52 protein-coding genes and 1 pseudogene are annotated in these 56,690 nt (G+C 61.6%); 36 read left to right on the forward strand and 17 right to left on the reverse strand.

Translation table 11 applies throughout. The annotated features are described in order from the left end of the window. Positions 1-1,119, forward strand: a 1,119-nt coding sequence (locus HDG33_RS33135; protein ID WP_311548407.1) for a DUF6402 family protein, incomplete at its 5' end; no start/stop codon positions are given. A gap of 3 nt (positions 1,120-1,122) precedes the next feature. Continuing rightward, complete coding sequence (locus HDG33_RS33140) at positions 1,123-1,506, forward strand: hypothetical protein (protein ID WP_184039535.1); 384 nt, start codon at positions 1,123-1,125, stop codon at positions 1,504-1,506. Between the two features lie 188 nt (positions 1,507-1,694). Here HDG33_RS33140 and HDG33_RS33145 read toward each other — a convergent pair whose 3' ends face one another. After that, positions 1,695-1,970: a hypothetical protein gene (locus HDG33_RS33145; RefSeq protein WP_184039538.1), complete on the reverse strand. Its 276-nt coding sequence runs from the start codon at positions 1,968-1,970 to the stop codon at positions 1,695-1,697. Further along, positions 1,967-2,398 (reverse strand): DUF2778 domain-containing protein, encoded by a 432-nt coding sequence (locus tag HDG33_RS33150; RefSeq protein WP_260330670.1) that lies wholly within the window; start codon positions 2,396-2,398, stop codon positions 1,967-1,969. The genes HDG33_RS33145 and HDG33_RS33150 overlap by 4 nt, the downstream gene beginning before the upstream one ends. Positions 2,399-2,729: 331 nt before the next feature. Here HDG33_RS33150 and coxB point away from each other — a divergent pair, with 331 nt between their 5' ends. The 5 genes from coxB to HDG33_RS33175 are packed head-to-tail and all read left to right on the forward strand — an operon-like array spanning position 2,730 to position 8,240. Beyond that, positions 2,730-3,830, forward strand: a complete 1,101-nt coding sequence (gene coxB, locus HDG33_RS33155) for a cytochrome c oxidase subunit II (protein ID WP_409259118.1) — start codon at positions 2,730-2,732, stop codon at positions 3,828-3,830. 28 nt (positions 3,831-3,858) lie between these two features. Beyond that, on the forward strand, positions 3,859-5,856 hold the full coding sequence (gene ctaD / locus HDG33_RS33160) for a cytochrome c oxidase subunit I (RefSeq protein WP_184039541.1): 1,998 nt from the start codon (positions 3,859-3,861) through the stop codon (positions 5,854-5,856). A 1-nt stretch (position 5,857) separates the two neighbouring features. Beyond that, positions 5,858-6,499 (forward strand): cytochrome c oxidase subunit 3, encoded by a 642-nt coding sequence (locus HDG33_RS33165; RefSeq protein ID WP_090810416.1) that lies wholly within the window; start codon positions 5,858-5,860, stop codon positions 6,497-6,499. Continuing rightward, the gene (locus HDG33_RS33170; protein ID WP_184039544.1) at positions 6,496-6,912 is read left to right on the forward strand and encodes a hypothetical protein; all 417 of its coding nucleotides are present in this window, start codon (positions 6,496-6,498) and stop codon (positions 6,910-6,912) included. Before HDG33_RS33165 ends, HDG33_RS33170 begins: the two co-directional genes overlap by 4 nt. After that, positions 6,912-8,240, forward strand: coding sequence for a cytochrome c (locus tag HDG33_RS33175; RefSeq protein ID WP_184039547.1), 1,329 nt, complete (start codon positions 6,912-6,914; stop codon positions 8,238-8,240). Before HDG33_RS33170 ends, HDG33_RS33175 begins: the two co-directional genes overlap by 1 nt. 16 nt (positions 8,241-8,256) lie before the next feature. Here the strand turns inward: HDG33_RS33175 and HDG33_RS33180 are convergent, their stop codons facing one another. Together HDG33_RS33180 and HDG33_RS33185 are read right to left on the reverse strand one after the other, a co-directional pair. Then, positions 8,257-8,661: a Fis family transcriptional regulator gene (locus HDG33_RS33180; protein WP_184039550.1), complete on the reverse strand. Its 405-nt coding sequence runs from the start codon at positions 8,659-8,661 to the stop codon at positions 8,257-8,259. Between the two features lie 173 nt (positions 8,662-8,834). After that, positions 8,835-9,575, reverse strand: a complete 741-nt coding sequence (locus tag HDG33_RS33185) for a 3-ketoacyl-ACP reductase (protein ID WP_090809155.1) — start codon at positions 9,573-9,575, stop codon at positions 8,835-8,837. Between the two features lie 377 nt (positions 9,576-9,952). On the opposite strand from HDG33_RS33185, the gene HDG33_RS33190 reads away from it, so the two are divergent. Both HDG33_RS33190 and HDG33_RS33195 read left to right on the forward strand, forming a co-directional pair. Then, positions 9,953-11,653 (forward strand): Na/Pi cotransporter family protein, encoded by a 1,701-nt coding sequence (locus tag HDG33_RS33190; RefSeq protein ID WP_184039553.1) that lies wholly within the window; start codon positions 9,953-9,955, stop codon positions 11,651-11,653. 329 nt (positions 11,654-11,982) lie between these two features. Further along, on the forward strand, positions 11,983-12,255 hold the full coding sequence (locus tag HDG33_RS33195) for a hypothetical protein (RefSeq protein WP_084754487.1): 273 nt from the start codon (positions 11,983-11,985) through the stop codon (positions 12,253-12,255). 264 nt (positions 12,256-12,519) lie between these two features. On the opposite strand, the gene HDG33_RS33200 is transcribed toward HDG33_RS33195, so the two are convergent. From HDG33_RS33200 to HDG33_RS33215, 4 genes are all read right to left on the reverse strand, one after another. Beyond that, positions 12,520-12,921 (reverse strand): DUF3597 domain-containing protein, encoded by a 402-nt coding sequence (locus tag HDG33_RS33200; RefSeq protein WP_090809158.1) that lies wholly within the window; start codon positions 12,919-12,921, stop codon positions 12,520-12,522. Between the two features lie 218 nt (positions 12,922-13,139). Beyond that, positions 13,140-13,754, reverse strand: coding sequence for a hypothetical protein (locus HDG33_RS33205; protein ID WP_184039556.1), 615 nt, complete (start codon positions 13,752-13,754; stop codon positions 13,140-13,142). Between the two features lie 48 nt (positions 13,755-13,802). Next, positions 13,803-14,597 (reverse strand): molybdopterin-dependent oxidoreductase, encoded by a 795-nt coding sequence (locus tag HDG33_RS33210; RefSeq protein ID WP_184039558.1) that lies wholly within the window; start codon positions 14,595-14,597, stop codon positions 13,803-13,805. Positions 14,598-14,600: 3 nt separating this feature from the next. After that, on the reverse strand, positions 14,601-15,182 hold the full coding sequence (locus HDG33_RS33215; protein WP_184039561.1) for a cytochrome b/b6 domain-containing protein: 582 nt from the start codon (positions 15,180-15,182) through the stop codon (positions 14,601-14,603). 219 nt (positions 15,183-15,401) lie between these two features. Here HDG33_RS33215 and HDG33_RS33220 point away from each other — a divergent pair, with 219 nt between their 5' ends. From HDG33_RS33220 to HDG33_RS33240, 5 genes are all read left to right on the forward strand, one after another. Next, the gene (locus HDG33_RS33220; protein ID WP_167368753.1) at positions 15,402-15,548 is read left to right on the forward strand and encodes a hypothetical protein; all 147 of its coding nucleotides are present in this window, start codon (positions 15,402-15,404) and stop codon (positions 15,546-15,548) included. 521 nt (positions 15,549-16,069) lie between these two features. After that, entirely contained in the window at positions 16,070-17,428 is a 1,359-nt protein-coding gene (locus HDG33_RS33225) for an aromatic acid/H+ symport family MFS transporter (RefSeq protein WP_184039564.1), read from the forward strand. Positions 17,429-17,499: 71 nt separating this feature from the next. After that, complete coding sequence (locus tag HDG33_RS33230) at positions 17,500-18,525, forward strand: amidohydrolase family protein (RefSeq protein ID WP_184039567.1); 1,026 nt, start codon at positions 17,500-17,502, stop codon at positions 18,523-18,525. A 2-nt stretch (positions 18,526-18,527) separates the two neighbouring features. After that, positions 18,528-19,211 (forward strand): 4-carboxy-4-hydroxy-2-oxoadipate aldolase/oxaloacetate decarboxylase, encoded by a 684-nt coding sequence (ligK, locus tag HDG33_RS33235; protein ID WP_184039569.1) that lies wholly within the window; start codon positions 18,528-18,530, stop codon positions 19,209-19,211. Positions 19,212-19,225: 14 nt separating this feature from the next. Next, positions 19,226-19,933: a substrate-binding domain-containing protein gene (locus HDG33_RS33240; protein WP_221311615.1), complete on the forward strand. Its 708-nt coding sequence runs from the start codon at positions 19,226-19,228 to the stop codon at positions 19,931-19,933. A 152-nt stretch (positions 19,934-20,085) separates the two neighbouring features. On the opposite strand, the gene HDG33_RS33245 is transcribed toward HDG33_RS33240, so the two are convergent. Together HDG33_RS33245 and HDG33_RS33250 are read right to left on the reverse strand one after the other, a co-directional pair. After that, on the reverse strand, positions 20,086-21,102 hold the full coding sequence (locus HDG33_RS33245; RefSeq protein WP_184039575.1) for an ATP-grasp fold amidoligase family protein: 1,017 nt from the start codon (positions 21,100-21,102) through the stop codon (positions 20,086-20,088). A 58-nt stretch (positions 21,103-21,160) separates the two neighbouring features. Beyond that, positions 21,161-22,093: a GlxA family transcriptional regulator gene (locus tag HDG33_RS33250; protein ID WP_184039578.1), complete on the reverse strand. Its 933-nt coding sequence runs from the start codon at positions 22,091-22,093 to the stop codon at positions 21,161-21,163. 809 nt (positions 22,094-22,902) lie between these two features. Between HDG33_RS33250 and HDG33_RS33255 the strand changes: the two genes are divergently transcribed. The 6 genes from HDG33_RS33255 (at position 22,903) to HDG33_RS33280 (ending at position 31,532) form a co-directional block, all read left to right on the forward strand. Continuing rightward, positions 22,903-25,224 (forward strand): polysaccharide biosynthesis tyrosine autokinase, encoded by a 2,322-nt coding sequence (locus tag HDG33_RS33255; protein ID WP_184039581.1) that lies wholly within the window; start codon positions 22,903-22,905, stop codon positions 25,222-25,224. 59 nt (positions 25,225-25,283) lie between these two features. Then, positions 25,284-26,399, forward strand: a complete 1,116-nt coding sequence (locus HDG33_RS33260) for a glycosyltransferase family 1 protein (protein WP_184039584.1) — start codon at positions 25,284-25,286, stop codon at positions 26,397-26,399. 20 nt (positions 26,400-26,419) lie between these two features. Beyond that, complete coding sequence (locus tag HDG33_RS33265) at positions 26,420-27,877, forward strand: hypothetical protein (protein ID WP_409259119.1); 1,458 nt, start codon at positions 26,420-26,422, stop codon at positions 27,875-27,877. Between the two features lie 69 nt (positions 27,878-27,946). Further along, positions 27,947-28,957 carry a glycosyltransferase family 2 protein gene (locus HDG33_RS33270; protein ID WP_184039590.1) on the forward strand — a complete coding sequence of 337 codons (1,011 nt, stop codon included), beginning with the start codon at positions 27,947-27,949 and terminating at the stop codon, positions 28,955-28,957. A 16-nt stretch (positions 28,958-28,973) separates the two neighbouring features. Beyond that, positions 28,974-30,290 carry a lipopolysaccharide biosynthesis protein gene (locus tag HDG33_RS33275; RefSeq protein ID WP_184039592.1) on the forward strand — a complete coding sequence of 439 codons (1,317 nt, stop codon included), beginning with the start codon at positions 28,974-28,976 and terminating at the stop codon, positions 30,288-30,290. A 51-nt stretch (positions 30,291-30,341) separates the two neighbouring features. Next, entirely contained in the window at positions 30,342-31,532 is a 1,191-nt protein-coding gene (locus HDG33_RS33280; protein WP_184039594.1) for a glycosyltransferase family 4 protein, read from the forward strand. Here HDG33_RS33280 and HDG33_RS33285 read toward each other — a convergent pair. Further along, on the reverse strand, positions 31,508-32,815 hold the full coding sequence (locus tag HDG33_RS33285) for an O-antigen ligase (RefSeq protein WP_184039596.1): 1,308 nt from the start codon (positions 32,813-32,815) through the stop codon (positions 31,508-31,510). The genes HDG33_RS33280 and HDG33_RS33285 overlap by 25 nt on opposite strands. 633 nt (positions 32,816-33,448) lie before the next feature. On the opposite strand from HDG33_RS33285, the gene HDG33_RS33290 reads away from it, so the two are divergent. The 7 genes from HDG33_RS33290 to HDG33_RS33320 all read left to right on the forward strand — a co-directional run bounded on the left by HDG33_RS33290 (position 33,449) and on the right by HDG33_RS33320 (position 39,717). Further along, positions 33,449-34,969, forward strand: a complete 1,521-nt coding sequence (locus HDG33_RS33290; RefSeq protein ID WP_184039598.1) for a mannose-1-phosphate guanylyltransferase/mannose-6-phosphate isomerase — start codon at positions 33,449-33,451, stop codon at positions 34,967-34,969. Positions 34,970-35,010: 41 nt separating this feature from the next. Continuing rightward, positions 35,011-36,393 carry an undecaprenyl-phosphate glucose phosphotransferase gene (locus HDG33_RS33295; RefSeq protein WP_184039611.1) on the forward strand — a complete coding sequence of 461 codons (1,383 nt, stop codon included), beginning with the start codon at positions 35,011-35,013 and terminating at the stop codon, positions 36,391-36,393. Between the two features lie 101 nt (positions 36,394-36,494). Continuing rightward, the gene (locus HDG33_RS33300; protein WP_409259120.1) at positions 36,495-37,481 is read left to right on the forward strand and encodes a sugar-transfer associated ATP-grasp domain-containing protein; all 987 of its coding nucleotides are present in this window, start codon (positions 36,495-36,497) and stop codon (positions 37,479-37,481) included. A 36-nt stretch (positions 37,482-37,517) separates the two neighbouring features. After that, a complete protein-coding gene (locus HDG33_RS33305; RefSeq protein ID WP_184039618.1) occupies positions 37,518-37,853 on the forward strand; it encodes a hypothetical protein in 336 nt (111 codons plus the stop codon). Positions 37,854-38,182: 329 nt separating this feature from the next. Next, a complete protein-coding gene (locus tag HDG33_RS33310; protein WP_184039622.1) occupies positions 38,183-38,629 on the forward strand; it encodes a hypothetical protein in 447 nt (148 codons plus the stop codon). Beyond that, positions 38,622-39,314: a M35 family metallo-endopeptidase gene (locus tag HDG33_RS33315; protein ID WP_184039624.1), complete on the forward strand. Its 693-nt coding sequence runs from the start codon at positions 38,622-38,624 to the stop codon at positions 39,312-39,314. The genes HDG33_RS33310 and HDG33_RS33315 overlap by 8 nt, the downstream gene beginning before the upstream one ends. Continuing rightward, positions 39,307-39,717, forward strand: a complete 411-nt coding sequence (locus HDG33_RS33320) for a hypothetical protein (protein WP_184039626.1) — start codon at positions 39,307-39,309, stop codon at positions 39,715-39,717. The genes HDG33_RS33315 and HDG33_RS33320 overlap by 8 nt, the downstream gene beginning before the upstream one ends. Positions 39,718-39,737: 20 nt before the next feature. Here HDG33_RS33320 and HDG33_RS33325 read toward each other — a convergent pair. Together HDG33_RS33325 and HDG33_RS33330 are read right to left on the reverse strand one after the other, a co-directional pair. Further along, positions 39,738-39,917, reverse strand: a pseudogene (locus HDG33_RS33325) (LysR family transcriptional regulator); the annotation flags it as partial. An 80-nt stretch (positions 39,918-39,997) separates the two neighbouring features. Further along, a complete protein-coding gene (locus tag HDG33_RS33330) occupies positions 39,998-40,324 on the reverse strand; it encodes a hypothetical protein (protein ID WP_184039628.1) in 327 nt (108 codons plus the stop codon). Between the two features lie 308 nt (positions 40,325-40,632). On the opposite strand from HDG33_RS33330, the gene HDG33_RS33335 reads away from it, so the two are divergent. Next, entirely contained in the window at positions 40,633-41,970 is a 1,338-nt protein-coding gene (locus HDG33_RS33335; protein WP_184039630.1) for an MFS transporter, read from the forward strand. On the opposite strand, the gene HDG33_RS33340 is transcribed toward HDG33_RS33335, so the two are convergent. Next, positions 41,945-42,880, reverse strand: a complete 936-nt coding sequence (locus HDG33_RS33340; RefSeq protein ID WP_184039632.1) for a LysR family transcriptional regulator — start codon at positions 42,878-42,880, stop codon at positions 41,945-41,947. The genes HDG33_RS33335 and HDG33_RS33340 overlap by 26 nt on opposite strands. A 136-nt stretch (positions 42,881-43,016) precedes the next feature. Between HDG33_RS33340 and HDG33_RS33345 the strand changes: the two genes are divergently transcribed. The 3 genes from HDG33_RS33345 to HDG33_RS33355 are packed head-to-tail and all read left to right on the forward strand — an operon-like array spanning position 43,017 to position 46,589. Further along, positions 43,017-44,357, forward strand: a complete 1,341-nt coding sequence (locus tag HDG33_RS33345; RefSeq protein ID WP_184039634.1) for an MFS transporter — start codon at positions 43,017-43,019, stop codon at positions 44,355-44,357. A gap of 31 nt (positions 44,358-44,388) precedes the next feature. After that, a complete protein-coding gene (locus HDG33_RS33350) occupies positions 44,389-45,564 on the forward strand; it encodes an L-rhamnonate dehydratase (protein ID WP_184039636.1) in 1,176 nt (391 codons plus the stop codon). A 23-nt stretch (positions 45,565-45,587) separates the two neighbouring features. Continuing rightward, positions 45,588-46,589, forward strand: a complete 1,002-nt coding sequence (locus HDG33_RS33355; protein WP_184039638.1) for a 4-hydroxythreonine-4-phosphate dehydrogenase PdxA — start codon at positions 45,588-45,590, stop codon at positions 46,587-46,589. 4 nt (positions 46,590-46,593) lie between these two features. Here the strand turns inward: HDG33_RS33355 and HDG33_RS33360 are convergent, their stop codons facing one another. Further along, entirely contained in the window at positions 46,594-47,610 is a 1,017-nt protein-coding gene (locus HDG33_RS33360; protein ID WP_184039641.1) for a LacI family DNA-binding transcriptional regulator, read from the reverse strand. Between the two features lie 204 nt (positions 47,611-47,814). Between HDG33_RS33360 and HDG33_RS33365 the strand changes: the two genes are divergently transcribed. From HDG33_RS33365 to HDG33_RS33385, 5 genes are all read left to right on the forward strand, one after another. Beyond that, the gene (locus HDG33_RS33365) at positions 47,815-48,954 is read left to right on the forward strand and encodes an ABC transporter ATP-binding protein (protein ID WP_184039643.1); all 1,140 of its coding nucleotides are present in this window, start codon (positions 47,815-47,817) and stop codon (positions 48,952-48,954) included. Positions 48,955-49,125: 171 nt separating this feature from the next. Continuing rightward, the gene (locus HDG33_RS33370) at positions 49,126-50,325 is read left to right on the forward strand and encodes an ABC transporter substrate-binding protein (protein ID WP_260330672.1); all 1,200 of its coding nucleotides are present in this window, start codon (positions 49,126-49,128) and stop codon (positions 50,323-50,325) included. A 78-nt stretch (positions 50,326-50,403) separates the two neighbouring features. Next, positions 50,404-51,309, forward strand: coding sequence for a carbohydrate ABC transporter permease (locus tag HDG33_RS33375; RefSeq protein WP_184039648.1), 906 nt, complete (start codon positions 50,404-50,406; stop codon positions 51,307-51,309). A 27-nt stretch (positions 51,310-51,336) separates the two neighbouring features. Beyond that, on the forward strand, positions 51,337-52,188 hold the full coding sequence (locus HDG33_RS33380; RefSeq protein WP_184039650.1) for a carbohydrate ABC transporter permease: 852 nt from the start codon (positions 51,337-51,339) through the stop codon (positions 52,186-52,188). A 60-nt stretch (positions 52,189-52,248) separates the two neighbouring features. Continuing rightward, a complete protein-coding gene (locus HDG33_RS33385) occupies positions 52,249-54,213 on the forward strand; it encodes a beta-galactosidase (RefSeq protein ID WP_184039652.1) in 1,965 nt (654 codons plus the stop codon). A gap of 209 nt (positions 54,214-54,422) precedes the next feature. Here HDG33_RS33385 and HDG33_RS33390 read toward each other — a convergent pair whose 3' ends face one another. Continuing rightward, positions 54,423-54,755, reverse strand: coding sequence for a hypothetical protein (locus HDG33_RS33390; RefSeq protein WP_184039654.1), 333 nt, complete (start codon positions 54,753-54,755; stop codon positions 54,423-54,425). 385 nt (positions 54,756-55,140) lie between these two features. Next, a complete protein-coding gene (locus HDG33_RS33395; protein WP_184039656.1) occupies positions 55,141-56,499 on the reverse strand; it encodes an MFS transporter in 1,359 nt (452 codons plus the stop codon). Between the last annotated feature and the right edge of the window lie 191 nt (positions 56,500-56,690).

Raw genomic sequence — 56,690 nt, forward strand, 5'->3', positions numbered from 1 at the left:
TCCATTCCTCGTCCGAAACATCTGTCGGGTATGGCTTGCGTTCTATCATCCCGCCAGGTTACCAGGTCTGACAGAAAGTGCCTAACACGCTCTAGGCCGCCGGCGCCTGCTCAGCGGGGAAATCTGCCGGATGACAACGGCAAAAACGCGCAGGCCTTGTCGCGTTCTAAGACCCAGTTGAGCAAGCCCGAAGTACCGCGGTCGCCTGAACCGCCTCGACTGACGAAGCGTGCAACGACCGTGCCTCCGTTTGACATCCAGGACATCCCGGCCGCGATGCGCAAAGAGATGATGCCGGTCGGTGCAAAACTGATGGACCGATGGTTCGCAGGAGAACTCAACTATTCGAGGTCTGAGGACGATCAGAAAAACGAGATCAACCAGGACGGCAAGCCGTATCCAGACAGCATGTATGACCACGGCATAATCAAAATGAAATGGGTCCTTGGATTCAGACGCGCCAGAGAGCAGTACGAAGATCTTGTCAACGAGAGGATTTACAGTTCAAAGGCGGCTAGCGCAGTTCGGCAAATAGTTGCACGTTACACGTCATTCGGTCGTATGTATCTGAGCGCGTGGGGTATCTGTCGCCATGATATTCGGATACTGCACAAAGATTTCCAGTTTCAGTATGTGACCGTAGATGGCACTTTCGAGCAAAAAGCAAAAACGGCCTTGCGCCAATCGACTGCTCATGCGCCCGATGATCTGACTGCAGCGCTCGGTTCCTTCGTGATCAATGCAGCTATTTCGGAGATCGAATACGACTTTCAGAAAAGAATCGGCGTGATCGAGAAAATCGTCGTTTATGTGAAGGATAGCTACTCCTTTCAGGGTGAGTTGGACACCACGTCGCAATACCTGGGACATTGGAGCAGGCGAGGCGTGGCAATTTCGGCCGCCACCGAACTGGCGAACCTGGCGGGTTCACCCTGGATAGATTTTCCTGTCGTGATTGGCCCAATACAAACGTTGTCGAATCCGGGTAAGGTCTATTATCCGATCAGAAACAGGGATTTCAGACAGTGGCAACGGAAGCACAATCGCGGAGGTGATTTCATCGTCTACTCTGATTTCAATACAATTCGTCTCCAGCGGCCGATCGTCGTGCATTTTTGATCAATGAATAGCTTCAGGAGCAAGGCGTTGCGATCGGTTCTCGCCAGGGTGTTCATCGTAACGATGAGTGTGATTATCGCGCTCGGGGCGGTCCAGTATCGTTCCGCTGTCACGCAAATGAAAGGAGCCAAATTTCACGATCAGAAATCAGATGACGGGAAATACATCGCGCGGTATGCATATCTGCCCCGAGACCGGATCGCCTTGAGGCTGTACCGCGCAACTGCGGCGGAATTGCTCGCCGAGCGAGTTTATCGATATCCGGAGCGAATCCGGCTGTTCTGGACAGAGGACTCTCTGATATACGACACATCGGCGGAAGGCGACGACGGAGAAATTGAGCTACCGCCGTCATGGTGGGACCGTGCTAAGGCAAAACTGCCTTGAAGAATTTTCTCAGTCTACGAGTGCAAGAAGCCTTGCCGAAAGCGCGAGGCGTCGGCAATGGCAAGACACGGTTTTTAAGGCTGGGCGACCGGACGTGCAAGCGGAGCTAGCCGAGCGAAGCCCGCTGGGCGGCGGGCTTCGGGCGAATCTTTCGGTGCTGACGCAGCGACTATTTCCACCGGAGATGGCTAGTCGCCAACTTTTCGCTGACCGCGCTTCATGCTCCACCGGAAAACCAGCACGGCTGCGACGAACCCTAGCACGATAGCGGCCGATGACATGAAGAACGCCAAGTCGGATTCCTGATATGCCGTCGTGACCCCGTACATGCGACCCGCCCATTTCCATATTGGATTTGAAAAGTTCAACGGCGCTTCTGGATTCATCATCCACCACAGCGCATTGACTAAGATTGCGAACAGTAAGTTGAGGCCGACCGAGAGGCAGATTAGGAGTTTTTTCATCTCACAATCACCTCACCGTACGCTTTAAATCCCGATCCAGGCACGGATATTTTCGGCGTGTTGGTAAATATTGAACGGATATGATGCCGGTCTGCGAGTTGATCGATGGTTATGCAGCCCTCGCTTTTCCCCAACCTTCCCTTAGGATGCAATCGGAATTGGCCACGAATGATGCCGTCGCATAAGAGTTTGTCGTCGTCAATATCGCTGTCGATAGCGTACAGCGCGAACCATTCGCTCTTGTTATTGCCATTCAGATTGAGCCGATCTTTCCATGGGCCGAGAGCGCCTCCGGACCTTCTATCAAAAATGTAATACCTGCCCACGGGAATAGCACCATACGTCGGCGTGCACATTCCAGCCGCTTTATTGATCTTTATTGATATAACTCCCCTGCCCAGAGTATGCGGGAAACGATAGAGCGCCAATCCGAAATTCGCTCATTGGCTTGCCATTCAATTCGAACGAGCATTGAAACATCAATCCTCCAGATCGACCGATAAGAGTGAATTAATAGATAATCAAGTTGTGGCGAGCGCGCATTTTAAAGGCGATTTATTTTGAGAAGGCCAATATCAAAATAAAATCTTGCGGCAACAATCCACGCCTATGCAACGACTCGTTTACGCATTCCCATAACCGAGCGAATGCACCCTTCTGTTGACATGCCGCAGTCAACGCGAACCTCCCCCGCACCCGCGCCATACGCGGCCTGATTTTTGCTGACCTGCTTGGGCGTCGCTTCGTTCGCAGGGGACGATGCGTGTTGAAAGCTCATCACTATCAGCGGGGTCCTCAGTGGCAGCAGCGGAAGCATCCAGAACGTCAGGCCGGCGCGTCACGCGCGGCAGCGTCACGTTGTTACCGGCGCTGGCTATCGGTCTCGCCAACTCCGCACACGCGAACACGGTGGCGCCGCTGAACTACGTCCTGCACGCGGCTGGCCCGGCGGCTCGTCCGACGCTGTACCTCGGCTGGGTTTTCACCGCGATCGTGACGCTGGTCACGCTGATCGTCGCTGGCCTGTTGATCGGCGCGATGGTCCGCAAGCGTCCCGCGGCGCAACCGGATGCGCTGAGCGCCGAGCCCGGCGGCATCCGCTGGGTGTTCATCGGCACCGCGGTGTCGTCGGTCGTGCTGTTGGCGATGCTGGTCTATGCATTGATCACGCTCGAATCGGTGGCGTCGCCCGCGTCGTATCCGCAATTGACGATCACCGTGACCGCTTACGACTGGTGGTGGAAAGCCGATTACCGCGACGATCCGAACCCCGCCCGCAACTTCAGCACGGCGAACGAGATTCATATTCCAGTCGGTGAGCCGGTGAAGATCGAACTCAAAAGCGCGGACGTCGTGCACGCATTCTGGGTACCGCAACTCGCGGGCAAGACGCAGACGATTCCAGGCCAAACCAACGAGCAGTGGCTGCAGGCGGACCGTCCCGGTATCTATCGTGGGCAGTGCTCGCAGTTCTGCGGCGCGCAGCACGCGCATATGGCGTTCGAAGTGATCGCGCAGGACGCCGCGGCGTTCAACGCGTGGCGCGACGCGCAGGGACGCGCGGCCACCGTGCCCACGGGCGACGCGGCCGTCGCGGCCGGCCAGCATCTGTTCGAGGAGCGCTGCGCGGGTTGCCACACGATTCGCGGCACCAAGGCGACTGGCGTGCAGGCGCCCGATCTGACGCATCTCGGTTCGCGTCGCACGATCGCGGCAGGCGCGCTCAGCAACACGCCCGACCACCTGCTCGACTGGATCGAGCACGCCCAGCGGATCAAACCCGATGCATTGATGCCCAGTATTGCGCTGACCACCAGCGAGGCCGCCGCGTTGTCGGCGTATCTCGCGACGCTGCATTGAAGCGCATCGCACTCGAGGAGCCCATTCAATGTCCGATCATCCCGCTTCCGCTTCGCTACCCGCGCTGACCCGCACGCCGCGGCGCGGCCGTGTCGAGCCCGGCAGCGAGCAGGAAAAGCGGCTGCGCGAAATCTGGGAGTCGCGGCCCGGCTGGCGCGGCTGGTTCTCGACGGTCGATCACAAGACCATCGGCTTGCGCTACCTGGTGACCGCGTTCATCTTTCTGCTGATGGGCGGCGTCGAAGCGCTGATCATGCGCGTTCAACTGGCGCGCCCCAACGCAACAGTGCTGACGCCCGAACAGTACAACCAGCTGTTCACGATGCACGGACTGACGATGATCTTTCTGTACGCGCTGCCCGTTCTGTCCGGCTTCTCGAACTATCTATGGCCGCTCGTGCTCGGCGCGCGCGACATGGCCTTTCCGCGCCTGAACGCGCTGTCGTATTGGGTGTTCCTGTTCGCCGGCATCTTCCTGTATGCGAGTTTTCCGACGGGACAGGCCCCCGACGCCGGCTGGTTCAACTACGTGCCGCTGTCCGGCCTCGAGTACAGCAACGGCCCGAATATCGACGTGTACGCGCTGGGCATGGTGCTGCTGGGCATTTCGACGACGGTCGGCGCGATGAACTTCGTCGTCACGCTGCTGAGGATGCGCGCGCCGGGCATGTCGCTCGATCGCGTGCCGGTGCTCGTGTGGGGCACGCTGACCGCGTCGGCCGGCAATCTGTTGGCGGTGCCGTCGGTGAGCCTCGCGTTTCTGATGCTGTGGATGGACCGCCGCATCGGCACGCATTTCTTCGACGTGCTCAATAGCGGGCGGCCGCTGCTCTGGCAGCACCTGTTCTGGATTTTCGCGCACCCGTGGGTCTACGTGGTCGTGTTGCCCGCCATGGGGATCGTGTCGGATGCGTTGCCGGTCTTTTGCCGCCGGCCGCTGGTCGGTTATGGGCCGGTCGCGTTGGCGACGGTCGCGACGATGGTGGTCGGCTTTGCCGTGTGGATTCACCATATGTTCGCGACCGGTATCCCCGCGCTCGCGCTGTCGTTCTTCGGCTCGGCCAGCATGGTCATCGCGGTGCCGAGCGCGGTCGCGACGTTCGCCTGGGTCGCGACGATCTGGACCGGTCGCCCCGTGTATCGCGTGCCGTTCCTGTTTTTCGCGGGCTTCGTGCTGCTGTTCGTGATCGGCGGCGTCTCCGGCGTGATGACGGCCGCGGTGCCGTTCGACTGGCAACTCACCGACACGTACTTCGTCGTCGCGCATCTGCACTACGTGCTGCTTGGCATCAACGTATTTCCGGTGATCGGCGGCATCTACTTCTGGTTTCCAAAATTCACCGGCAGGATGACGAACGAGCGTCTCGGCAAGCTCGCGTTCTGGGTGCTCTTCATCGGCTTCAACGTCGCGTTCTTTCCGATGCATATCGCGGGACTGCTCGGCATGCCGCGCCGCATTTACACGTATCCCGCCGACATGGGCTGGAACACGGTGAACCTCGTCACGTCGCTCGGTTCGTTCCTGTTTGCGGCCGGTGTGCTGCTGTTTCTGATCGATATCGCGGTGAGCCTGAAGCGCGGCAAGCTCGCCGGCAACAATCCGTGGGACGCGCCGACGCTCGAATGGTCGATCAGCTCGCCGCCGCCGCCGTACAACTTCGCGGTGGTGCCGACGCTCGCGAGCCGGCATCCGTTGTGGGAAGGCCGGATCGAAGAGCCGGGCGACGCGGTTCAAACACGCTCGCAACTCGACGAAGGCTATCTGCTCGCGCAAGGTCGCGAAGCGTTGGGCACGACCGCGCTCGAGGCGAGTCCCGACGTGATCCTGAAGATGCCCGAAGATTCGTACGCGCCGTTCTGGCTCGCGGTCTTTGCCGCGCTACTGTTCGCGGGGCTCGCGCTGACCGCCTGGGTGTTCGTGGGGGCGATGCTGGCCGGCTGCGCGGTCTCGATCATCACGTGGCTGTGGCCCGAGCGCGCGCTGATCCAGCGCGAGCCGGTCGCGGTCGAGGATGCGGGAGGCTGACATGAGCGATGCACTGGATCTCAATCGCTCGTCGAGCGAACCGGACGAGACCGCGCGTGCGTTGCCGGTTGGCAGCGCGGGCGAGCGATCGAGCGGCTGGTGGGGCTGCTTCACGCTGATCACGACCGAAGGCGCGCTGTTCGGCTATCTGATCTTCTCGTATCTGTATCTGGCCTCGCAAAGCCAGCAGCATTGGCCGCCGGAAGGATTGCCGAAGCTCGGGCTCGGCAGCGCGAATACGGTCATTCTTCTATCGAGCAGCGTGTTCGTCTGGTTCTGCGAGCGCTGCGTGCGTCGGCGGCGATTGCGGCTCGGTGTCGCGTCGATGGCGGTGGGCATCGTGCTGGGCTGCATCTTCTTGGGCATTCAGTTGCGCGAATGGCACAACCACCCGTATGGGCTGACCTCGCATCTCTATGGTTCGCTGTACTTCACGATTACCGGCTTTCACATGGCGCACGTACTGGTCGGGATCGTCGTGCTGACGCTGCTGGCGATCTGGACCGCGCTCGGATATTTCGACGACAAGCGTTGCGCGGCGCTGTCGGTCGGTGGGCTGTATTGGCACTTCGTCGATGTCGTCTGGCTGTTCATTTTCAGCACGCTGTATCTGACGCCGTATCTGTTCCGGGAGTGGTCATGACGACAGCGCCCAGAGACTCGCACATCTCGATGCCCTACGTGCTGATCGGTCTGCTCGCGGCGCCGTTCGCGTGGCTGTTGCAGATGATGCTCGCGGAAGCGCTCGCGGCGCAGGCCTGCTATCCGTACAACCATCCGCTCGGCGCGCCGCTCGTGTCGTGGATGCGTCCGGCGCTCGTCGCGCTCGGCACCGTGTGTCTGATCGCGGGCGCGTTCGGCACGTGGGTCGCGTGGCGCAATTTGCGCCGCGTCGCGCCACTGAAGTTCGGTGCGCTGAACGGCGAGAGCCGCACGCGTGCCGAACTCGACTGGTTTCTGACGCACGTCGCGGTGATGTGCAGCACGCTGTTTCTGTTCGCATTGATCGCAACGGATGCCGCGGTCGCGATCGTGTCGCCGTGCAGGTGGTGGTGATGAAGCGCGACGTTCTCAACGCGGTCAGGTTCGCCATCGCGGCCGCATGCCCGCTGACGATAGCCGCGACCGCAAACGCCGCCAGCGCCTCCACCGACGCCGCGCAGGTCGCGCGCGGCGCATATCTCGCCAAAGCCGCCGATTGCGCCGGTTGCCACACCGCCGCGCCGCGCGTGCCGCATCCGGGGGCGGCGCCTGAAGCAACGCCGCCGTTTGCCGGCGGCCTCGGCATGGGTTCGCCGTTCGGCACGATCTATACGTCGAACATCACGCCGGATCCGCAATACGGCATCGGCCGCTATAGCTATGACGACTTCGCACGCGCGTTGCGCGAGGGCATCGCGCCCGGGGGCAAGCGGCTTTATCCGGCGATGCCGTACCCGTCGTTCGCGAAGATCACCGATGACGACATGCATGCCCTCTACGCATACTTCATGCACGGCGTGCAACCGGTCGCGGCGCCTGTCCCGCAAACGCGCTTGCCGTTTCCATTCAATCAGCGCTGGGTATTGATGTTCTGGGACTGGGCATTCGCGCCGAAAGGCCAGTTCAAAGCCGATGCGAAACGCGATGCGCAATGGAATCGCGGCGCGTATCTGGTGCAATCGCTCGGCCATTGCGGCGCCTGCCACACGCCGCGCGGACCGGCGTACGAAGAGCGCGGCTATGACGAGTCGGCATCGGCCTATCTGACGGGAGGCACCAACGATCATTGGTTCGCGCCGAACCTGAGCGCCGACCCGGGCTCGGGGCTCGGCCGCAGTTCCGCGACCGACATCGTCGAGTTCCTTCGCAACGGCCACGGCGGTGGACTCATCCCGTTCGGCAGCATGGTTCAGGTCGTCGAAGACAGCACGCAGTACCTGAACGACGACGATCTCGCGGCGATCGCCGCGTATTTGAAGAGCCTGCCGCCGCGCGCGCCAAGCGGCTATTTCAACGCCCGCTCCGCCGCCGCGCAGCAAACCGTACGGGCGCTGAAAACCGGGGATGTGGAAAGACCCGGCGCGGGCATTTACGCATCGTATTGCGCGCGCTGTCATCAGATGGATGGGGCGGGGGTGCCGAACAAGTATCCGCGCCTCGCGGGCAACCCCGCGGTGTTGTCGGCGTCGAGCGCGTCATTGGTGCGCTTGCTGGTCGAAGGCGGGGGCAGTCCGCATACCGAGTCGGGACCGGAGCCGCGCAAGATGCCGTCTTTCGCCGGCAAGCTGACGGACACCGAAATGGCCCGCGTGCTCACGTTTGTTCGGACCACATGGGGAAATACGGCCGGACCGGTCACGCGAAACGATGTGTCGAGCGTGCGCGGCGCATTGCGCAAGTAAATGCCAACGCGCCTCGTCATGCGGTGTTCTCGTTACCGTCGCAGTGGCCATTGGCGGCGCTGAACAGCGTCTTCAGCTTCGCATTGACCGCGATCAACTCCCGTACTGGCGCCGCCGCGAGTTGCTGATCGAAGAGCGTGAGAACCTGGCCGAGTAGCGCGTAGGCGTCGTGATCGACCACGCAGAGGCCCGTTTCGAGTCCCGCCTGCCGGCAGCGCAGAATCACGTCCTCCGCGTCGCGAAACAGCTCGGGTACGGCCGAACCATAGCCGCGCTGATTCAGCAGCATCGCCATGTAAATGGCCTGTGCCATGCTGCCGACGTGATATTGATTGGCGACGCCGCTGCGTAATGCCTCGAGCGTCATGTGATAGTTGAGCGAAATTTCGCCTGCCTTGGCAGGTACGATCGGGCGCAGCATAGCCTTCGGGTGCGTGCGCGGCGACTTCGCGGGTGCAGCGCGAGCAGGGCTCGCTTTTCTGGTCATAAGCTCACTGAGGCGGCCGGCTCGCGCCGGCCGCTACACCATCACGGAACCTGACAACGTCCATAACGGAAAACGGCTGCGCCGGGCGCGACGCGGCGCCGTTCCCGTTAGCCCATATGCAGACCGCCGTTCAGCGAGAAATCCGCCCCGGTCGCAAAGCCCGCTTGATCCGACGCGATCCACGCGACGATCGACGCAATCTCTTCCGGCGTGCCGAGACGCCGTACCGGAATTGTCGCGACGATTTTTTCCAGTACTTCCGGACGGATGGCCTTGACCATGTCGGTGCCGATATAGCCCGGCGACACGGTGTTGACCGTCACGCCCTTGGTCGCCACTTCCTGCGCGAGTGACATCGTAAAGCCATGAATGCCCGCCTTGGCCGTGGAGTAGTTGGTTTGCCCGAACTGGCCTTTCTGGCCGTTGACCGACGAGATGTTGATGATGCGCCCAAAGCCTCGGCCGACCATGCCCTCGATGACCTGTTTGGTCACGTTGAACAGGCTCGTGAGATTGGTGTCGATCACCGCTTCCCAGTCTTCGAACGTCATCTTGCGGAACATGCCGTCGCGCGTGATGCCCGCGTTGTTGACGAGCACGTCGACTTCACCAACTTCTTTCCTGACCTTCTCGAACGCTTTCGCGGTGGACTCCCAATCCGCGACGTTGCCTTCCGATGCGACGAAGTTATAGCCGAGCGCTTTCTGATCTTCCAGCCATCGGGCTTTGCGCGCCGAGTTCGGGCCGCAGCCCGCGATGACGGTGTAGTTCTCTTTGTGCAAGCGCTGGCAAATGGCGGTTCCGATACCGCCCATGCCGCCGGTTACGTATGCAACACGGTTTGCCATAAGTCCTCCTTCTTGTTTGGGTGAGTTGAGCAAGTTTGATTGGAGGATGGACCTATTATTGGCAGCGGCCAATGGCTGGGACGATGGGCATTTTCACCTACGGGTTAACTGCCAAATCAGGGATGGAATCGTTGCTTGACGGGGCAATGAATTACGTCGATTGCGGGTTGCATGCTTTGCGAACTCCGGGGTCGCTCGAGACTGCCGGACGCCCTCCCGTCCTTGCCTGCGCGCCGTCTTCCTCTTACCCTTAGCGTTAGCCTTAAGTACCTGCCCCGGACACCGTGCGGCAGACTGCCTGCACGGTCGTCGATGCGGGGCGCGAAGCCGTCCCTCGCTCCCGCGTCTATTCGTGTGATCATCAGAGGCACATCAGGATGACTGATTATCTTGCTGACATCGATCCCGACAGGTTGAACTTCCTTGGGATCTTCGGGCTGTTGATTGGCGGCCTCGCGCTGTTTCTTCTCGGTCTGGAGTTCTTGACCGGCGGCCTGAAGGCGATCGCGGGATCGAAACTGCAGTCGCTGATCGGCGTGCTGACCGCAAGCCGGTTTCGCGGCGTGGTGGCGGGCGCCGTCGTGACCGCGCTGCTGAATTCGTCGACCATCACGACGGTGCTGCTGGTCGGTTTCGTGTCCGCCGGCCTGATGACGTTGACCCAGGCGGTGCCGATGATCATGGGCGCGAACATCGGCTCGACCGTCACCGCGCAGATCATCGCCTTCGACGTTTCGCGTCTGACGCCGTACATGCTGTCGATCGGCTTCGTGCTGCACGCGTTTGCCCCGCGCGAGCTGCTGCGGCAGATCGGACGCGTCGTAATGGGGCTAGGACTGCTGTTCATGGGCATCCAGCTGATGGGCGAGTCCACGCATCCGCTGCGCACCTATCAGCCTTTCATCGACGCGATGCAGGACATGCGCAATCCGCTCGTCGGCGTCATCGTGGGGGCGGTCTTCACCGCGGTTGTGCAAAGCTCGGCGGCGACGCTCGCGGTCGTGATTGCGTTGAGCGGCCAGGGCTTGATGCCGCTCGAAGCCGCCATCACGCTGATTCTCGGCGCGAATGTCGGCACCTGCGGCACGGCACTGCTCGCCTCGATCGGCAAGCCACCGGAAGCGTTGCAGGTCGGCGTCGTGCATCTGATCTTCAATGTGCTCGGCGTCGTGATTGCGCTCTTCCTGATTCCGCAGATGGCGGAGGTCGTGCGCTGGATATCGCCGTCGCATTTGGAACTGCAAGGGCTTGCACGCCTCGCGGCCGAGGCGCCGCGTCAGGTAGCCAATGTGCATACCCTGTTCAGCGTGGCGAACACGCTGCTGCTGATCTGGTTTGCCGGTCCGATCGCGCGGCTCGCGCAACTGGTCGTGCCGAAGCGCGCGAAGGCCGCCAAACCCGCGGGTGATCCGCAGTATCTCGACGAGACGTCGCTGGCGGTGCCGGCGCTTGCACTGCAACGCGTGCGTATCGAGCTGACCCGGCTCGGCGCGCAGGTGCTCGACGTTGTGCAACGCGGCTCGCAAATGGTGTCGACCGGCACGATGGAAGAGATCAATCAGATGCTCGATCAGGACAAGGAAAGCGACCGGCTGGCCTTCGAGATTCTTCAATATATCGGCCGCCTGTCGCAGCGGCAGCACTCGGAGGAAGAAGGTCAGCAGGTGGTCGGCTACACGCAGGTCACGAGTCATCTGGAGAGCATCAGCGGCATTGTCGGCATGACGCTGATGACGGTCGGACAACAACGAATGACGCAGCAGATCGATCTGCTGCGTCTGCGCGATGCGGCGACCACGCAGTTTTCCGAGGCGGTGATCCGCAATCTCGAGCAGGCGATCCGCACGATCGGGACGCGCGATCCGGAAGAGGTCGCGAAGGTCGTCGACGCGAAGGCCGGCATCGACAAGCTCGCCGCGACCGCGCGTCAGGTCGTGCTCGCGAAGCTTCAGCTGGCGGACAAGGCGGACGTGGTCACGTTCCGGATCGCCATGGATCTGATCGAGCAGGGCCGGCAGATCGCGCAGTTCGCGCGGGCCATTGCGAAAAATGTGGCAGCGCTTCAAGAGCTGCAATAACGCGCGACGGATGATTGGAGATCGATATATTCGCGCAAAGTGATCGCCAGCACACGGACGTTGGGGTTGCACGAGCTCTAAACTTGTGGCGTGTCATCCTCGTGACACGCTTTCAAAGAGAGTGGGATTGCCCGCCTTTGCTGCGCGGGCTTTTTTCGCCTCGCGCGTGTTGTGGTATCAGTAGTCAAGGCGCGGCGGTGAAGTCGATCGTGCGACGACCCACGGTAGCTCGCACAATAAGCAACGCCTGAAGCGATTTAACACACGCCGCATCCACAATTTGATAGCCTTTGTCGCAGCAGAGCATTGAACTCAAGGAGGGCTTCACCATGATAAGGTGGCTTGCTAACTGGGCTTCACAACATGCTCCTACTCCCGAGAAACAGGCCGAACGCGCGCTGAACAACTTGCGCATGGAACTGTTTCAGGCCGAACAGCTCGTGCTCGACGCACAGCTGCGTGCCGATTACTATCGGGCTCGCCTGACCTTCCTCGAAGAAGTCACGAGAAAGGGAATCGAACAGGTATCGGACGAACGCAAGGCTCCTCTGGAGTCTCCCCAGCCGTTGCGGCCGGGACTCAAGCTCACCGCGGCGCAATAGCCGCGTCTATTCCATCGCAATGGGTTCCGTCACCCGCGTTTCGATACGTGGGCTGATGGCAATCGTGCTGTCGCGGGCGCGTGCAGTGCGCGCTCTCGATAGTCGATTGTGCGAGCATTGATTGCCGAGCGGAGAAGTTTCCGGTTGCCCGGTTTCGTGCTTCGACCGGGCAACCTGGACTGAGTCTTTGATTTTTACTGCGTGATTTTTACTGCGCGACTTCCACTGCGCTTCGCTTACTGCGAAACGCCTGCTTCGTCCTGCTTAACTTGCCAGATCGGGCGGCAGCTTGCCGCCGTTTGCCGCGAGCGCCTGCATCACCTGCTTGTGCAGCCAGATGTTCATGCTCGCGGAGTCGTTCATGTCCCCGCTGTACTTCAATTCCTGCGCAAGTTGCTTGCGGTGTTCGAGACTGCTGTCGACGCCGAGTGCCTTCATCGTGTCGACAATCGACGTACGCCAGTTCAACGTCTGTCCGCTTTCGCTGACGAGTTGATCCATCACGGCGGCCACGTCGACGTCGGTCAGCGGCGCGGGCGCGGCGGGAGCGCTGGGCGTCGCGGCTTGCGCGGCGGCCGGGTCGGGGGTGGGTTCCGTCGCGGGGGGAGGTTGGTCCGGCTTCGCTTTGCCGAACAGCTTGTGCACGATGTCACCAAAAATACTCATTTCCGAAATCTCCGCGGTTGAATGACGAATGCGAGTGGGGGCGCTCGCAGGACATACCCCCACTATGCTACGCGATCTACCACGGTGAAAAACGTAATATTTTGTCAACCCGTCGACTGCTCGTATTGTTCCGCGCGCAATGATCCTGACACGACTTAGCCCGCGTCACGTCAACACATGACGCCGTGCGTGGCGCTATCCGAGGCCCAGGTCAGCCTTCACATCGGCGGCACCACGCCGTCCTTTTCGACCACGACGCGTTGCGCAACATAAGTCCCCTGCGACGCGGGCGTAGCGACAATGAACACCTTCTTGCCCGGCGTAAGGTCGCTGCGCTCCGCGGGCGTGAACGTGACGATGGGCACGTTGGGCGGCACCGTCACCACATTGCTGCCGCCCTTGTACGACAGCTTCAGATCTCGGCCGCTCGTGCTCTGCACGACGGTGTCGACGTTCGCGTTCGTCATCGAGCTTTTCGGGCCCAGGTCCCACGCGTAATGTCCTTCACCCGTGCCGCGCGCGGACTCGGGGAACACGACCACTTCCGTTGCCGTCAGCTTGCCGTCGGCGCCCGTGGTTGCAGCCGTGCCGATAAATGTACCCGGCTTGATATCCGATAGCTGCATCGTCTTGACAGCCGAAACGCTCGCTGCCGGCTTCACATCGATCGACACGGTATCGCCGCTGCGTCGATGGACCTTGAGCGTGTCACCGTCGTGCGACACGATTTCGCCCCGGATGCGCGCGGGGTTCGTGGCCGGCGCCTGCGCGAAAGCAGCGCTTATGAGCGCTGCGGTCATCAAGGCTGCGCCTGATTTGATGAGGAATGACATAGGAACTCCCAACTGGATGGTTGATGGAAGGAGAAAAACATCATTGCGTCACGAGCCGCTGAACCAGTTGTAGCCCTGGTTCTCCCAATAGCCGCCCGGATACTGGTTCGTGATTTCGATAGCGACTACATGCTTGGGATTCTTGAAGCCGAGCTTGGTCGGCACACGCAGCCTCATCGGGAAACCATACTTCGGCGGCAGCACGTCACCGTCGTAAGTCAGCGTGAGCAGCGTCTGCGGGTGGAGCGCCGTCGGCATGTCGATGCTCGTCCAGTAGTTGTAGTCCGCGCAATGAAGCGACACGTACTTTGCACGCGTGTCCGCGCCCGCGCGGCGCAGGAATTCGGAAAAGCGCACGCCGCCCCAGCGACCGATCGCGCTCCATCCTTCGACACAGATAAGACGCGTGATCTGGCTTTCCTGCGGCAGCGCGCGCAGTTCGTCGAGCGTCCACGTACGCTTGCCGTGCGCGAGGCCGCTGACCTGCAGACGGTAGGTCGCGGCATCGATCTCGGGCACCTCGTCGAGGCCATAGAACGCATTGAACGGAAACGGCCGTGTGATCATCGATGCCGGATACGTGGGCGCCAGCTTGTTCGGATCGAACAGCAGTGCCTGCACGTCGTCGTTGAAGAACGAGATGCGGCGCAGCGCGGTATTCACCGCCTTGTCGTCGGTCAGATCGCAACCGGACAGCAGCGCGATGCCGCCTAACGTCAGCAGCCGCCGGCCGAACAGCCGGCGCGCAGGCGATTTGAGTTCGCGCTGAGCATCGCGAATGATCGATTCGCCATGCGTCGCGAGGAAGGTGCCTTGTTGCGCGGGTCGTTTTCGGATCGTCATGATTTACCGTCCGCGTAGCATCAACAGCAGCGAGCGGGGCACGAGCGCAACCATCGCGACGTGAATGACGAAAAACGCCACCAGGACGCTCATACACATGAAGTGCACCACGCGCGCATTGTCATATCCGCCCATCAGCGTGCGCAGCAGCGGGAACTGCACCGACTTCCAAATGGCGAGCCCGGACAACACGATCAGCGGGATGTCGGCGATCACGACTAGATAGGCGAGCTTTTGCACCGAGTTGTAGTGCGCGAGGTCGTCGTGTTTCAGGCGCCCGCTCAGCGCAGCGAGCAGATCGGCGACCAACTTTTTCGGCCGGACAGGCAGCAGCTTGCGTCGAAAGCGTCCGGTCGCCAGATTCAGCGCCAGATAGACGATGAAATTGGCGACCAGCAGCCACATCACTGCGAAATGCCATTGCAGCGCTCCGGCGAGCCAGCCGCCAAGCGTGATCGAAGGTGGAAACTCAATTGCGGGAAAGATCGGCGACGCATCGTAGATCTGCCAGCCGCTCATTACCATCAGCACGACCGCGACAGCATTGATCCAGTGCGTAATGCGCACCCATCCGGGTTGAACCATGTTGTGCCTCGAGACCGCTCCATGCTCGTTGACAATCATTCCGGTGCCGCGGGAGCCGTCAACGGGATGCCGTCGGCGCCGGTATGGGGGCGCAAGCAGGATCGGGCGACGAGGTACGCTGCGAGCGTCAGACTGGCATTGCGCCCGAAGCGGTAACGCGATCGATCGACGGTTATTCCGTCGTGTCTGAAATTTCTTTGTTCTTGCAATCGACTTTCAATGACGATGCACATCGCGCAGGAAGGCCGTCCCGCCGCATGGGAAACGCAGCATACGACATTCCTGACTACGGACGGACGCTGGCTCGAAGGTTGCAGCGCGGAAGGGGTATCGCAGCACCCTGAGCCGGGTAGCGCACAACGGTAATTGAGTACCAGCCGGTCTCGCGAGGCCGGCTCAGCCCGAAGCGGAATGGCCATAGCACGGTCATGCCGCTTTTTTCTTTTTGTGCCCTTTTTGCCCGGGGCAAATCCGCTACCAGCGCGGCGCATCCATGTTGATCGGAAAAGCGGGGCGTCTCACTGCCGTTCTATGCGAGTTCATTCCCGCTTCATCTGTTCTGTTTATCAGGGTGTGCACCGGCAGGCGTTCGAAAAGCCCGCTTCGAAGGGCCGTGACTCTGGTTTGAACGCTTGTCCAGCGGGGCTTTGCGCGAATCGGACGGGCTTCGCCGATGCTATGCGGAACGCTGAGAATGCGGATACTCGCATCGACCCGATGGTTAACCCGCGCTTTGGCCCGCGAAGGACGAAACGTACCTTCACGCCAGTTATTTGAGTAAGCCGTGTAGGGGCCCATCGCCACGATGGTTACCGAGTCGACGTACTTTGCGAAGCTACCCGCTTTGAGCGCGCGATGAGACCAATGAAGGAGACAGGAGAGTTTTGATGACGAGTACTACCAGCGGTAACAGGATTGATATCAAGAAGTTCATCGACGAACGGTCGATTTCGCCCTACCAGTGGCTATTGGTCGTGCTGTGTTTTCTGATCGTGACCGCCGACGGCATGGACGTCGCGATCATGGGTTTCGTCGCGCCTTCCATCATTCATGACTGGGCGATTTCGCGCCCCGAATTCGGGCTCGTGATGAGCGCGGCGCCGATCGGTCTCGTGATTGGCGCATTGTTCGCGGGTCCGGCATCGGACCGCATCGGCCGCAAGTGGGTGCTGATTACGTCGGTGTTTCTGTTCGGCGTGTTCACGATCGCGACTGCGTTCACGCAATCGCCGTTTTCGATGGCAGCATTGCGTCTGCTCAGCGGTGTCGGCCTCGGCGCCGCGATGCCGAACTCGACGACGCTGCTGTCCGAGTACGCACCGCAACGCAAGCGCGCGCTGCTGATCACCGTGATGTTCACGGGCTTCAATCTCGGCTCGGCATTGATCGGCTTCGCGGCCGGCTGGCTGATTCCGGTTCACGGCTGGCGCGCGGTGCTGATTTTCGGCGGCGCACTGCCGCTCGTGCTGATCCCGTTCCAGATCTGGCTGCTGCCTGAGTCGGCCCGTCTGCTCGCGGTGCGCGGCGCGCCCGCGCAGCGTATCGGCAAGGTGCTTGGCCGTGTGTGCGGCGTGCACTTCGCGGGCAATGAAGTGTTCGTGTCGAACGAACCGCCGCTGCCGACGCGCAAGCTGATCGGCGTGCTGTTCTCGCAAGGCTATGGCTCGATGACGATCGCGCTGTGGGTCACGTATTTCATGGGCCTGCTCGTGATCTATCTGCTGACCGGATGGCTGCCGACGCTGATGAAGGATGCGGGTCTGTCGGTCACGACCGCGGCCAACGTCACGGCGATGTTCCAGATCGGCGGCACGATCGGCGCGATCCTCGTCGGCTGGCTCATGGACAAGGCGCGTCCGGCGCCGGTCATCAGCGCCGCGTATATCGGCGGCGCACTGTGCGTGCTCGGGCTCGGCTACATCGGCGCGCTGTCTTCGTCGCTTGCACTGCTGGTGTTTGCCGCGGGCTTCTGCATGAGCGGCGCGCAAACCGGTCTGAACGCATTTGCACCCGGCCGCTACCCCACCGTTGCGCGTGCGACTGGTGTGAGCTGGATGCTCGGCATGGGCCGCTTCGGCAGTATCTTCGGCTCGGCGATCGGCGGCGCGCTGCTCGGCTTCGGCTGGCAGTTCGGCGCGATCCTGGCGATGCTCGCGATCCCCGCCACACTCGCCGCTATCGCCATCCTGGTGAGCCAGCGTGTGGGCGGCGCCGAAACGGTGGCGCAGCCGAATATCGCGCATTGAGGCGTGAGGCAACGCGGCGCGCGTGCGTTTCGCGGGCGCCGCTGGATAAATTCATCTACTGAGGAATCACGGTGATCATCGACATTCACGGACACTACACCACCGCGCCGAAAGCGTTGGAGACGTGGCGTAACCGCCAGATCGCAGGCATCAACAGTCCTTCCGGGATGCCGAAGGGGGCGGAATTGCAGATCAGCGACGACGAGCTGCGCGAGTCGATCGAAAACAACCAGTTGAAACTGATGCGCGAGCGCGGCCTCGATCTGACGATCTTCAGTCCGCGCGCGAGCTTCATGGCGCACCACATCGGCGACTTCGAAATCTCGAGCACGTGGGCCGCGATCTGCAACGAACTGTGCTATCGCGTGAGCCGGCTGTTTCCCGAGAACTTCGTGCCGGCCGCGATGTTGCCGCAAAGTCCGGGTGTCGATCCGGCCACCTGTATTCCTGAGCTCGTCAAATGCGTCGAGCAGTACGGCAATGTCGCGATCAACCTGAATCCCGATCCGTCGGGCGGCCACTGGACCAGCCCGCCGTTGTCGGACCGTTCCTGGTACCCGATCTACGAGAGGATGGTCGAGTACGACATTCCCGCGATGATTCACGTGAGCACGAGCTGCAACGCGTGCTTCCACACCACCGGGTCGCACTACCTGAATGCGGATACCACCGCGTTCATGCAATGCCTGAGCTCGGACCTGTTTCGCGATTTCCCGACGCTGCGTTTCGTGATTCCGCACGGCGGCGGTGCGGTGCCTTATCACTGGGGTCGTTTCCGCGGCCTCGCGCAGGAACTGAAAAAGCCCTTGCTGAAAGACCATCTGCTGAACAACCTGTTCTTCGACACCTGTGTCTATCATCAGCCGGGTATCGACCTGCTCACGCGCGTGATTCCCGTGGACAACATCCTGTTCGCGAGCGAAATGATCGGCGCGGTGCGCGGCGTCGATCCGGAAACCGGTCACTATTTCGACGACACGAAGCGCTACGTCGAAGCCGCGGATATGAATCCGGAGCAGCGCTACAAGATCTACGAAGGTAACGCGCGGCGCGTCTATCCGCGTCTCGACGCCTTGCTGAAAACGAAGGGGCTGTGATCATGTATGAAATCGGAGTCGTCTATCGCAACATCCAGCGCGCGGATGCGGAGGTGGCAGCGAAACTCGGCGCGCTCGGTTCGGCCACCGTGCATGAAGCGATGGGCCGCACGGGCCTGCTCCAACCGTATATGCGCCCGATCTATACCGGCGCGCGCGCGAGCGGCACGGCCGTCACGGTGCTGCTGCAACCGGGCGATAACTGGATGCTGCACGTCGCGGCCGAACAGATCCGGCCGGGCGACGTCGTCGTCGCCGGCGTCACCGCACAGAGCACAGACGGTTACTTCGGCGATCTGCTGGCCACGAGCTTCAAGGCGCGCGGCGCTCATGCATTGATCATCGACGCCGGCGTGCGCGACGTCAGCGTGCTGAGCGAAATGAACTTCCCGGTCTGGAGCAAGGCGATTTCCGCGAAAGGCACGGTCAAGGCGACGCTCGGCTCGGTGAACATTCCGGTCGTGTGCGCGGGTGCACTGGTCACACCGGGCGACGTCGTCGTTGCCGATGAGGACGGCGTGGTCGTGGTGCCGGTGGCCGCCGCGCAAGCCGTGCTCGACAAGGCCGCGGCGCGCGAGGCCAATGAAGCCGGGAAGCGCGCGAAACTCGCCTCTGGGGTGCTCGGTCTCGACATGTACAACATGCGCGGGCCGCTCGAGCAGGCCGGACTGCGTTACAAGGACTGACAGGCGTGGTCGCAATGATCAACGATCAAGCCACGCGCGCGCCGATCACCGGCATTTCGTCGATGGCCATGCGCCAGGTGCTGGCCGGACTCGCCGCGTTCTACGAGCGGCGCACGGGGCAGGGCGTCGCCATCGAATCGGTCGGCGGCGTCGATGCGGCGCGCCGGGTCGAGGACGGCGAAGTCTTCGACATCGTCGTGCTTGCTGCCGACGCGATCGAGCGGCTCGTGGTGACGGGTTGTGTCGAGGCGGCGAGCCGCGTCGGGCTCGCGCGCTCGGGCATCGCGGTCGCGGTCGCGGCCGGAGAAACGCACCCGGACATCGCGTCCGAAGCAGCGCTGCGCGACGCGATTCTCGGTGCGCGCAGCATCGGTTACTCGACGGGGCCGAGCGGCACGCATCTACTGAAGCTGTTCGAACGCTGGGGCATTGCCGGGCAGATCGCTTCGCGTATCGTGAAGGCGCCGCCGGGTGTGCCGGTCGGCACGCTCGTCGCGCGCGGAGAAGTCGCGCTCGGCTTTCAGCAGATGAGCGAATTGATTCACGTGGCGGGCATCGACGTGCTCGGCGAGCTTCCGGCCGCCACCCAGTCCACCACGACTTTCACCGCCGCGATCTGCACGGTGGCGCGCCAGCGTGAAGCAGCCCAGGCGTTGCTGGCGTTTCTGGCCTCGCGCGAGGCCGACGGCGCAAAGCTGCAAAACGGCATGTCGCCGGCTTGATGGCGGGCGGCGCTCGCCGCCCAGGCTTGTGTCCTTGCCTTTTCCGCCTCCATCTCTTTGCGCGAGCGCATGCTCGGCGTCGAAACGCTGAAAGCGCTGACCGGCACGCCCGATCGGATGGAGGAGGCAAAACGCTACGAATGAAAGCGGATTCAAGCCAGCAGCTTGCCCCACTCGTAATCGATACTGTCCGGCGTGAAGGGCAGCACGCCCGCGCCGGGCGTAAATGTAAGTTCGCCGAAATAAACGAGGGCGTCCGGCGCATACAGGTCGACGCGCACATAGTCGAAGTCTTCGCACAGACGGGCCGCGACATCGAGCACGGCCTGTAGATGCGGCGGGCGCGGAGCGGGCAACGCGCTGCGCTTGTAGTCGCCGATTGCGATATCGAGGTGATTCCAGTCGGCGTCGTACACGTCGCCGTGCGTCGCGTCGCCGAATCGATCCGAGATCACGAGGATATAGATGATCGGCCCGCCAGGTCGGCCGCCAAAGCAGTGCATTTTGAAATCCGCCGGAATCTGGCCGCGCCGATCGAGCAGCAGCTGCTCGAAGAAAACGCGCGGCTCGATCGTCCGATAGTGCCGCTCGCGCCCAACGTAATAGAATTCGGTGCGCAACCATTGGTCGGCGAGCTTCTTCAGCTTCTCGAACGAGGTCTCTGATTTGTTTCTCACCACTTCGACGTAGCTGCTGCCGTGATTGGCTTTCATTACGAAAGCATCCGGCAGTGCGTCGAACACTTCGGGCGTGAATGAATCGGGCACTGCGATCAGCGGTATCAAATGCTTGTCGCCGATTTTCCGGGCAATATATTCCCGCACCAGAAGCTTGTCGGTCAGGTCGATATAGCGCGGATCAGGATGAAGATTGCGCTGCAGGATCTTCTCATTGAACGTCACCGGACGAATCAGGTTCGGATAGCGGCCAATGCATTTGTGATGTAACAGGCTTAGGAAAAGGGTGTCCGGCAATAGCGTTTTCGCCGCTTCCTTGATTTTTCTCGCGGTAGATGGCGATTGCCCGTGCGCCGCATGCGCACCGGTGTGCAAGCCCGGCTGCCCGCAGGACGCGGCCAGAGCACTGTCGCCGGAGCGTAGGGAGGCCATGTTTTTCGGCGCGACGGCCGCATCCTGCGCGGCCAGTTGGGCGGATTTGATGATCGTCATGTTCTAATCCCTTTGCGGTCGAGTCGACGAGTCGTCCTCGGAGTAACGGGAATTGAAATCAAAGCGTCAGCGGCGCTTGCCGCAACATCTCGGTCGCGGCACTCCAGCTTTCCTCCGGCGTTAGCCAGCGTTCCTCCGCATCCACATGCTGTTGCGCGCGGAATTGCGTCGGCGACATGCCATAGCGCTCCTTGAATAGCCGCCCAAGCCGATTACCGTCGCCCATTCCGCAGCGGCGCGCAATCTTGTCGACCGGCAGATCGGTGTTCTTCAGCATCGAGCGAACGATCTCGAAGCGTGTGCGCAGCAGATATTCGAGCGGCGTCATGCCGAACTCGCATTTGAAGCGGCGCTGGAAATTGCGCTTGCTCATCGCCACCGATTCGGCCGCCTGCGCAACCGAAATAGCCTTGCTGTAGTTTTCCTTGATCCAGCGCGCCGATTCGCGAATCTTCTCCGTCGTCGTCGTGATGTTGACGTCGTCGAACTCGGAGCGGCTTTTCTCGGCGTAGCCGGTTTGCAGGATGCGGCCTATCTTGCGGGCAGTGTCGGTATTGATGTCGCGTTCGATCTGCGCGAGCGCGAGATCGGTCGGCGTCACATTGCTTTGCGTGCGCGCGGCGTCACCGCTGTCGTCGAACAGAAAAATCGGCACGATCGATTGCAGCGGATCGTTGCAGACGACCGCGAGATTCGCACCCTGTTGCATGCCGAAAGATGCAATCGATCCTTGCAGCGAGATCCACGACAGAAAGCGGTCGTTGGATTCCGCGACTTCGGTGACGTCGCGGCAGGCCACGAAGAGCGCGTGGAAATCAGCGAGGCAGTAGCGTTCGAGGCCTTGCGTCCAGATCGATATGCCGGACGAACTGTTCACCAGACCGCCGCCGTCGGATACCACGGTAAACCGGTATGGCGGCTCTTCGCCAGCCGTTCTCTTGAACTCGTTGGCAAGCCGGAACGCGTCGCCGATCGCGCCGGTACTTGCCATCGAACAATCCTGAAAGACGAATAGACCAATGTGCTTCATCACGCGAGCTTCTCCAGTCAGGAAAATCTACGCATTGAGATTAGCGCATCGATTTGGGCCAGACGAGCTTGGCCGGCATGCGTGGGTGTTTTGGCGTAATCGTCAGGATTCAAGAAATTCTTACCTCGCTATTCGCAGAAATGCGTGCTACTAATTAACGTTGCACGGAATTTTTTTCCCGATCAATTAGCGCGATTCTTGCAAGCGAAATGCTGGGGCATCGGCGGAATGCGCCGAGTGGCTTGGATTCGGCGCGATTTGCGGGATAACAAGGGCATTCCTGGCACTTGAGGCGTGCAATTGGCGTTCTGTCGCGATGTACGATGCCTGTCGTATTACTCTGTTACAGCAATTGCAGATCGCAACAAGCCTTTCCGGCTTCTGTTTCATTTGTAAAAGGCTCCGCATTATCGGCCAATAGCACCCTACTTTGGGCCGCCGGCGAATGCCTCGATCCTTTGCGGACTATGCTTCAGCGCAACATCGAGAGAGAAATTGTCAATCGCGGATTACGTGAATGGCGGGCGTCGCATTCGCTGATTCGTGAGAAGAACAATCGGCAATGCCGCGGTGGATAAGCAATAGGTGTGTAGCCTTCCGTGGTTCGAGAGGTCCCGAACACGGCTCCCCGACCTAACCCGACACAGCACGTCGCTTCGCCGTGCTGCCAGCCAATCGAGGGTCTATCTGGCCGGCGGCATAAATAGCGACGTGGCGACGCAAAGCGATCGCCGATCGTTTTGTTTCATCAACCTGCAAGGATCAGACCGGTGGATTACTATCCGCAAAACTCGCTCTATCCCGCTGTTGATACCGAGCGTAGACAACTCAGTGGCCGCGCGATGCTCACGCTAATGCGCGACCACATCTGGGAGATCGTGGTGACGACCGTCGTCGTCCTCACGTTCGCGGTCGCGTATCTTCTGATTGCCACGCCTATCTATTCCGCTGACGTAATCATTCGCGTGGACCCACCCGAGCCAAATGCCCTCGGACTCGCGTTGCAGAACCAGGAACTGTTGCCGCCACCGACGCCGTCGTCGGTAACCGAAATGGCGGTCATGGAAAGCCGTGCAGTTTTGCAGCCGGTGATGGACCAGTTCCGTTTCGACATTTCGGTGAAGCCGCACAAGCTTCCGGTTCTCGGCGACATCGCCGAAAAATTCGCTACACCGGGACAGCCCGCGGCGCCGTGGCTCGGGCTGAAATCGTTTGCATGGGGCGGCGAGCGTGTGCAGATCGCCGCGCTCGACGTGCCGCGCGAACTCGAGGAAGAGAAGCTGACCTTGACCGCGCTCGACAATGGCGCGTTCGAATTGCACGGCCCGTCCGGCGAGTTGCTGGCGAGTGGCACGGTCGGCATGCCGCTCAAGCAGAACGGCGTGTCGATGCTCGTGAAGGAACTCGCTGCGCGGCCGGGCACGAAGTTCGAGGTGATCCGCTGGAATGAGCTCGATGCCATCAAGCGCTTCACCAGTCTCGTCAAGATTGGCGACAAGGTGAAAGATTCCGGGCTGATGCAAATCCAGTACCGCGACAAGAGTCCGGACAAAGCCGCGGCCGTCGCCAATGCATTGGGAGAGCAATACCTCGCATCCGCGGTGGCGAGCCGGCAAGCGAACGACACGCAGACGCTCGCTTTTATTAACGGCGAACTCCCGCGTCTACTCGGCGATCTGCGAAAAGCCGAGGAAGCGCTGAAGAACTTCCGCTCGAGCTCGCGATCGATGCAGCCGACCAACGAGGCGCAAGCCTATTTGCAGGGCGGCCTCGATCTCGACAAGCAGATCGCGGCGCTGCAATTGCAGCGCACGCAAATGCTCGAGCGCTATACGGAGCAGAGCCGCTGGGTGCAGAACGTCGACGAGCAACTGGCGCAATTGAAAGAAGCGAGAGCGAAATTCTCCGACCATTTCAACGGCATGCCCGCGTCGGAACGCGCGAGCGTCGATCTGATCCGCGCGCAGAAGGTCGCGGAAACGGTGTATCTCGGCATGGTGCAGAAGGCCGAGCAATTGCAGGTGCGTCGCGCCAGCACGACGGGCGGCGCGCATATTCTCGATCGCGCGATCAGACCGCATATGCCGGTCAAGCCACAGCCGATTCTCGTGCTCGGCGGCGGATTGGTGCTCGGTATCGTGTCCGGCGTCGTGTTGGTCTTCATGCGCCGCCACGTGATGATCGGCGTGACCGACCCGCGCTACGTCGAGCGCGAGATGAGCGTGCCGGTGTTTGGCGAGATTCTGTTCAGCCATCAGCAACTGCTGCTCGACCGCGATGCGACCGCGGGGCGCAAATCGCTGCCGGCAACGGCCTGGCGCGCCCATCCGCCGATGCAGAAGAGTCTGCACGAGATTCAGTTTGATTCCGGCGTCCAGAACAGGATTCTCGCCGCGCGCTTTCCGCACGACACGTCGGTCGAAGCGCTGCGCAGCGTACGGACCGCCGTCACGCGCGATCTCGCGCATGCACGCAACAACATCGTGATGATCATCGGGCCCACGCCATCGGCCGGCAAGAGCTTCGTCGCCGCGAATCTGGCGATCCTGCACGCTGAAATCGGCTCACGGGTGGTGCTGATCGATGCCGACATGCGACGCGGTCATCTCGCCTCGCTATTCAACGAGAGCAATCGTGGAGGTCTTTCCGAAGTACTGTCCGAACGCCTGCCGCTCCGCAATGCGCTGCGCTCGACCCGCATCGACGGATTGGCGTTCCTGTCATGCGGCGTGCGCCCGGAGAACCCCGCCGCGCTGCTGATGAGGCCGCACCTGAAGGAAGTACTCGAGCGGCTGTCGAGCCAGTTCGATCTGGTGATCATCGATACGCCGCCTTTCCTCGCGGTCACCGACGCCTCGATCGTCGCGAACGAGGCGGGCGCATCTCTGCTCGTGCTGCGCTCGGGCATGCAAAGCGAGGAGGAGATCGCCGACACGCTCAGAAAGGTGGAACGCGCGGAAGGGCGCATCGCGGGCGCGGTGTTCAACGGCATTCCGCTGCGTCGAAGCACGAAGAACTATGGCTACGAAACGAACTATGCCAGCGATTTCGGCGAAAACGACGTCGGACAGCAAGCGCCGCGAGGCGCCTGAGCGTGTGGAGACCCCAACGCGGTAAAGCGCGTTCGCGATGGCGTAAAACGGAGAACCAGATGGCCTTTGCAATCAACGGAAAGTTTACTTCTCAGTCCATCACGGGGGTTCAACGCGTTGCGTATGAGCTGACGCGGGCCATGCAGATGCGCGCCGCGCCCGGTGACGAACCGGAAGTGTTCGTGCCGCAAAACGCCGTCGAGCCGGGGGCGCTGCTCAAACCGCAACGGCGCTTTCCGTGGCTGCGCGGCACGCTGTGGGAGCAGATCACGCTGCCAGTCGCCGCCCGTGGCATCACGCTGCTGAGTCTGTGCAATACGAACCCGCTGTTCAAGCACAGTCAGGTCGTGATGGTTCACGACATGGCCGTCTTTGACGTGCCGCAAGGCTTTTCGAGGAAATTCCGGCTCTGGTATCGCATCTGTTTCGCGCTCTTGCCGCGCACGCATCCGATCGTTCTGACGGTCTCGACGTTTTCGAAAATGCGTATCTGCCATCACCTGAAAATCGACGAATCGCGTGTGAAAGTGGTGGCGCCCGGCGCGGATCATTTCGACCGGATCGTTGCCGACCCATCGGTGCTGCAACGGCTCGAATTGAACAAGGACGCCTATTGCGTGATCGTCGGCAGTCTCGATCCGCGCAAGAATCTGCGCGGCGTGCTCGATGCGATCGTGCGGCTCGGGCATCTGCGCGACGTCAAATTCGTCATCGTGGGAAAACAGTATCCGCGCATCTTCAGCGGTGCAGGCGTCGAGCATCCTGTGCATTCGCGGCAGGTCGTGTGGGTAGGTTTCGTGTCGGACGCGGAGCTGAAGGCACTGTACGAGAGCGCTGGCTGCCTCGTGTTTCCGTCGCTGTACGAAGGTTTCGGCCTGCCGCCTCTGGAAGCGATGTATTGCGGCTGTCCGGTGATCGCGTCGGCGCGCACGTCGATACCGGAAGCATGCGGCGATGCCGCAATGTACTGCGACGCGACCTCTGCGGACGACATCGCCGCCAAGATCGCGCAGATGATGAGCGACGCCGATCTTCGCCAACGTTATCGCAGCGCGGGGCTGCTGCATGCGCGCGAGTTTCGCTGGGAGCGCGCGGCGCAAACGGTGCTCGAAATCCTCGATGTCAAGACTGGCGAGCGGCTGCCCGAACTGACGCCGCGCGCGTCCGCGAGCTAGCGATGGGTGGGCGCACGAACATGGATCGCATGAAGACCCGTGCTGGCAGAAGACGTGCATTGCGCACACTCGCCGCGTTGGCGGCGGGTGCGGCAGCGCCGTTGTCGAATCTCCGGCCCGCTCTCGCATTGGTACCGGACCCAGCGCCCGCGAATGCGCGCGCCCGCATGATGACCGATCTGATCGGCACGAACGGCTGGGCCGGATCGGCCGCCGACATCGAGATGTGGCGAGCGATGGGCATTAGCTGGGGCCGTGACACGGTCGGCCCTGGTCAACCTGATCGGCCCGGCGAGGCGATGCGCATCGACAAAACGAGCTCGGGGTTCGATATCGATCTGCCGTCGGCACTGTTGCGAAACGAACGCAATGGAATCGGTTCGCTGTTGATGCTCGGCTATACGCCGAGATGGAATGCGACTGTGCCGGGCGACAGCAATTCGGCACCCGTCGACGTGGATGCGTGGAAGCAGTATGTCGACGCGGTGGTGCGCAAGTATTCGGCGCCGCCTTATAACCTGCGCTATTTCCAGATCTGGAACGAGGCGGCCGGCAAATTGTCCGGCGGCTTGCCTCAGTCCGTGTTCTGGCACGGCCCTGAGTTCAGCAAGGACGAAAAACGCTCGAAACCGTATGAGCGCGCGATGCAGGATTACGTGGAGCGGATTCATATTCCGGCGGCCCGCATCATTCGCAGTTATCGCGCGTATGTGGTGTATGGCGGCTGGCCGGACCAGGGCGGCCTCGATAACTTCCACCGCTGGCTCGAATATCGCAGTCCGGTCTTGAAAGAGCGCATGCTCGATTGGGTCGACTACATCGACACGCACTACTTGCCGGTTGCCGATATGGAATCGCTGTACCAGCGATACGTGAAGAGCGGTCCCGCGCGCGGCATCTGGCAAACGGAGATCGGCAACGAGTACATGAAAGACCCGCACTATTTGCCGCGTTATTTCTTCGACTTCGCGGTGTGGGCGCTCGGCAGGAATTGGGACGACCCGAACAAGTACCTGTCGATGATCTATCACTGGGACGGCTATGAACCTTTTCGTCTCACGCATCCCGGTCCGCCTGAACGAACCTACAACGTTTCCGGTCGAAGCTTGGTCGTGTTGCGTCAAACAGCGGGCGGGCATCTGGCGAGTTTTTCGAAGCCGCTGCAATGCGGTCCGGGTGTTGCTGCAAATGCCTTGCTTTCCGGCAACGACCTCGTGATGCAGGTGAGCAGCAGCGCGGGCTGGCAGAACATTTCCATCGACGGGCTGCAGCCGCTGCGTTCGCACGCGGTGCAGGTCGATTTCATCGATGCGCTGAGCGGCGAGGCGAGCGCACCGGGCAAGGTTGCATTGAGTTGGGACAACGATTTGATGAACGTGCGATTCAAGGTACCCGACCAGGTGAACGGCGCTGGTAATAATCCGCCCAAACATCTGGCTTATCTCGTGGTACGTCGTGTGACGCAGGCAGTGGCATAGCGATATTTCGCGAGCATGGCGACCGCCGGGAGCCGGCGGATCGAACCTGACGGATAGCGTTGACACATCATGAAGCAGGTCACCATTGCGATTTGCAATTACAACTACGAGCACTATCTGGCCGCGGCGATCGACTCGGCGCTCGCGCAGGATTATCCGGCGACCACCGTCATGGTCGTCGACGATGGCTCGACCGACGGTTCGCGCGCGATCATCGAAAGCTATGGCGATCGCGTACTGACGTTGTGCAAGAAAAACGGCGGGCAAGTATCCGCCTACAACTATGCGATCGCGTCGCTCACCACCGAGTATGTGATCCTTCTCGATTCCGATGACGTGCTGTACCCATCAGCGGTTACCGAAGTCATGCGCTTTTTCGAGGGCGGCGAGTGGGCCAAGGTGCAATTCCGGCTCGACGTGATGGACAACGAAGGCGCATTGATGGGCGCCTACGTGCCGAATAGCGAGCCGCCACACGACTGCGGCAGGCTGCTGCGCGGCGGGTGGCTCTATCCGTCCCCGCCCGCGTCTGGCAATGCATACCGGGTGAGCGCGCTCAAGCAGATCTTCCCGGTTCCCGAAGAGGGCGTGAATCGCTATGGCGCAGACTTTTATGCGATCTATGGCGTCGCGCTGGCTGGACCGATCGCGACCGTGTCGAAGTCGCTAGGCGGCTACCGGGTGCATAACGCGGGCAGTCAAACGGTGTCGTTCGCGAACTCGGAACAACTGACGAAAGCGCCGCGCGCGTTCAACATGCGCTGGGCCATTCTGCGCAATATCGCCAAAGATCGGCTCGACATAGAACTACCGGCAACATTTCTCGACTTCTCACACGAGAAAGCGACATTCTGCTCTTCCGTTTATCGCGCGACCCTGTTCCGGCGTTGGCATTGGATGATCCTCGATTCGCGTAACTATCTGCACACGATCATTGCAAATCCGTTCTGGAGCCTGAAGAAGAAGCTCGGCACGCTCGTACTGTCGAGCCTGTGTCTCGTGCCTTATTCGCCGCTGTCGGATTTCGCGGTGCGTTATATCGCGAACCCGCTCGCGCGCCGTCGCGTCGCAGGACGCTGAGGCGAAGGAGGACGGCATGGATAGACGAACGAGCGCCAACCTGATCGTATTTGTTTACGCCGGCTATTTCATGAGGTACGTGTACCTCCTGATCGTCGTGCCGTTCTATGGCCGGGTGCTCGGCGTGGCCGAATACGGCCGGGTACTCGCGTCGATGTCGCTGATGAACGTGATATGGATGCTCGTCGGCTTCGGCTTTACCTTCGTCGGCATGCGCGAGGTGGCGAAAGCGCAGTCGACCCAGGAACGCAATGCGATCTATTCGCTGCAGGTCAGCGCGCGGCTGACACTCGCCGTGATCGGCGCGGGCATCGGCATCATTGCGACGTTCTGTTCACCGTTATTGTCGGAGCGGCCGCTGATCGGCCTGCTCGCGACCTTGCTAGGTATCGTGTCGGCATGCAATCTCGGCTGGCTGTTTCAGGGGCGGCAACAGATTCGCACGCCGATCATGATCGAGGTGTTCGGCTTCGCGCTGAGTCTCGTGCTGGTGCTGACTCTCGTCAAAGGACCGAACGATGCCGTATGGGTGGTGGCGAGTCTGCTGATTGCGGGTATCGCGTCCTTGATCATTGCCTACGGTTTGACGACGTGGCAACTCGGCTGGCCGCGACTGGCGTTTGCCGGCGTCCTGCCGCTCGTGCGCAGGTCGACGATGCTGTTCTGCTATTCGTCCGGCTCCGTCGTGCTGACGGCATCGTCGACGTATTTGCTGACCTTGTTTTCGACGCCCGCGGAGGTTGGCTATTTCGGCGCGGCCGAGCGTTTCGCGGCGATCGGACTCGGCCTGATGGCCCCCGCGGCGCAAGTCTTTATTCCGACGATAACCCGGCAACTCGCGCAGGGCGACAAGGCGGGCGCGCATGTCACGACGCGGCGCGGCGCCATCTTGCTGCTCGGCTATGGCGTGCTCGTGCTGTGCGGCGCGTTGACGCTGTCGCCTTTCGTGTTGCCGCTGATTCTCGGCGCCGCGTTCGAGCCGAGCGTGCACGTGTTGCAGGTGTTTGCATGGATGTTCCCGTTCGCGGCTTTCAACGAGTTCGTCGCGCTCTATGTATTCGTGCCGCGCAGGAGAGACCGGGTGCTCGCGATTGCCGGCGTCGCCTCGGCGCTGGTCAATCTCGCAGCGGCGCTCGTTCTCGCGCCGCGTTTTGGCGCGATTGGCATGGCCTCTGCTCGGGTGATCGGCGAAGCGGCGCTGTCGGTGACGCTGCTCAGCGTGTTGATTCGCCTCGAGCTGGTCGGGCTGTTGCCCGGCGCCGAGCGTGCGCTCGAGCGGGTGCGGGTGGTGTGCGGACTTAGTACGCAGGCGGGCGGCGCAAAGGACGATTGAAGTGGCGCGTGGGTGTGTGGGAGTTTGGGTGGATTGTCACAGGAGGTCGAAGTGAAAGTCGCTATTGTTCACGATTGGCTCGTAGTGTCCGGCGGCGCCGAGAAAGTATTGAAGAACATCATCGAGTGCTTCCCGGATGCGGATGTCTTTTCGATCGTCGATTTTCTCGAAGACCGCGATTGCGTGAAGGGGAAGTCCGTCAACACGTCATTCATCCAGAAGATGCCGTTTGCGCGAAGACGATACCGCGCCTATCTACCGTTGATGCCGATTGCGATCGAGCAGGTGGATCTGTCAGGCTACGATCTCGTCATTTCGAGCTCGCACGCGGTCGCGAAAGGCGTGTTGACCGGGCCGAACCAGATGCATATCAGCTACATTCATTCGCCGATCCGCTATGCGTGGGATCTGCAACATCAGTACCTGCGTGAATCCCATCTCGATACAGGGCTGCGCTCCGCGTTGGCGCGCGTGCTGCTTCATTACATTCGAGGCTGGGATTCGCGCTCCGCGAACGGCGTCGATCATCTCGTCGCGAATTCTCAGTTCATTGCGCGGCGTATCAGAAAGGCCTATCAGCGCGAATCGACCGTGATCTATCCGCCGGTCGATCTGGTGAACATGCCTATTGGTACGGAGAAAGAGGATTTCTACGTGACGGCGTCGCGGATGGTGCCTTATAAGCGTATCGATCTGATCGTTCAGGCCTTTTCGCAAACGCCTGAACGCAAGCTGGTCGTGATCGGCGACGGTCCCGAGATGAAGAAGATCAAAGCGGTGGCCGGCGACAACGTCCAGATTCTCGGGCATCAGCCGTCCGATGTGCTGGTCGATCATTTGCGGCGCGCGCGCGCGTTCGTGTTCGCGGCGGAAGAAGACTTCGGCATTTCGGTGGTCGAAGCGCAGGCATGCGGCACGCCGGTGATCGCCTTCGGCCGCGGTGGCGCGCTTGAATCGGTGGTGGGATTGCCGCTCGAGCGACCCACCGGGGTTTTCTTCGGTGAGCAAAGCACCGCGTCGTTGCTCGAAGCCGTTACCCGGTTCGAGAGCAACGCAGCCCTATTCGACGCACGCGTGTGCCGCAAGAATGCCGAGCGGTTTTCGTCGGAGAACTTCAAGAAGGCCCTGATGGGCTTCGTCGACGCGCGGCTCCCGTATGCGTGCGTCGAACAGTTTCTTCCCTATGCGCCGAGTCAGTCGCTGCCGGCCGAAGAACGTCATCTTGCCGACGTTACGCCCTGAGTCGGGCGCTGGGGCACGGGCTGTGCAGCTCGCGTGCCCACGTTGCCCGCCTTGCGCGCTCCGCGCGGGCCGGGCCTGAATGCGGTGGCCGCCAGCGGACGCGCGGCTAGCAGCAGCGAGATCACCAGAGAAAGAATCAATACATTCGACGGCGAAACGAGCCGATGCTCGGTTGCCGACATCACCAGCAGGCAAACCGACGAAATCTCCACGAAGCGGAACGCCGCGAACTGGCGGCCGCCCTCGACCAACGCGGCATACGCCGCCCCCTGCCTGCTCCACTCGATCAGTCTCCAGAAGAACGCGAGGATCAGCGTCAAGCCCACTACGCCGAGCTCGGCGAGGATATTCAGATACGAGTTGTGAGCGTGCGAGTCGCTGTGCTCGATCACGATGTCGGACGGCACCGCGAACAGATGGACGTACGAGGTGAGGCTGCCGATGTGGTCATCGAAGGAGCCGAAGCCGAGACCGACGAGCGGGCTTTGCACGAAATACGCGAGCGCTCGCGGCCACAACCACTCGTAGCGAATGTTGAGGTTGTTGACCTTGGCGTCATTGGCGTGAATCGCGAACGTATAGCCCATGTAGTCGACGTTCGGCTGGGTATGGTAGATCGCGATGGCGACCGAGGCGAGCAGCAGCACGGCTATCAGCGTGCCGAGAATCCAGCGCTTGCGGCCAAAGTACAGATAGGGCAGAACGGCCGCCGCGCCAAGCAGCGAGCCACGGCTGTAGGTCGAAAACAGCATCAGCACATTGCAGGCGAGCAGCGCGATCAGCAGCTTGCTGCGTTTTTGCAGGTAGCACGCTACGCCGAGACAGAACAGCATCGCCAGGAAGCCGCCGGCTGCGTTGCGCGCAATGAAGTAGCTGCCGAAACTGTCGGCCGGATTAACGAAGATGCTGAAGAGCCCGTTCGTGGCGATGTAGTAGACGTACATCGGCAGATTGACGATGACCGCGAAAATGAACAGCGCACGCAGTACCTTGTGCAGATCCCAGCGGTGCGCATACACGAAACCGGCAAAAATAGGCGCATAGGAAACGAAAAAATTGCCGTCGCGCCGATAAAAGTCGAAGTCGAGGAACGACTGCGGATCATAGAGCAGCGTCGAGACCGTCGCGAGCACCGTGAAAGCGGTTAGCGGCGCGATGAACGCGGGATAACTGCGGCCATAAAAGCGCCATGCCAGCAACAGCAACGGGACAAAGCCGATCGCACTGATGGGCACGAAATTCGTGACCGTCAGGAAAAGTGCGACTAGCGAAATATAGGCCATTGCAACTCCAGAAACGAATGGCGCGCCGGTTGGGGTTGTGCCCATGCGCTGGATGATGGCGAGATTGGAACAGCGGAAAACTCACAGTGTGGGCCGCACGGGGATCACACCGCTGTTTATCTTTGACATGAATGCCACGGGACGTTCATTAAACGGTAGCACGTGTCGCTGCTTATTTCCAATCGCGCGCCCTGCAATAGAAGTGCAAGCTCGTTCGCAAGCTTGTTAAATCAAGTCCGCGAGCGCCGCCAAAACTTCCGCGCTTCGCGCCAGATGGGCTGCGTCGCAATGCGGTCTAACTATGATGAATTCATCGGGGCACGATGTCGACTAGATCCGATGCAGGTCGTTTGCCGCATTCGATCTTTCGTTTCAATCGTTTTCCGGTCGTCGTTGTCGAGCAGACCATTGCGATTCGGCCAGTCAGTTTCGGTACTTCCCGATCGAGCCGGATTCGCTGTAGGCGCATGCATCTTTCACTGCGAACTGAACTACTGGTCTGGTCCGTTTGACGCGCACGCCCTGTCATGAATCACATCAGACGGTATTTGCGTGGATCGCGGCACACCGCGTTATGCGGTGTTCTCGAGGGAAACGCGTTCCCGAGCCGGTTTCAATGCGAAGGAGTGAGCGATGGGCAAGGTTACCGCGGCAGCAGCCGCAGCGGATGTCGAAACGATACGACAGGATTCTGCCGAGGCGGAGTTTCCGACGCTGGTGCAGGTGATTCTCGCCGGTGGTTCCGGCACCCGGTTGTGGCCGGTGTCGCGCGAACAGTTTCCAAAACAACTGATCGACGTGATCGGCAATCAGACTTTGCTGCAAGCAACCATGGGGCGCATGGCGGGTTTTGATGGCGCATGGAACGTCGCGGCCGATCCCGTGATCGTCTGCGGAATCGAGCATTATTTCGCCACTTACGAACAGGCGCGCGAGATCGGCGTGAACGCGCGGATCGTGGTCGAACCCGCGCGTCGCGATACGGCGCCGGCATTGACGCTTGCCGCGTTGACGGCATGCGCGGAAGACGAAGACGCCATTCTGGTCGCAATGCCCGCCGACCATGCGATCGCGAATCTCGAAGCGCTTCACCACGCGCTGGACATCGCCGCGAGGCATGCGCGCGACGGCGCGATCGTCACGCTAGGCGTACCGCCCGAACGGCCCGACACGGGCTTCGGTTATATCCGGCTCGGCGACGCGTTGCCAGACGGCGCGCGCCGCATCGAGCGCTTCGTCGAGAAGCCCGCGACGGAACTCGCGGCCCAGTACGTCGCGTCGGGCAATTACTGGTGGAATAGCGGCATCTTCGTCGTGCGAGCGTCGGTTTGGCTCTCCATCATCGAGCAGTTTCAGCCGGACATGCACGCGGCCTGCGTTCAGGCATACCGCGACGCGAAGAAGACTGAAGAATGCATCATGCCGGACGCCGAGGGGTTTCTGGGATCGCCGTCCGACTCGATCGACTATGCGGTGATGGAACAGCTTGGCAAACCGCAGTCGGCGTTTTCCGGCGTGGTGGTGCCGCTCGAAGCAGGCTGGTCCGATCTCGGCTCGTGGGATGCCGTATGGCAAGCGATGGAGAAGGACGACTGTGGTAACGCGGCCAGCGGCCGCGTGGTGTTCGAAGGGGCCACCGCGACCTACGCACGCTCGCAAGGAGGCAGGCTTCTCGCCTGCGTCGGCACCAACAACATGATCGTGATCGAAACCGACGACGCTGTGCTCGTCGCGGATCGCTCGCATGTGCAGGACATCAAGGGACTCGTGTCGCGGATCAGGGCCGAGAAGTCGCCGGAGGCCGATGCGCACAGAAAAGTGCGTCGCCCGTGGGGCTTTTACGACTCGATCGATCATGGCGAGCGCTTTCAGGTGAAGCGCATCGTCGTGATGCCCGGCGGCCGTCTGTCGTTGCAGATGCATCATCATCGCGCCGAGCATTGGGTCGTGGTGTGTGGAACCGCGCACGTCACGCGTGGGGAAGAGCAGTTTCTTCTTGGCGAAAACGAATCGACCTATATCCCGTTGGGTGTTCGCCATCGGCTCGAAAATCCGGGCCGCGTGCCGCTGCAGATCATCGAGGTGCAGTCGGGTACTTATCTCGGCGAAGACGACATCGTTCGTTTCGACGACAAGTACGGGCGTTGCGGCTGATGCGACGGAGTCGACCTGCTACGTCCTATGAGGGGGCTGTGATGCGATTGCTGACTGGTCTACTGGCGAGAGCGTTCGACGTCGCGATGATCGTGGCTGGGGCATTTGCGGCCTCCCAGATCCGCTTCGACGGCGGCTCGCAACGGAGCTTTTATTTCGCCTTCGTCGCTTTTGCCGCGGCGTTCGCTCTCGCGGTCTTTCCGGCGCTCGGCGTCTACCAATCGTGGCGTGGCCGCTCGAAAAGAGTGCTGGCGAGCCAGGTGGCGCTCGGCTGGCTCGTCGTGCAGGCCTGCGCGATGGTGCTGATGTTCTCGCTGCACCGGATCGATTTCGTGTCGCGACTCTGGTTCGTGTACTGGACCGGCATTTCGGGCGCGGCAATGATGGCCGGCCGGCTGGTCACGCATGCGTTGCTTGGGCGCATGCGTCATGCGGGGATGAACTTGCAGCAGGTCGCGGTGGCGGCGTGCGGCGAACATTGCGACGAGATCATCCATAAGATCGAGACGTCGCCCGCGGCCGGCTTTCGCGCGAATGCGCTGTATAACCTGCACCCCGGCTGCTGCATTGCGCCGCGCTCGTCGGTGCAGGTCTTCGAAGAACAGGGTGCGTTCGCTCGCTACGTGCGCGAACAGCAGATCGGCGAAGTGTGGCTGGCGCTGCCGCTCACCGAGGAGCGCGCGATTCTCAAGCTGGTGGCGGAGTTTCGCAACGACCTGATCAATGTGCGCTTCATGCCCGACGTGCGCTCGCTTGCGCTGTTCGAAGGCAGCATGACCGAGTTGCTCGGCTTGCCGACGATCAATCTTGCCGCGTCGCCGCTGCCGCCGAAGGCGTTGGTGCAAAAAGACCTGTTCGATCGTCTGTTCGCGCTCGTCGCGTTGATCGCGATCTCGCCGATTCTGCTGGGCTGCGCGATCGCCGTCAAACTGAGTTCGCGCGGGCCGGTGTTCTTCACGCAGCGTCGCAAAGGCGCCGACGGCCGCGTATTTACGATCTACAAGTTCCGCACGATGCGCCTGCACGAGCAGAAGCCGGGCATTCTCGAACAGGCCACGCGCGACGATCCACGCATCACGACCGTCGGCGCGTTCCTGCGCCGCACGAGTCTCGACGAACTACCGCAGTTCTTCAACGTGCTGCGCGGCGATATGTCGGTGGTGGGGCCGCGCCCGCATGCGCTCGAACACGACGATCTCTATCAGAACATCGTATCGGGCTATATCCACCGTTATCGGATCAAACCCGGCATTACCGGCTGGGCGCAGATCAACGGCTATCGCGGCGAAACCGATCGCCTGGAAAAGATGGAGGGCCGCGTCGCACACGATCTGTACTACCTGCGCAACTGGTCGTTCTGGCTCGACATGAAGATCATTCTGGCCACGATTTTCAAGGGACTTCATCATCCAAACGCGTACTGAGCATGATGCTATCCGGGGTTGAAAATATAGTAAGACGATCTGCGAAGCGGGTCTCGCTTTACCGCTTTCACCACGATCACGAATTGCAGGCCAGAAAAATATTGGAGCGACTCGAAAGCAGGTATGGCAAGACCGATCCGAACAAGCTGCGGCTCGCGGAGACCTATGCGCGAGACGTGTTCGGCGACCCGGTCTACGCACCCTGGCTGCGCGTTTATACCGCGTTTTGCGGCACCTTCAAGGAAGGCTGGATTCCGGACAACTACTACGGCATCGTCGTCGTGCCGCATATGCAAGGCTGGTACGGCAAGATTTCGAGCCTCAAGCCGATTTCACGGCTGATCTTCGACGGCGACGAATTGCCGGACGTCGCGTACTTTGCCAATGGGCTGTTCTTTACCGACAAAGGCGTCGTGGTGCCCGAGCGCGATCTGACAGCCGTCGTGTTCGAGCATACCGAACGCGTCGTATTCAAGCTCGACGGTTCCGGACAGGGCAACGGTGTCTACTTCTTCGACCGTGCCAACTTCGACCCCGCGGTCATCAGGTCGCTCGGCAATGGCGTGATTCAGACGTTCATCAACCAGCACAGTCTGTTCGCTACGTTTGCTGCGAAGCCGGTGGCGACATTGCGCTTCACGACCGTGGTGGACGAGGCCGGTCGCATTTCCATTCGGGCCTGCTACTTGCGACTCGGCAGAGCGGACGATACGCATGTGCTGAGCGATCGCGAGATATGCGTGCCGGTCGAACTCGAAACGGGCGAACTGTGCGACGAGGGGTATATGAGCGACTGGGCCGCGGTGGACGCGCATCCAGACTCGGGCGCGCGCTTTGCGGGCCTGAAGATCCCATGTTTCGAGAAATGCGTGGCCACCGTGCTACGCCTGCACAGGAAGATTCCGTTTGCGCGCTGCATCGGCTGGGATCTCGCGGTCGACGCGAACGGCCAGGTCAAGGTGATGGAGTGGAACGGCAAGCACAACGACGTCAAATTCAGCGAGGCGACGCAAGGCCCGTGCTTCGCTGATCTGAACTGGGAACGGCTCAGGGCCGAACCTGAGTTTGCACGGCTGTCACTGGGCTGATCGGGCAGGCCAAAAAAACGTAGTAGGAGACGCGACGTGAGCGAACAGTTATGGTGCGTCCATATCGAAGGACTGAACGACTTCATTGCCGTGGATTCGGAGGAATCGGCGCGGTACGAGGCGTCGCAGATCAATGCGTATATCGATCGCGCCCACAGAAGCTCGCGCGCCGCCCGCTTGCGCGCGGTGGTCGTTGAATGGCCGTATGGCGCCGACGCTCACGCAAGAGCGCTCGATGACGACTGGCACGATCTGCAACGTATGCCACACAGACAGCAGGCCGTCGCGCGGTCCGGCGGCCCGTTGTCGAATCTCGCGCGACGCGTTAGAGAACTGCTGAGCGTCGCGCGCACGGGGAAGGACGATGCGTGAAGCGCGGCTATGGCAAACCGCGTTATGCGGGCAGTGGCACGTCCTCGATCAGATCAGCCGAGAGGCTTCCCAACCGACGACTGACACCGGCGGGCGCGGCAGCGGTTCTTGCTGGCACTGACCGGCGTCGATCACTGACGGAGAAGGCGGCTCAATGCCGTCTTTTCTTGTTGAGCGGCGATACCGGAAAGATGGACCCGAAAATCAGATACCCGCAACGATTGTGAGTATCTGTAAAAACGGTTTTATCTCAGATTAAAGTCATTGACTTTGATTCGTTTTAGATGGCTAATTCGTCAGGTGTGTTCTGGAAAACCAGCAGAGGTCAAATGGAGCAACAGAAACAGGAAGACGCCGGGGGCATGGAAGAATGCCAGCTTTGCCGCGTGACATATTCAATATATTCAAACTTCCCGCCAATGCCGTCCGCAATGGCTCTGAACGTCGAAACCGGCGAATGGTTTCCGCTGGATAGGCTTCGGTCGTATTCAAACGGCTACGATATGGCCGAAGCCCTCGGTTACGCATGGGCGTGCGATTGCCGTGGACGCAAGGCAGCGCCAGAGCCAGCGTCGAAGCGTTTCACTCACGACGAGCAATACGCGCTCAAAGATCACGACGGCAAACCTCTCGCTAATGTGCGTTACCGGATCATTCTTGACGGTGAGCGGGTGAAAACGGGAACTACGAATGCGCAAGGGAAAACCGAGCGTATCGCGACCATTTTTGAATCGAGCTTGAGGTTTTATATTGCAGAGGCAATCAGGGATGAATGATTTTGATGATCGGAATAAATACGGGTTCAAGACCGACGAAAATGAAGAATGGTTCGAGGTACACGCTGGTGCTATTACGAATACAAACCCCGGTTCAATGGTCCATGTAACAATCAATACAGACAAGATTTGCCCGAAAATGTCAAACAAAGTTTTTCGCGACATGGTTCTGAAGTGCCGGGATCGTGCTGTTGGTTACGTTGAGACTCGCCTGGAGGATTTGGCACGCTGGTCAGCATCAGATCAGGACCGCGTGCGAGCATGGTTTGGCTATTGCGACGAGTCAGCAAGAAACCGGCTTGCGAATGGTTTAACATCAATTGTTCGCGTGTTGCGAGGGTTAACCGGTGACAATTTCGTCCGATGGGAACCTGATACGTCGAGATACGTGGGATGCGTACCAAACCCCGTAAGATCTGGCGTGGTCGCTGAAGTATGCGCGCCAGACACCAAAACACACACGATCGCTATACACTTGGATTTTTGTTCAATGCGTGACTTCTCTTGGGACAAGGATTCAATTGTTTCTACGCTCATTCATGAGGCGAGTCACTTTCAAGACACTATGGGAACCAAAGATTGGAAGTACTTCATGAACGAGTGCCTTTCGTGGGGAGGAACGAATCCCGAACAGGCAATCGATAACGCTGACAGCATCGCCGGATACGTTATCTACAATGCGTAAACTTTACGTCATCATTTCGGCTCTGATATCGGGACATGTTTTTGCATGTATGCCCGGTGAGGATTTCGATATCTACTTTCCACCAAATAGTGCCGTTATCCCCGCTGATGAGGTTTTAAGGCTTGCTAACTGGGTAATCGATCAAAAGATTACATATGCGAATCACAAAACCAGGGAAACAACGCTAGTAAGTGGTCATGCTGAGGAACGCGAACAGAACGCAACCCAATTGGCCCAAGCTCGCCTGATAGCGGGTAAAGCGGTGCTGGATCAATTTGGCTTCTTGCGTGGAACGGTAAAGACCAGTTCGCGCGTCTATTCGAAGAACGATGTCGAAAACGGCCGGCGTGTTGAAATATCGTTTGAGCCCGGTTGTCCTAACAAGTGTTGTACGGGTCAATAGCGCTTACATCCAATGTGCGTTAAGTTGTGATTGAGTCGATCGGCCGCGTGCGGTCGACGCCGCCGCGTGTCGAGCAGTTCGTCGAGCGAGCGGATCTGCTGGCTCAGCGCGGGCTTCGCGGTATGCAGCCGCTTCGCGGCGCGGCTGAAGTTGAGTACCTCCGCGAGAATGACGAAGCACTGTAGAGCCCCGAGGTTCATGCTGGGCAAGAGCGAGCACAACCAGTGCGGGGTGCGAGGCAACAGAGGAGGAACCCGCCGTGGTGGTGGCGGGTCCGGGATCATTGTTTGGGTGGGAGCGGCGCGAAATGATCCCCGTCACGTTGATTGGTTACGACGTAGCCATCTTGCTTGCGTATCTTCAGGAAGAACAGCACCGGCGCGGTAGCCGGATCGCCACCGCATTCGGGCGTATGTTTCTCGTGAACCCCGACCACGAAATAACGCTTCTCATCGGATACGTCGAACATAAGGCATTGAGTGCGGTTGGAGGATAGATGGTGGCTCTGGGTAACTTCCGCTGCCCGGTCCGCTGCCTGATCCGCTGTGGCGATCGTCTGCCCCGATGCCATTGCGTGCGCGCTGACGAGAAGCAGAGCGAAGGTCACCAATCGTGTCCTCAAGGTTTTGTCTGTTTTACCGAACATCATATTGATCTAGATGGCGTGAGCGAATGATGCTGATCAGTTTTGCGCCGTACTGCGGGTCGGTCGCATGGAGCCCCAAATCTATACCTGACAGTCAACGCTCGGCTATGGGCGAAGGATGAAAGCGATAACCCCCAGTGATCGCTGTATCCAAACAATTCATTGGTCAACTATCACCCGGCTTCTGATAATGTGCGCACAAAACAAGCCATAGCGGACGCCACCGTCGGAGCATCGGCGCGGGCTCACGCGACAATCCGGAGGAGACGATGCTGCGACCCAAGGTCAGCCGGGCGGTTCTCGCGCTCATGTGCGCGATGTCGTTCATCTTGTATCTCGATCGCGTCAACCTGTCGGCGGCGGCCGGGCTGATCCGCGACGATCTGCATCTGAGCAATACCAACGTCGGCCTCGTGTTCGCCGCGTTCGCATACACGTACGCGCTGTGCCAGGTGATCGGCGGCTGGGTCAGCGACCGCTTCGGCGCGAAGCTCACGCTCGTGACCTGCGCAAGCATCTGGATCGTCGCGACGGTCGCGACCGGTCTCGCGGGCGGGCTCGCGTCGCTGTTCGGCGCGCGGCTGCTGCTCGGCATCGGCGAAGGCGCGGCGCTGCCCGCGCAGGCGCGGGCGCTGACCAACTGGTTCCCGTCGAACCGGCGGGGCTTCGTGCAAGGCCTCACGCATTCGTTCTCGCGGCTCGGCAATGCGATCACGCCGCCGCTGATCGCGCTGCTGGTCGCGTATTCGTCGTGGCGGGTGTCGTTTCTCGCGGTCGGCGCGCTGACCTTCGTGTGGGTCGTGATCTACGCATGGTATTTCACGGACGACCCGCGCAAGCATCGCCATATGACCGCGGAGCAGGAAACGCAATTGCCGCCGGTCCGTCAATCCGCGGTCGAAGCGACGCGCGAGCCCACGCCGTGGCGGCGTCTGCTCAAACGCATCGCACCAACGATGCTCGTCTACTTCTGCTACGGCTGGACCGGCTGGCTGTTCTTCACCTGGCTGCCCACGTTCTTCATGCACGGTCGTGGCCTCGATCTGAAAAGCTCGGCGATGTTCTCCGCGGGCGTGTTTCTGTCCGGCGTGGTCGGCAATACCGCGGGCGGCGTGCTCAGCGACCGCGTGTTGAAGCGTACGCGCAACGTCGTCGCGGCGCGCCGCAACGTGATCATCTGCGCGTTTCTCGGCGCATTGGTGTTCCTCGCGCCGGTGATGGTCGTGAAGTCGCTGCCGGTCATGGCGGCGTGCATGAGCCTGTCGTTCTTCTTCCTCGAAATGACGATCGGGCCGATCTGGGCCGTGCCGATGGACATCAGCCCGCGGCACGTCGGTGTCGCGAGCGGGCTCGTGAATGCGGGCTCGGCGGTTGCGGGGATTTTCACGCCGATCGTGTTCGGCCTGATCGTGGACCGCACGGGTAGCTGGACGCTGCCGTTCGCGGGCTCGCTCGGACTGCTCGCGCTCGGCATCGTCGCGACCTTCTTCATGCGGCCGGATATTCCGCTCGACGCGGCTCGCGCCCACCCGGATCTCGCGGACATCAATGCGGGCGGCAAATTGCGCTTCGCAGAAAACCTCACGCGGCGCGAATCGAATCGATGACCAGTTGCATCGCCGGCGTGATGCGCCGGTTTCTGCGCAGAATCAGCCCATACGGTGCGAGCCGGCCGCGTAGCGGCGTCGCGATCGCGGCGATCGCATCGAGCGCGACGTAGTACTGCGCGACCGAACTCGGCAGCACGGCGAGCATGTCCGAGTCGCGCAGCAACGACAGCGTGGTCAGAATCGACGAGGTCTCGACCGTGCTCACCGGCGGCGCGACGCGCGACTCGCGAAACGTTTGATCGATGACCTGGCGCATCGGGCTCGGATGCGGCTGGATGATCCACGGATAACGCGCGAGGTCCGCGAGGTTCGGCCGCGTGCCCGTTTGCTTGCCTGTTTTCACGGCCGGATGATCGGGCCGCACGACGATCGACAGCGCCTCTTCCGCCAACGTCTCGAAGCTCAGATCGAGCGCCGGAAAACCATCGGGAATCCGGCCAATCACGATATCGAGCTGATCCTGTTGCAGCGACTGCACGAGCACGTCGCTGGTGTCGATCGTGACCGCCATCTGCAGGCGCGGGTGTGCTTCCTTCAGCTTGACGATCGTGTGCGTCAGCAATTCGGGCGAGGGCGCCATCACCGCGCCGATGCGCACCTTGCCGATGTCGCCGGCTTCGATGCCGGCCAATTCCTCGCGCAGCTCGTCGAGATCCTGGAACACGACGCGCGCATAGCGCATCACGGCCTCGCCGAAGATCGTCGGCTCCATGCCGCGCGCATGGCGTACGAACAGCGATACGCCGAGCGTGTCTTCGAGTTCCTGCAAGGCCTTGGTCGCGGCGGGCTGGGTCATCGCGAGATCGTCGGCGGCACGCCGCAGCGATTCCGTTTCCGACAGCGCGACCATCAGTTGCAGATGACGCAGGCGCAAGCGTTTGCGAATGGTGGAGGCGGGCGGGATCATGAGCGATAACTTTAGCGAATCGGCCGATTCGAATTATTCAGTGGTCAGTTATCGGATAGTTTCGCACACTGGCGGTTATCGCAGGACGGCAATCGCAACGCCGTTCGCGTTGACAAGACAAAACCGGAGACGACGCATGACGATGACCGCGAGCCCCGCGCTCGACAGCGCGATTACCAAAGCGCGCACGAGGCTGCTGCCTTTTCTGATCCTGATGTACGTACTGGCGTTCATCGACCGCGCGAACGTCGGCTTCGCGAAGAACGTGCTGCAGGCCGACACGGGCTTGAGCGATGCGGCGTTCGCGTTCGGCGCCGGCATTTTCTTCGTCGGCTATGCGGTGTTCGAAGTACCGAGCAACCTGCTGATGTACCGCTTCGGCGCGCGCATCTGGATGAGCCGCATCATGGTCACGTGGGGCATCGTGTCCGCGTGTACCGCCTTCGTCGACAGCGCCACGAGCTTCTATGTGCTGCGCACGCTGCTCGGCATCGCCGAAGCCGGTTTCTTTCCCGGCATCATCCTGTTCCTGTCGAACTGGTTTCCCGCGAAAACGCGCTCGCAGACGATGGGCATGTTCTATTTCGGCTTCCCGCTCGCGCTTCTGCTCGGCAGCCCGATCTCGGGTCTGCTGCTCGATGCGGGCAATCCGTTCGGCATGCATCCGTGGCAATGGCTGTTCGTCGTCGAGGGGCTGGCGGCGTCGGTGGTGGGTGTCGTCGCTTACTTCTATCTGACCGACCGGCCCGTGCAGGCGCACTGGCTCGATGCCGAAGAGCGTGACGCGCTCGATCACGCGTTGCGCCAGGAAGACCGCCAGAAGCTCGCGCATGGTCCGGCTTCGGTGCTCGCGGCGCTGCGCGATTCGCGCGTACTGTTCTGCGGCCTGATCTACTTCGCGGTGCAGATGAGCGTGTATGGCGTCGTGTTCTATCTGCCAACCCGCATCGCCGGGCTCGCGAGCGGCGGCCATGTCGGCGTCGAGGTCGGAATGCTGACAGCGATTCCGTGGATCGCCGCGATCATCGGCACGTTCTGGGTGACGCGCTACGCCGACCGCCACGGTCATCACCGTATCTGGGCCGCGGCGATGCTCGCGCTCGCGGCGTTCGGCATTGCCGCGTCGGCGATGACGTCGTCGGTCACGCTTGCGATTGCCGCCTTCTGTTTCGCCGCCATCGGTTTCGTCTGCGTGCAGCCATTGTTCTGGACGCTGCCCACCGGTTACCTGGGCGGGGCCGCGGCCGCGGGCGGCATCGCGTTGATCAATTCGATCGGCAATCTGGGCGGCTTCGTCGCGCCGAATCTGAAGGGGCTGGCCGAGCGCGCGATCGGCTCTTCGCAGGCGGGTATGTTCTCGCTCGCGGTGGTCGGACTGATCGGCGCATTGCTGCTGCTGACGTTCCGCTTCGCCCCTGCCGCCTCCCATTCCGTCTCTCATCGCAGCGGCCCGCTCGGCGAACGCCCGGGCCACTGACTCTCTGATTCTCTGAAGGAAATCGTCGAACATGAAAATCAAGCATATCCGAACGCGTGTTTTCGAGTGGAAAGGCAAAGTCGTGCCGCCGCAAGCGCATTTCTGCACGAACGCGGTCGATATTCTGTACGAGCGTGGCGATGCGATGGGGTCGTTCCGCTTTCACGGCTGGCTCGTCGTCGAAGTCGAATGCGACGACGGCACCGTGGGCATCGGCAATTGCGCGCTGGCGCCGCGCATCGCGAAGCAGATCATCGACGAATACCTCGCGCCGATCGCGATCGGCGAAGACCCGTTCGACAACGAATACATCTGGCAGAAGATGTATCGCCGCACGCTCGCGTGGGGCCGCAAAGGCATCGGCATGGCGGCGATCTCCGCGATCGATATCGCGCTGTGGGACATCATGGGCAAGGCCGTGAAAAAGCCGGTGTTCAAGCTGCTCGGCGGGCGCACGAAAGAAAAGATCTGGTGCTATGCATCGAAGCTTTACAACAACGATGATCGCGACGCTTTCCTCGGCGAAGCGGAAAGCTATCTGGACAGCGGCTTCGCCGCGATGAAGATGCGCTTCGGCTACGGTCCGAAAGACGGCCCGAAAGGCATGGCGAAGAACATCGAACAGGTGCGTCTGTTGCGTGAACTGGTCGGCGACGAAGTCGACATCATGCTCGAATGCTATATGGGCTGGACGCTCGAATACGCGCGCAGAATGCTGCCGCGCCTCGCCGAATACAATCCACGCTGGATCGAGGAGCCGGTGATCGGCGACGACATCGAAGGCTATCAGGAGTTGAAGAAGATGAACCTGATGCCGGTGTCGGGTGGCGAGCATGAGTTCACGAGCTATGGCTTCAAGGATCTGCTCGAACGCCGCGCGATCGACGTGATCCAGTACGACACGAATCGCGTGGGCGGGATCACGGCGGCGCGCAAGATCAACGCGATGGCCGAAGCGTGGTCGGTGCCGGTGATTCCGCATGCGGGACAGATGCACAACTATCATCTGACGATGTCGAGCACCGCGAGCCCGATGTCGGAGTTCTTCCCGGTGTTCGATGTCGAAGTTGGCAACGAATTGTTCTACTACATCTTCGAAGGCGAACCGCAGCCGGAAAATGGCTATCTGCAACTGTCGGACGACGTGCCGGGTCTTGGCATCAAGTTGAGCGACAAGTATCTTGCCGACTTCAATATCGTCGAATGAGTGGACCGATCCGAGGAAAGCACATGAAGCCACGCATCGCAGTCCTTCTTGGCGACCCCGCCGGTATCGGTCCCGAGCTGATCGCGCGTCTGTTCGCGCAGCGGGCGAACCTGGCGCGCGCGGAGCTGCTGATCATCGGCGACCGGCGCGAGCTCGAAACCGGCATGAAGATCGCGCAGCAGCGCTTCGATTACGACGTGGTCGAAGATGCGCATGCCGCGTTTCAACGCGACGGTGTGCCGTCGCTGATCGATTTCCGTCTGCCCGGCGATCAAGCTTTCGAGCGTGCGGTGGCGACCGAACACGGCGGCCGCTATAGTCTCGCCGCGTACAGGCACGCGCTCGCGCTGACGCAAAGCAACGTCACCCAAGGCATGCTGTTCGCGCCGGTCAACAAGACCTCGCTGCATCTGGCCGGCATGGAAACCGGCGACGAGATGGAGTGGTTCGCGAAGCAGCTCGGCTACACGGGCAGCTTCTGTGAGTTCAACGTGCTCGACGAGCTATGGACTTCGCGCGTGACCTCGCATATGGCGTTGAAGGACGTCAGCGCGAAGCTGTCGGAGGAGCGCATCGTCGGCGCGGTGCGGCTGATTCACGAAGGCCTGAAGCGAGCCGGCCATCCGCAGCCGCGTATCGCGGTATGCGGTTTCAATCCGCACAACGGCGACAACGGCGCGTTCGGCCGCGAGGAGATCGACGTGATCGCGCCGGCCGTCGAGGCCGCGCGCGAGCTCGGCTACGACGCGCAGGGACCGTTTCCCGCCGACACGATCTTCGTGCGCGCGCGCGACCAGAAGGCCTTCGACGGCGTCGTCACGATGTACCACGATCAAGGCCAGATCGCGATGAAGCTGATGGGTTTCTGGCGCGGCGTGACCGTGCACGGCGGCTTGCCGATTCCGATCGCGACGCCCGCGCACGGCACCGCGTTCGATATCCACGGCCAGGGCAAGGCCGACGTCGGCGCGACGCAGAAGGCGTTCGACATCGTCACGCGGATGGCGACCGAGCGCGTGAACTAACGCGTCAGCGTTTCCTGCGCGGCCCGGTCGAGGCGCGCACCACGAGCTCGGGCGGTGGCCCGAGCACCATCGACGGCTGCCGCTCCGGCGTCTGGATCAAACGGATCAGGCTCTCGATGGAAAGCTCCGCGACGGCCGCGGTTTGAATCGCGACCGTGGTCAGCGCGGGATGCACCTGATGCGCGAGCTGAATGTCGGTGATGCCGATCACCGACACGTCGTCGGGCACCGAGCGGCCGAGCGTGATCAACGCCTGGATCGCGCCGATCGCGAGCAGGTCGTTGGTCGCGAAGATCGCGCTCAGTTGCGGGCGGTTCGCCATCAGTTCCATGCAGGCGGCGAAGCCGGCGTCGATCGAGTCGCGAATCTGCAGCACGGCGGCCGCATCGGCTTCGATGCCGGCCATGCGCATCGCGGCGCGAAAGCCGTTCGAGCGCGCGTCCTGCAAACCGCCGCAGCCGTCGCCGATCAGCAAGCCGATCTCGCGATGGCCTAGTCCTAGCAGATGCCCCGCGGCCAGCTCGCCGGCACGCGCGAAGTCGACTGCGACGCACGGTAGCTCGGGCGGCGACTCGGGGTGCTCCCACATGGCGAGCAGAATCGGCGCGCTATGCGTCGCAGACGCGCACAGCTCGTTGATCGTGATGTCCGTGTTCATCACGAGCACGCCGTCGGCGAGCGTGCCGGCGATCTGGTTCAGATATGCGCGGCCGATTTCGGCATCGTCGTCGGTATTGCAGACCATCAGGAAGTGGCCGGTCTTGCGCGCCGCGCGCTCGGCGGCGAGCACGAACTCCGGGTAAAACGGGTTCGAGATGTTCGACAGCATGAGCGCGAGCGTCGACGAACGGCCTTCGGCGAGCGCGCGCGCATTCAGGTTCGGCCGGTAGCCGAGTTCGGCGATCGCCTGCAGCACGCGCTCAGCCGTTTCAGGGCGGACTTTCTCGCGATTGCGCAGCACGTTGGAGACCGTGGCGGCGGTAACCTGCGCGCGTTTCGCGACTTCGGACAACGTGACCATGTCGGGTTATCCCATATTTAGGGAGGTCAATTCAAATGTTGCAAACGGCCTGCGACATTGCTAACTTTCTCAAAAACGTAACGGAGACACCCACCATGACTTTATCCGTCGAACTCGAATTTAAGCGATTAAATGCCGCCGGCACAAGGCCAGGGCGTTTTATTTCGGCCAAAATTTAAGCGGTTAAATCAAGGCGGAGACAGCATGGCGACGATTCGTTTGAGCGATGTGCAAAAGGCCTACGGCGACCATCCGCCGGTGATCCGGCGCGTGAATCTCGAGATCGCGCAGCATGAATTCTGCGTGTTTCTCGGCCCCTCGGGCTGCGGCAAGTCGACCTTATTACGGATGATCGCCGGTCTCGAAGACCTCAGCGAAGGCGAACTGCATATCGGCGGCCGCCTCGTCAACGACGTGCCGGCCGCCGAGCGCGGCGTCGCGATGGTGTTCCAAAGCTACGCGCTATTTCCGCACATGACCGTGTTCGACAACATGGCGTTCGGATTGAAGCTCGCGAAGCAGCCGAAGGACGTGATCGAGCGCAAGGTGCGCGAAGCCGCGCGGATTCTGCAACTGGAAAGCTTGCTCGAACGACATCCGAAAGCGCTGTCGGGCGGCCAGCGGCAGCGCGTCGCGATCGGCCGCGCGATCGTGCGCGAGCCGGGCGTGTTTCTGTTCGACGAGCCGCTATCGAATCTCGATGCCGCGCTGCGCGGCCAGACGCGCGTCGAGATCGCGCGTCTGCATCAGCGCTTCGCGAATGCGAGCGTCGTGTACGTCACGCACGATCAGGTCGAAGCGATGACGCTTGCCGATCGCATCGTGCTGCTGCATGCGGGCGCGGATGCCGAGCGCTTCGGCAGCATCGCCCAGAGCGGTGCGCCACTCGAGCTGTATCACCACCCGAAGTCGCGCTTCGTCGCGGGCTTTATCGGCTCGCCGCGTATGAACTTCGTCGATGCGACCGTCGAGTCGATCGAACCGGGGCGTGTGACGGTGGCGCTCGTGGCCGGCGCGGAAAAGCTGGTCGCGCACGTCGACGGTAAACGGCTGCAACGCGGCCAGCGCGTCACGCTCGGCGTGCGCCCCGAGCATCTGCGGCTCGATGGCGACGAACAGTTCATTCAGTGCGCGACCGTGCTATCGGAACGGCTCGGCGAGCACAGCTATATCCACGCGGACCACGCGGGAGGCACGCTGATCGCGAAGGCGCCCGGCGATACGCCGCTCGGCGCGGGCGAGCGCATCCGCGTCCATGTTCCGCCCGCTGCCTGTCATCTGTTCGACGAACAGGGACTCGCGCTGCGGCGTAGCACGTTCGAGCCGGAACGCGCGGCCGCCTGAACGATCGTCGACGGCGGACCTGCTTCAACGGTTCGTCAGACTGAATTCCGCCACAGAGCGGGTTACATCGCCGGCCACGCTGCGTAGCCGGTCAACAAGGTAGACAAGGAGACATAGATGATTGCTCTTCGCCTTCGCCGTTTCGCACAGGTGTCGATCGCCGCCGCCGTGATGGCCGGCGCGCTCGGCAGCGCCGCGGTCGACGCGGCCACGCTGAACGTCAACGTATCGGCGCGCGGTAATCAGCGCTCGACCTGGCAGGATGCGTTCGACCAGTTCAAGAAAGCCAATCCCGACATCGACCTGAAAATCACCTACGTGACCGAGGAAGCCTACAAGGTGCAGATGGGCGGCTGGCTCGCCACCGATCCACCCGACGTCGTCTCGTGGCACGACGGCGAGCGGATGGCCTATTACGCGCAACGCGGTCTGCTCGAAGATCTGAGCTCGGACTGGGCGAAAAACGGCTGGTCGCAGCAGTATGCGTCGGTCAAGGACGCGTCGACGTACAAGGGCAAGCAGTATGCGGCACCGCTCGGCTATGACGCGTACGGCTTCTTCTATCGCAAGGATCTGTTCGAGAAGGCCGGCATCAGGAGCGAGCCGAAAACGTGGGACGAACTGCTCGAAGCCAACAAGAAGCTGAAGGCGATCGGCGTCGCGCCGATCGCGGTGGCCGCACGCGACAGCTGGACGCTGGCCGCCTGGTTCGACTATCTCGATTTGCGCATCAACGGCAACGAGTTCCATCAGAAGCTGATGGCCGGCGAAATTCCGTACACCGATCCGCGCGTGAAGAAGGTCTACACGACGTGGAAGACGCTGCTCGACAATCACGACTTTATCGACAATGCGCTGTCGTACGACGTCGATTCGATCGGCCCGATCCTCAACAACGGCAAAGCCGCGATGATGCTGATGGGCACGTTCTTCTCGGCGAGCTTCCCGCCGCCGATCAAGGATCAGATCGGCTTCTTCCGCTTTCCGGTGCTCGACGCGAACGTGCCGATGGCCGAGGACGGCCCCGTCAACGTGCTGCTGATTCCGGCGAAGGCGAAGAACAAGGCCGACGCGCGCAAGCTGCTCGCGTTCATGGAGACGCCGAAGATCAACGCCGAACTCGCGAAGGGCTGGGGACAGTTGCCGTCGAACAGCCAGGCGGCGCCGCCTGAGGACGCGATCTCGAAGGTCGGCTTCCAGACGCTCGCGAACACGAAGGGCGGCATCGCGCAGTTCTACGATCGCGATATGCAGAAGGAAATGGCCGACGAAGGCATGAAGGCCATGCAGCAGTTCTACAGCGATCCGTCGCAACTCGACAGCGTGCTCGCTCATCTCGAAGCGACGCGCAAGCGCATCTACCAGAAGTAAGTCCCGCCGCGCCGGCCGCCTGAGCGCGGCCGGCTTGCGGGTCCCAATTCCGCATTCGATTTCCGACGAGGCCGTTCCATGTCTCATACCGCAGCGCGCCGCCTGCCCGCGGCGCGGCACCGTCGCGTCTCGACGACGCGACGTCATCAGCATCGCGCCGCGTTTTTCTTTCTGCTGCCGGGCTGTGCGTTGTTCGCGCTGTGCGTGATCTATCCGATCATCAGCAGCATTTCGCTGAGCTTCTACAACTGGGACGGCATGACGCCGAAGACCTTCGCCGGTCTCGCCAATTACGTCGAGCTGTTTCAGTCCGATACGTTCTATACGGCGCTGAAGAACAACCTGATCTGGCTCGCGCTGTTTCTGCTCGCGCCACCTCTCGGTCTGCTGTTCGCGCTGTATCTGAACCAGCAGGTGCGCGGCATGCGGGTCGTGAAGTCGCTGTTTTTCGCGCCGTTCGTGCTGTCGGGCGTCGTGGTCGGCCTCGTATTCAGCTGGTTCTACGATCCGACGTTCGGGCTGCTGCGGCTGATCGTCGGCCGTGGCATCCCGGTGCTCGGCGATCCGCATACGGTCACGTTCGGCATCATCTTCGCCGCGCTGTGGCCGCAGGCGCCGTTCTGCATGATCCTGTATCTGACCGGGCTCACCGGCATCAATCCCGAGGTGGTCGAGGCCGCGCGCATGGAAGGCGCGCAAGGGCTGCGACTGCTGTGGCACGTGATCCTGCCGCAATTGCGGCCCGCCACCTTCATGGCGGTGGTGCTGACCGTGATCGGCGCACTGCGCAGCTTCGATCTGATCGCGGTGATGAGTGGCGGCGGTCCGTTCGACAGTTCCACCGTGCTCGCCTATTTCATGTACGACCAGGCGATCAAGTACTACCGCGAAGGCTATTCCGCCGCGATTGCGGTCGTGCTGTTCGCGATCATGCTCGTCTATATCGTGTTCCATCTGCGCCGCATGTTGCGCGAGGAACGCTGATTCTCTGAACGTCAGGAGTACCCGGTCATGTATCCGCTTCCCCTCGAACGCTGGAAACCGCTGAATCGCACGCTTTACAAGGCCTCGCTGCCGCTGGCGCTGTTTATCTGGCTGCTGCCGATGCTCGCCGTGCTGCTGACCTCGATCCGCTCGACGGATGAGTTGTCGCAAGGCGACTACTGGACATGGCCGAAACACTTCGCGTTGCTGGAGAACTATGGCACCGCGCTCACGCAAACGCCGATGCTGCATTACTTCGCCAATAGCGTGCTGATCACGGTGCCGTCAGTGATCGGCGCGATCGTGCTCGCGTCGATGGCGGGCTTCGCGTTGGCGACGTATCGCTTTCCGGGCAATACGGCCGTGCTGTTCGCGTTCGTCGCCGGCAATTTCGTGCCGATCCAGATCCTGATGATTCCAGTGCGCGACATGGCGCTGAAGTTCGGCCTGTTCAACACCGTGTGGGCGCTGGTGATCTTTCATGTGTCGTTTCAGACCGGCTTCTGCACCTTGTTTCTGCGCAACTTCATCAAGCAACTGCCGTTCGAGATGATCGAGGCCGCGCGCGTCGAAGGCGCGGGCGAGTGGACGATCTATCTGCGCATCGTGCTGCCGCTGATCCGCCCCGCGCTCGCCGCGCTCGCGATCCTCGTGTTCACGTTCGTGTGGAACGACTACTTCTGGGCGCTGTGCCTCACGCAAGGCGACGACGCCGCGCCGATCACGGTGGGCGTCGCCGCGCTGAAAGGGCAGTGGACGACCGCGTGGAACCTCGTCGCGGCGGGCTCGGTGCTGGCCGCGTTGCCTTCGGTGCTGATGTTCTTCGGCATGCAAAGGCACTTCGTCGCCGGACTGACCTTCGGGGCGAGCAAGGGATAAACGGCGCCTGAAACACGATTGAAACGACGGCTCGACGTCAACTCACCACGAGACTTTCACATGCAACTTGGTGTCTGCTACTACCCGGAACAATGGCCGCGCGCGATGTGGGCCGACGACGCGCAACGTATGGTCGAACTCGGCATCACGCATGTGCGGATCGCTGAATTCGCGTGGAGCCGTATGGAGCCGCGTGCCGGCGAATTCGACTGGCAATGGCTCGACGAAGCGGTCGAAACGCTCGCGAAAGCGGGCCTGAAACTCGTGCTCGGCACGCCGAGCGCGTCGCCGCCGAAGTGGCTCGTCGACGCGCATCCGGACGTGTTGCCGGTGCGCGCGGACGGCGCGCGCTGGAGTTTCGGCTCGCGGCGTCACTACGATATTTCGAGCGATACGTACCGGCGCGAATGCGTGCGCATCGTCACCGCGATGGCGAAGCGCTATGGCCGGCATCCGTCGATCGTCGCATGGCAGACCGATAACGAACTCGGCTGCCACGACACGGTGCCGAGCTATTCGGCCTCGGCGTTGCAGCGCTTTCACGCGTGGCTGCAGCGGCGCTACGCAACGATCGGCGCGTTGAACGACGCGTGGGGCAACGTGTTCTGGAGCATGGAGTACCCGTCGTTCGACGCGATCGGGCTGCCGACGCTGACACCCACCGACGCCAATCCGATCCATCTGCTCGACTTCCGCCGCTTCATGTCCGACGAGGTGGCGAGCTTCCATCGCGAGCAGATCGAGGTGTTGCGCGAGCATGCGCCGAACGCGGATCTGCTGCACAACTTCATGGGCTTTTTCACGACCTTCGATCACTATCGCTTCGCCGCCGACAACGCGATCGACGTCGCCGCATGGGACAGCTATCCGATTGCGCGCACTGAGTCGATCGCGTTGCCGGAGGAGCAGAAGGCGCGCTTCGCGCGTACCGGACATCCCGACGTGTCCGCGTTCGATCACGACCGCTACCGGGGCATTGGCGGCGGGCGCTTCTGGGTGATGGAGCAGCAGGCCGGTCCGGTGAACTGGGCGTCGTGCAATCCGATTCCGGCGCCGGGCATGGTGCGGCTATGGGCGTACGAGGCGTTCGCGCATGGCGCGGAGCTGGTGTCGTATTTCCGTTGGCGTCAGTGCCCGTATGCGCAGGAGCAGATGCATTCCGGGCTCAATTTGCCGAACGACGAACTGTCGCCGGGCGGTCTCGAGGTGCAACGGGCCGCGCGTGAGATCGCGGGCAGCACGGTGCTGTCGACGCTCGCCGCGCCCGCGCGCGCGGCCACCGCGCTGGTATTCGACTACGAGACGCAGTGGATGTTCGAAATCCAGCGTCACGGCAAGGGCTTCGACTACCAGACGCTCGCGTTCGACTACTACGAGTCGCTGCGCGAACTCGGGCTCGATGTCGATATCGTGTCGAGCCGGGCAGATCTTTCGCGCTACCAGCTAGTCGTGGTGCCGAGTCTCGCGGTGATCGACGCCGCGCTGGTCGAGCAGATCGCGCGTTCGAACGCGCAATGGGTGTTCGGCCCACGCAGCGGCTCGAAAACCGACGCGTTCGCGATTCCCGGCAATCTGCCGCCCGGCGCGTTGCAGCGCGCGCTGCCGATCCAGGTGCTCGAAGTCGAAACGCTGCGCTCGACGCTCGCGCCCGCGCTGTCGATCGACGGCACCGAGGGTCACGCGCTGCACTGGCGCGAGCATGTGCGCGCCAATGGCGAGACACGCATTGCCGCGCGCTTCGACGATGCCTGGCCCGCGCTGCTGACGCACGGCAACGTGCGCTATGTGGCCGGCTGGCTGTCGCATGAACTGCATCGCACGCTGTTGCGGCAGGCAGCGCGCGATGCGGGCCTCGATACGCAGGTACTCGCCGATGGACTGAGGCTGCGCCGCCGCGGCGGCTTGACCTTCGCATTCAATTTCGGCGCGCAACCGGTGCAGGCGCCAGCACTGCGCAATGCGACGTTCGTGCTCGGCGAGCCGCGCCTGAATACCGGCGACGTCTGCGCGTGGAAAGACGCGTGACGTGGTGTGGTTGTCACGTCACGGCAGGAAGTCAACGAGGGAGGAAGCGGTAGCAGCAGCCTGAAAAGTCGCAGTTCAAAACTCGTAGGTTGCAACACGGACGCATCAAACCAGGACCAGGCGGCCCGCAAAGAGCCGCCATTCAATCGATGGAGGATGACGGATGAACCGAAGAGAAATGCTGGGATGGCTGGCGGGCGCCGCTGCGGTCACTGTGCCGGCGATGCCTGCCCCTTGTGCTGGTTCACGCACTCCGACGTGATCGCCATGCTCGCCTGATCGGGCGTCATGTGTGGTGCGTCGGGGCTGTAGATTTTTTCGATGATCGCGTCGACGGCCGCGCGGTCGGACGGGTCTTTGTAGTAGTGGGCGGCCTGCTCGAGCGCCTGAGCTTTGGTCTTTTTGTGTGCGCGCCACGACGCGACCTGGCCGGCGATATCGCCGAGCGCGAAACATTGATCGCTGACGGTCTGCGCGACGGCCTGAGCGGCCGGCTGCGCGATGCACAGCGCGACGAGCGCGGATACGACTACGCGTTTCATTACCGGAGTCCTGACATGAGACGGCGGCGGCGCGGCAGCGGCGGTGATCGCCGCGCCTGGCCGCGCGCGGAAAAATTGTTGCGTAGTGTATCGGGAAGTAGGCCGGGGCGCTTTTCGCCGCCGTGGATCACAATGTCGCAGGCGAACGGGTGTGACGTCGATGCGTCACAGCGGCAGCGGCCGATCCTTTAGCCAGGTTTCAGGCGCGGCGATGGTTCTGATTGCCGTGCTGCGGTGTGTCGAGCAACTGCTCGCGTTCAGGTAAGCGAGAGATTCCAGGCGTTCAGCGAAACAAAAAGCCGCCCTGCGATTCGCAGGGCGGCTTCTGGGTCACCACTCGATCGAACCGTCACCGGTCCGCTGGCGCGCACATTTCATTGCAGGCTCAATGGCCGAACGACTCCGTCTTCGACGCACCCGCTTCCGCCGCCTGCGGCCGTGCCGCCTGCTTGATCAGCAGCGCGACGCACGACAGCAGACCCGCCACCGCGATCGTTGCGAAGATGCCGCCGAACGAGAAGTGGCGGCGCGCCAGCTCTGCTACGAGGAACGAACCCGCAATGCCGCCGAAGCGGCCGACGCCAAGCATCCACGCGACGCCCGTGCCGCGGCCCACGGTCGGGTAGAACGCGGCGGCGAGCGCCGGCATCGACGATTGCGCGGTGTTCATCAGCACGCCGGCAATGAACACGATCAGCACGAGCGCGCCGACGTTGCCGGCCGCCTGACCGATGAAGTACACGCTGACGGCGGTCAGTGCATAGCACACCGCAATGACGCGGTTCGCGTTGAAGCGGTCCATCAGCACGCCGGCCAGTACCGCGCCGACGCCGCCGAGCGGGAACAGCGCGGAGATCAGCGTCGCGCGTTGCGGCGTGAGGCCGGCGTCCTTCAGCAGGATCGGCATCCAGTTGATCGATGCGTAGAAGATGACGAGGCCCATGAAGTACGCGACCCACAGCATCACCGAACCGACGATGTACGAGCGCGACAGCACGACGCCGAGCCCCTTGCCGCCGGTTTGCGGCGCGGTTTCGGTCATCGTGAAACCGGCGGCCTGCACCGCGTCGCCGGAAATGCGCGCGAGAGCGGCGCGAATCCGCTCGGCCGGCTTGTTATTCGCGACCATGTAGCGGACCGACTCCGGCATCTTCGCGAGCACCAGCAGCAACAGCAGCAGCGGCGTGACGCCGCCGAGGATCAGCACGCTGCGCCAGCCCAGATGCGGAATCATCCACGCGGCGAGGAAACCGCCGAACGCGGCGCCGAGCGGGAAGCCGCAGAACATCAGGTTGATCATGGTGGCGCGGCGGTTGTCCGGGCAGTACTCGCCCATCATCGTGACCGCGTTCGGCATCGCGGCGCCGAGGCCGACGCCGGTGACGAAGCGCAGCACGGTCAGTTGGTCGATGCCGGTCGAGAACGCCGACGCGAGGCAGGCGACGCCGAACAGCAGCACCGAGCCGACCAGCATCGAGCGACGCCCGAGGCGGTCGGACAACGGACCCGAGCCGAGCGCGCCGCACGCGAGGCCGAACAGCGCGGCGCTCAGCACCGGCGCGAGCGCGGGCTTGTCAATACCCCATTCGGTGATCAGTGAAGGCGCGATGAAGCCGATCGCAGCAGTGTCAAAACCGTCCAGCAGGACGATGATGAAGCACATGAAAAAGATCAGCCATTGGAACGGCGAAAACGGATGCTCGTTGATGAAGGTTTGAACGTTCACAGCGGGGCTGCGGTTCATGATGGTCTCCTGGCAGCGAAAGGCCCGACACGACGAGCTATTCTTCTCTAAGACTGTACGCCGTCTGGCAACGGGGTACGATGCCTGCGGCGGGCCAACTGGCCGTTCATCGGCAATGAATCATCCCGGACGGATCGGTTTGACGGAATCGCGCCGGGCGAGGGATTTTGTTCGAATAAAGAACTGTGATT

The sequence above is a fragment of the Paraburkholderia sp. Cpub6 genome (assembly GCF_014201065.1).
Classification (GTDB): domain Bacteria; phylum Pseudomonadota; class Gammaproteobacteria; order Burkholderiales; family Burkholderiaceae; genus Paraburkholderia; species Paraburkholderia tuberum.

Excerpts from the sequence above, each read along its gene's own strand:
- HDG33_RS33380 (WP_184039650.1), top strand. The coding sequence starts at position 51,337 with ATGTATCCGCTTCCCCTCGAACGCTGGAAACCGCTGAATCGCACGCTT.
- HDG33_RS33270 (WP_184039590.1), top strand. The coding sequence starts at position 27,947 with ATGAAGCAGGTCACCATTGCGATTTGCAATTACAACTACGAGCACTAT.
- HDG33_RS33290 (WP_184039598.1), top strand. The coding sequence starts at position 33,449 with ATGGGCAAGGTTACCGCGGCAGCAGCCGCAGCGGATGTCGAAACGATA.
- HDG33_RS33140 (WP_184039535.1), top strand. The coding sequence starts at position 1,123 with ATGAATAGCTTCAGGAGCAAGGCGTTGCGATCGGTTCTCGCCAGGGTG.
- HDG33_RS33220 (WP_167368753.1), top strand. The coding sequence starts at position 15,402 with ATGACGATGCACATCGCGCAGGAAGGCCGTCCCGCCGCATGGGAAACG.
- HDG33_RS33200 (WP_090809158.1), bottom strand. The coding sequence starts at position 12,921 with ATGAGTATTTTTGGTGACATCGTGCACAAGCTGTTCGGCAAAGCGAAG.
- HDG33_RS33335 (WP_184039630.1), top strand. The coding sequence starts at position 40,633 with ATGCTGCGACCCAAGGTCAGCCGGGCGGTTCTCGCGCTCATGTGCGCG.
- HDG33_RS33385 (WP_184039652.1), top strand. The coding sequence starts at position 52,249 with ATGCAACTTGGTGTCTGCTACTACCCGGAACAATGGCCGCGCGCGATG.
- HDG33_RS33310 (WP_184039622.1), top strand. The coding sequence starts at position 38,183 with ATGGAGCAACAGAAACAGGAAGACGCCGGGGGCATGGAAGAATGCCAG.
- HDG33_RS33265 (WP_409259119.1), top strand. The coding sequence starts at position 26,420 with ATGGATCGCATGAAGACCCGTGCTGGCAGAAGACGTGCATTGCGCACA.
- HDG33_RS33245 (WP_184039575.1), bottom strand. The coding sequence starts at position 21,102 with ATGACGATCATCAAATCCGCCCAACTGGCCGCGCAGGATGCGGCCGTC.
- HDG33_RS33390 (WP_184039654.1), bottom strand. The coding sequence starts at position 54,755 with ATGAAACGCGTAGTCGTATCCGCGCTCGTCGCGCTGTGCATCGCGCAG.
- HDG33_RS33315 (WP_184039624.1), top strand. The coding sequence starts at position 38,622 with ATGAATGATTTTGATGATCGGAATAAATACGGGTTCAAGACCGACGAA.
- HDG33_RS33365 (WP_184039643.1), top strand. The coding sequence starts at position 47,815 with ATGGCGACGATTCGTTTGAGCGATGTGCAAAAGGCCTACGGCGACCAT.
- HDG33_RS33205 (WP_184039556.1), bottom strand. The coding sequence starts at position 13,754 with ATGTCATTCCTCATCAAATCAGGCGCAGCCTTGATGACCGCAGCGCTC.
- HDG33_RS33260 (WP_184039584.1), top strand. The coding sequence starts at position 25,284 with ATGGCCTTTGCAATCAACGGAAAGTTTACTTCTCAGTCCATCACGGGG.
- HDG33_RS33145 (WP_184039538.1), bottom strand. The coding sequence starts at position 1,970 with ATGAAAAAACTCCTAATCTGCCTCTCGGTCGGCCTCAACTTACTGTTC.
- HDG33_RS33215 (WP_184039561.1), bottom strand. The coding sequence starts at position 15,182 with ATGGTTCAACCCGGATGGGTGCGCATTACGCACTGGATCAATGCTGTC.
- HDG33_RS33350 (WP_184039636.1), top strand. The coding sequence starts at position 44,389 with ATGAAAATCAAGCATATCCGAACGCGTGTTTTCGAGTGGAAAGGCAAA.
- HDG33_RS33295 (WP_184039611.1), top strand. The coding sequence starts at position 35,011 with ATGCGATTGCTGACTGGTCTACTGGCGAGAGCGTTCGACGTCGCGATG.
- HDG33_RS33170 (WP_184039544.1), top strand. The coding sequence starts at position 6,496 with ATGACGACAGCGCCCAGAGACTCGCACATCTCGATGCCCTACGTGCTG.
- HDG33_RS33355 (WP_184039638.1), top strand. The coding sequence starts at position 45,588 with ATGAAGCCACGCATCGCAGTCCTTCTTGGCGACCCCGCCGGTATCGGT.
- ctaD (WP_184039541.1), top strand. The coding sequence starts at position 3,859 with ATGTCCGATCATCCCGCTTCCGCTTCGCTACCCGCGCTGACCCGCACG.
- HDG33_RS33165 (WP_090810416.1), top strand. The coding sequence starts at position 5,858 with ATGAGCGATGCACTGGATCTCAATCGCTCGTCGAGCGAACCGGACGAG.
- HDG33_RS33370 (WP_260330672.1), top strand. The coding sequence starts at position 49,126 with ATGGCCGGCGCGCTCGGCAGCGCCGCGGTCGACGCGGCCACGCTGAAC.
- HDG33_RS33375 (WP_184039648.1), top strand. The coding sequence starts at position 50,404 with ATGTCTCATACCGCAGCGCGCCGCCTGCCCGCGGCGCGGCACCGTCGC.
- HDG33_RS33320 (WP_184039626.1), top strand. The coding sequence starts at position 39,307 with ATGCGTAAACTTTACGTCATCATTTCGGCTCTGATATCGGGACATGTT.
- HDG33_RS33345 (WP_184039634.1), top strand. The coding sequence starts at position 43,017 with ATGACGATGACCGCGAGCCCCGCGCTCGACAGCGCGATTACCAAAGCG.
- HDG33_RS33225 (WP_184039564.1), top strand. The coding sequence starts at position 16,070 with ATGACGAGTACTACCAGCGGTAACAGGATTGATATCAAGAAGTTCATC.
- HDG33_RS33285 (WP_184039596.1), bottom strand. The coding sequence starts at position 32,815 with ATGGCCTATATTTCGCTAGTCGCACTTTTCCTGACGGTCACGAATTTC.
- HDG33_RS33210 (WP_184039558.1), bottom strand. The coding sequence starts at position 14,597 with ATGACGATCCGAAAACGACCCGCGCAACAAGGCACCTTCCTCGCGACG.
- HDG33_RS33275 (WP_184039592.1), top strand. The coding sequence starts at position 28,974 with ATGGATAGACGAACGAGCGCCAACCTGATCGTATTTGTTTACGCCGGC.
- HDG33_RS33195 (WP_084754487.1), top strand. The coding sequence starts at position 11,983 with ATGATAAGGTGGCTTGCTAACTGGGCTTCACAACATGCTCCTACTCCC.
- ligK (WP_184039569.1), top strand. The coding sequence starts at position 18,528 with ATGTATGAAATCGGAGTCGTCTATCGCAACATCCAGCGCGCGGATGCG.
- HDG33_RS33250 (WP_184039578.1), bottom strand. The coding sequence starts at position 22,093 with ATGGCAAGTACCGGCGCGATCGGCGACGCGTTCCGGCTTGCCAACGAG.
- HDG33_RS33360 (WP_184039641.1), bottom strand. The coding sequence starts at position 47,610 with ATGGTCACGTTGTCCGAAGTCGCGAAACGCGCGCAGGTTACCGCCGCC.
- coxB (WP_409259118.1), top strand. The coding sequence starts at position 2,730 with ATGCGTGTTGAAAGCTCATCACTATCAGCGGGGTCCTCAGTGGCAGCA.
- HDG33_RS33190 (WP_184039553.1), top strand. The coding sequence starts at position 9,953 with ATGACTGATTATCTTGCTGACATCGATCCCGACAGGTTGAACTTCCTT.
- HDG33_RS33395 (WP_184039656.1), bottom strand. The coding sequence starts at position 56,499 with ATGAACCGCAGCCCCGCTGTGAACGTTCAAACCTTCATCAACGAGCAT.
- HDG33_RS33240 (WP_221311615.1), top strand. The coding sequence starts at position 19,226 with ATGATCAACGATCAAGCCACGCGCGCGCCGATCACCGGCATTTCGTCG.
- HDG33_RS33175 (WP_184039547.1), top strand. The coding sequence starts at position 6,912 with ATGAAGCGCGACGTTCTCAACGCGGTCAGGTTCGCCATCGCGGCCGCA.
- HDG33_RS33180 (WP_184039550.1), bottom strand. The coding sequence starts at position 8,661 with ATGCTGCGCCCGATCGTACCTGCCAAGGCAGGCGAAATTTCGCTCAAC.
- HDG33_RS33185 (WP_090809155.1), bottom strand. The coding sequence starts at position 9,575 with ATGGCAAACCGTGTTGCATACGTAACCGGCGGCATGGGCGGTATCGGA.
- HDG33_RS33340 (WP_184039632.1), bottom strand. The coding sequence starts at position 42,880 with ATGATCCCGCCCGCCTCCACCATTCGCAAACGCTTGCGCCTGCGTCAT.